Below are 57,671 nucleotides of genomic sequence, written 5' to 3'. Positions count from 1 at the left end.
AATCGACGGCATTGATCGTATTCGTTATACCACGTCGCATCCGGTTGAGTTTACTGACGACATTATTGATGCCTACGCCAGTATTCCGGAGTTAGTGGATCATTTACATTTGCCAGTACAAAGTGGGTCAGATCGTATTTTGGCGTTGATGAAACGTGGCCATACTGCGATTGAATATAAGTCTAAAATTCGTAAGTTAAAAAAGGTTCGGCCGAATCTGTGCATGTCTTCTGATTTTATTATTGGCTTCCCCGGTGAAACCGACGAAGATTTTGAAGCAACCATGAACCTGATCCAGCAAGTTGATTTTGATTTAAGCTTCAGTTTCATCTACAGCGCACGCCCGGGTACACCTGCGGCAGATTTGCCAGACGATGTGAGCGAAGAAACCAAAAAGCAACGGTTACAGCTGTTACAGCAACGGATCAATCAACAAGCATTGCGCATTGCCCGCAACATGATTGACACCGAACAACGTATTTTAGTTGAAGGCCCATCCAAGAAAAATCCAATGGAACTCAGTGGCCGTACCGAGAATAATCGCGTTGTTAACTTTGAAGGCACTCCGAATATGATCGGCCAGTTTGTTGACGTGGAAATTACTGACGTTTTCAGTAATTCATTGCGTGGTACGGTATTACGTACCGAACAACAAATGGATCTGAGGGTCAATACGTCACCGGATCAAATTCTGGCGAAGCAAGCTCATTCACAACCCGATCCACTTGGCGTGGGTCAATTTATTCCCCATTAGGAGCATTAAGCATTGGCGAACAAGCTAATCAGTAACGATATTTTACTCGAACCCAGTGATAACAAGCGTTTATCCGCCTTATGTGGTCCACTGGACGACAATTTAAAGCAAATTGAGCGTCGATTAGGCGTAGAGATTTCTTATCGAACCAATGAATTCCGGGTATTGGGTGAAACCCAGCAAGCCAATGCGGTCGCTGAGCTATTAAAATTGTTGTATATCGAAACCCAACCCATTAAGGGCAAAATTCCTGAATTGGATCCGGAAACCGTGCATTTGGCAATTCAGGAAGCCAAGTGTCTGGAACGAGCCGAATCGGGCAAGTATGGCAAAGAAGTTCATATAAAAACCCGTCGTGGCATTATCAAACCACGCAATCCAAATCAGTCACAATATGTTAAAAATATCGTTAATCACGATATTACTTTTGGTGTTGGTCCAGCGGGAACCGGTAAAACCTATTTAGCGGTTGCTTGTGCCGTCGATGCACTGGAACGCCAGGAAATTCGTCGCATATTATTAACTCGTCCCGCAGTAGAAGCCGGTGAAAAACTGGGTTTCCTACCTGGCGATCTGTCACAAAAAGTCGATCCCTACTTGCGTCCGCTTTACGATGCGCTATTTGAAATGCTTGGATTCGAGAAAGTCGAAAAATTGATTGAACGTAATGTTATTGAAGTGGCACCACTGGCCTACATGCGTGGTCGTACCCTGAACGATGCGTTTATCATTTTAGATGAAAGTCAGAATACCACCGTAGAACAGATGAAAATGTTCCTGACCCGGATTGGTTTTAACTCTCAAGCTGTGATTACCGGTGATATTACGCAAGTCGATTTGCCTCGTGGTGCCCGTTCGGGTTTGCGTCACGTGATTGAAGTATTAAAAGATGTACAAGATATTTCTTTTAATTTCTTTAATGCCAACGACGTCGTGCGCCATCCGGTAGTGGCACGCATTGTCCAGGCCTACGAAAATCACGATCTTCAAATGGAAAAGCTAAAACAGCAGGAAAAGGGTAATTAGTGACGGCTATCATCGATCTGCAAGTCGCCACCCAACAATCGACTATTCCTGCTCAAGCACAGATCCAACAATGGCTGGATCTGTGTTTTACCCAACTTGATATTCCCCAAGCCGAAATCACTATTCGTGTAGTCGATTGTGCCGAAAGCCAACAATTAAATCGCGATTATCGCGGCAAAGATAAGCCAACCAATGTGTTGTCTTTTCCCTTTGAAGCGCCGCCGGGTATTGACCTGGATCTACTGGGAGATTTAGTTGTCTGTGCACCGGTAGTCGCCGATGAAGCCGCTCAACAACACAAAAAGGAAATCGACCATTGGGCGCATATGATTTTGCATGGTACCTTGCATTTATTAGGCTACGACCATATAGATGATGCTGATGCACAGGAAATGGAAACACTCGAAATTGCCTTGTTGGCAAAATTAGAGATTGACGACCCCTATCAAGATCGGGAATTATAGCCCTTTGCAAACTCGTTTGATGTATTTGTCAACACTATTCAAACTATTATCAGGTAAGGCAATACTGACAGAAAATGTCAGTAAAATTAGGAATTTATGAGCGAAGACAACCCCCACTCTAGTAACGGTTCTTCAAAAGGCTGGCTGGACAAATTTGTACAGACTTTTACCGGAGAACCGCAAAATAGAGAGCAACTGGTTGAAGTCATTACCGACGCAGAACAACGTGAAGTCATTAATCCCGGTACACGAGAAATGATCGAAGGTGTACTGGATGTTGCCGAAATGAAAGTTCGGGATATCATGATCCCCCGTGCACAGATGGTAACAATCAATATTAATGAAACGGTCGAAGAGTTTTTACCTATTCTACTCGACTCTGCCCACTCCCGCTTTCCCATAATCAGTGAAGATAAAGATCATATTGAAGGGATCTTGTTAGCCAAAGATTTACTCGAATACGCATTTTGTGCTGATCGTAAAGTCGTCCTCAAAGATATTTTACGTCCTGCGGTAATCGTACCGGAAAGTAAAAGAGTAGATGTCCTTCTCAAAGAGTTTCGTCAAAAACGCTACCATATGGCTATTGTGGTTGATGAATATGGTGGTGTTTCCGGCCTTGTCACCATTGAAGATATTCTGGAAGAAATTGTCGGTGAAATAGAAGACGAACATGATGATGATGAAAGCAATAGCGAAGATATTCGGCCATTAAATAAAAACACCTATACGGTTAGAGCATTAACCGAAGTGGATGATTTTAATGACTACTTCAATACCGATTTTGATGAAGAAGAAGCCGATACAATCGGTGGTATTGTGCTAAATGCTTTTGGTCATATGCCTGAACGTGATGAAGAAATCACCATTAATGGTTTTGAGTTCAAAATTACCAATGCGGATAAACGTCGCTTAATCCAATTAAAAGTGACCCGCAGCAAAGATAGTCAATCAGAACAGGATGACAGTTAGTCGTTAATGAAAAATTATCTACTGTCCCTGCTGTGTGGCGTCAGTCTCACTTTTAGTTTCGCTCCGTTTTCACAGTGGTATATCACACCTATTGCGCTGGGAGCGTTCCTGTATTTATTAAATCAGGGCAATATTAAACAAGGCTGGTTAGGCTGGTGGTTTGGTCTGGGCTGGTTTGGTGCCGGGATCAGCTGGGTCCACGTAAGTATCGCCCAATATGGTGGCTTGCCCATTGTCTTTTCGCTGGGCTTAATGTTGTTACTGTGCGGTTATCTAGCCATTTACCCAGCGCTGTTTAGCAAAATACTCGGCCGCTATTGTCAGCCCAAATACTGGCCGCTAATCGCGCCGGGTTTATGGTTAAGCAGTGAAGCATTACGTGGCTGGATCTTAACCGGTTTCCCTTGGTTATCATTAGGCTATAGCCAAATCGATGGTCCGTTAGCGGGTTGGTTGCCGGTTTTGGGTCAAACCGGTACCAGCGTGATAATCATACTGATGGCGACCTGTGCCGCTATCTGGTTACCTAAAAAGCAATATGTGGCTACTGCCTCTATTTGGATAACCAGCCTGTTAGCAGGGCTGGTATTGAATCAAATAGATTGGGCTAGCGACTATAAAAATGATGTCAAAATCAGCATGATACAAGGCAATATTCATCAAAGCTTGCGTTGGGTTCCAGAACAAGACTGGCCGACCATGCAAATGTATCAGCGGTTAAGCCAACCCTTAATGGATAGCGATATTATCATTTGGCCCGAAGCTGCGATTCCCAAACTTGAACCTCTGGCACTGGATTATTTGCATACACTGGATAATGACGCGGCACAATCTCACACCGGTTTAATCACTGGCATCCTGAATTATAATTTTGAAACCAATCAAGCCTACAACGGTATTATTAGCTTAGGTAGCGTCAGCAAAGGGGATGACCAAGGTCATTATCAATATAATCATGGCAATCGCTATGCTAAACACCATTTGCTACCTATTGGTGAATTTATTCCGTTGGAAAAATGGCTACGGGGATTAGCCCCTATTTTCGATTTACCCATGTCTTCCTTTAGTCGTGGGGCTTATCAGCAGCCTAATTTGCAATCCAATGGCTATCATCTTGTTCCCGCGTTGTGCTACGAAATTGTGTTACCTGAGCAAATTCGCGCCAACTTGCATCAGGATAGCGACTTTATTTTAACCTTGAGTAATGATGCGTGGTTTGGAGACTCTCACGGTCCACATCAACATTTAGAAATAGCCAGAGTGCGTGCCAAAGAATTTGCTTTACCGGTATTACGGGCGACCAATAACGGTATTACGGCGTTTATCGATCATCGTGGGGAGATTATTGCCAAAGCCCCTCAATTTGTTGAAACGAGTCTAACCAGCCAAGTCGAAAATGTTCGCAGTAATACGCCCTATCGACGTTTTGGTGACTGTATCATTTGGTTGATTGCAGCAGCAGGACTAGTCATAGCACTGGGATTAAAGCGCCAACAGCAAAAATTGTAGATTTCATTCGTATTAATCCCAGAGCCGAAGGAAATACAGAGAACATCGCAATTGGCAGCCAATAATAGTCAGTCTGTGGTTCAAAACCTGTCACTCATCGCCCATCAGTTCAATCTTCATCGGTACCATTTACGATACTCGCAATGGCTAACAAGCGCCTAACCGCGGCGTAATTAACGCTATTTTTAGGATAACGCCCCCGACTGGAAATTTGTCCGGCTTCTTTGCCCATGAGTACTTCCAGGGCCTGATCGACATTATCTACCGTATAAATATGAAATTGATTACGTTTTACCGCTTCGATCACCTCTTTATCCAGCATCAGGTTAATTTGATTCGATTTAGGGATAACAACGCCTTGCTCACCGGTTAGCCCACGATGCACGCAGAGTTTAAAAAAGCCTTCAATTTTTTCATTTACGCCACCAACACTTTGCACCTCACCATATTGGTTGATGGAGCCGGTAACCGCCAGATTCTGTTTAACCGGAATTTCCGTCAATGCCGAGATTAGGGCAATCAATTCTCCTAACGACGCACTGTCACCATCGATATGTCCATATGATTGTTCCAAGGCAATATTGGCCGATAAGGTTAATGGAAATAACTGGGCATATTTATGGCCTAAATAGCCACTTAAAAGCATGACACCTTTAGAGTGAATGGACTTGCCCAGCTCCACTTCCCGCTCAATATCCACGACCCCGTTCGCTCCCACATAAACCGTTGAAGTGATTCTGGCAGGGGTTCCAAATACGCTATCACCGATTTCCAAGACCGTAAGTCCATTCACTTTGCCTACCGCTTCACCATTGGTCGCGATCAGAATTTGGCCTTCTTTAATATCATCTAGCAATGACTGGCTAATGCGACCACTACGTAACGTCTTGGCATCCAGTGCCGCTTCAATATGGACCGCGTCCAACGTGCTAGTTTGCGCCTGTAGACAAAAATATTTGGCTTCATTAAGCAATTCAATAATATCGGCAAAGCGAGCCGACAAACGGTGTTGATGTTCTGCTAAACGTAAACCATGTTCCACTAACCGATACATGGCTTTGGTGGAGATCCCTGCCAAATCAATGGCATAAATTTGACTACGCACCCGTCCCACAAAATCAAATAAGGTGGTTCTATCTAGTGGAATTTCATAGTCAAAATCCACTAACACACGAAATAATTCATCAAACTCATCATCATAATCTTGCAGGTTATAGTACAGATCACGGGAGCCTAGCAGCACAACTTTAATTTGAATCGGAATTGATTGGGGATTTAAAGTCATCGAATTGACCATCCCCACATCCTGTTGGGGAAACTCCATTTTCATTTCCCCTCGTTTCAATGCCAGTTTCAGGGTTTCCCAAACATAAGGCTGTTGAATCATTTTATCTGCATCAAGCAGCAAATAACCGCCATTTGCACGATGCACGGCCCCCGCTCGAATCATCCGATAATTGGTATATACCGACCCTTGCATACTGGTGTATTCAATACGCCCAAATAGGTTCTGGTAAGTAGGATTAGCCTCATAGATGACCGGCGCACCGCTATTAATTTGGTGTGAAATGAGTACGTTTGGTGAATATTGCTCTTCTAAAATCGCCCGTCGATCATATTCATCCTGTTTATCATCCTTGCTCTGTTCAGTCAGGATCTCCATTACGGTGTCAATTAAATGGGGCTTTAACTGATGCAAAAACTTAACAATACCTAACTCGCCTGCATATTTATGTTCGAGTTGTTTCAGTATGGGTTTAATACCCTGCTCCGCTGTTTCCCGTTTAAGTTGACGAATTTGTTCCGATGTTTCCCTTTTCCATTGAGGCAACTCAATAAGCTTTTCGCTTAGACGATTTTCCAGTTGATCAATAAGTTGATAAAAATGCTGACGCTGCTCGTCTGACATTTGACTAAAATCTTCATCATTAATGGGTTTACCATCAATAATCGGGGAAAAACTAATACTGTTGTTTTCTTCGTATAAGGCGACCTGGTTATTTTGTGCAAAAATTTCCAGCTCTTCGATCACTTTTTCATATTTTTGATCAAACTGGCGATTAATACTGGCTTTCTTCCGCTGATAACCGGGATTATCATAAGCGGCCGGAAACGTATCTAATATTTCATCAATTAATGAATCCATTTCGGTAGACAGTTTCTTGCTTTCCCCCGCAGATAAACGAATCGCTACCGGCTCACGTTCATCATCAAAATTATTGATATAACACCAGTCATCGGGCGTCGATAGGGTATTTACATGCTTGGTGATATATTCATCGACTAAGGTAAAACGACCTGTTGCCGGTTCGCCCATTACATATAAATTATAGCCGCTGGCATCAATACCCAAGCCAAAATCGAGCGCGGTTCTGGCTCTGTCCTGACCGATAAAGGTCGCACTCAAGGCGTTATCATCTTTTAATGCCTGATTAATTAATCTGCGGCTGGGTTTGGCCGACAACTGATGAGGAGTTAGTCTGTTATATTCCAACATAAACCTGTTTAATCGCCTTTAAGTTCAATATATTACCGTTTTAATATAACGTTAAACCCGTTTGAATGGGTAATTAAAATCAACTTATTGATAATAAGGAAAGAGCATGTCAGCAAGTATCACCTGTGTTGGGTTAGGGATGAAGTTAGGTGCGCATATCAGCCCCATTTGTAAAAGTCATATTGAGCAAGCTGATGTGGTATTTTGCGCGGCCGCTGATAGCTTATTCGAAATGTGGGTAACCGAAATGAACCCGGATGTACGCAGCTTACAAAGTTACTATGCCGAAGGTAAGTCACGCTATGACACCTACAAACAAATGGTCGAAGCGATCATGACAGAAGTACGCGCAGGTAAAAAAGTGGTTGCCGCTTTTTATGGTCACCCTTGCGTATTTGCCCGCGTGGCCGGCGATGTGATTGAAGTTGCCGAGCAAGAAAACTTCCCGGCTCAAATAGAAGCCGGTATCTCTGCCGAAGACTGTTTGTATGCAGATTTACGGATTGATCCGGGTAAGTTTGGCTGCCAGCATTTTGAAACCAGTCAGCTGATGTTCTATCAACGCATTATCGATCCTGCCGGTTATCTGATTTTGTGGCAACTGGCCGTCGCCGGTGACAGAAAACTCACCCGCTATGCGACGGGCAAAGCCTATCGACAGATTTTAATAGAGCAATTATATCAACATTATCCGCCAGAGCATCAGGTGATCCTCTATGAAGCAGCGGTGTTACCTATTGATAAAGTTAGAAAACAAGTGATTTCATTGGCGGATTTGGTTGATGCCGACATTACTCAGGCGACTACCTTAGTTATTCCCCCCGCGATAGCCATGATTAAAAATGAAAAGGTCATGAAAAGATTGGCAGAATTAGACAAAACAACGGTAGAATGACCCGGATATTTCGAAACTCGGATAAGTTGTTATCAACGCTAAGTAGTCAATAAACCTAAACAAAAAAGGAACACTTATGTCTAACGTTATTCAACTACTGGAAAAAATCGGTATTGATGCCAATCTGCAAGATCAAGCTCAGTTTGCCCAGGCCATTCAACAGTCCGGCCTATCGGCTGAATTGCAACAAGCGCTGTTAAATCGCGATAAAAGCAGTTTGCAGCAACAACTGAATGTCGCCACAAAAATGACCATGATGATCGGCACTCCTGATGAAGATGATGATGATGACGGCGATACACCAAGCCAAATTGATGTTCAGACTGCTGATATCTGTAGCTAGAGTCTGCTCTGGTTAGCTAGAAGGTAATGCGACATTATTATTATGAAAAGCAGCTGTAACCTAAAGCTAACATTTCTTTTAGTTGGTCTATTTATATTCGTCAGCCCATTAGCGGCTGACGAATATTATTCCGTTGATGAAATATTACAGCAGGCCGATGACATCCGCAGTAGAGACTCTGTTCAGTTTGACACATTATTAGCTGAGCTAAGCCAAAAACGCGAGCAACTATCTGGCCCTCAACAACAGTATCTGGATTATCTGTTAGCTTATCAAACCGCCTATTCAGGCAATATAAAAGAAGCTGCGGCACAATTTAAAGCTATAGCCAATTCGGATGTTAGCGATGAATTAAATTTTAGAGCTAATGCAACGCTCGTTAATATTTTAGCTATTGCTGAAGAGTGGCATGCCGCAATGCCCCATTTTTTATCGGTGTTGAATACATTACCAAAGATAAAAGACAACAATGTCCGGCAAGTGGCATTAATATCAATTGCTCTTTTTTACAATATCCTTGGGAAGTATGAGCTCGGTTTAGATTACTCAACACACCTTGCTGAAATTGCGTCAACTAAACGAAATCAATGCTTTGCATCCAAGTTAATAGTTGAAGCCAAATTGGCATTACATCGCATTACCCAATTTTCGTCTGAAGTATCAGATGCATTAGCGCTTTGTGAACAAGCCGATGAAAGGCTGATTATGGGTGAGATACAAATTATCATTGCCAAGCTGATGCTTAAAAAAGAGATGTATGATAAAGCACTTAAGCTGCTACAAAGCAATTTACTTTCGACCCAGCAGACCCATTATACCAAGATACTTGTAGATTTTTATTCACTATTGGCCGAAACAAATTGGCAACTCAATAATATTGACGCTGCCAGCGACTTTGCCAATAAAGCGCTTAATAAAGGGCAATCGCTAGGGAATGCCGAATCCAAAGTGCGAGCCTATAAAATATTGTATTTAATTGCTCAACAGCAACAGAATTATGCGGATGCTCTGCAGTATTATATTGATTATGCTAATGCAGATAAGGCTTTTCTGGATGAAGTCCAGACCCGGCAATTAGCCTTTCAGATGGGGCAAACCCAGTATATTGAGCAACAAAACAAAATTGAACAATTAGATCATCAAAACAGATTGCTTGTATATCAACAAACTCTCTCCAAAGCAGAAGCCGATAACAACAGACTCTTTATTTCCTTATTGATTTTAGCGTCTACTGTGCTGAGCGGCTGGGCTTACCGAATCAAATCTCAACAAAACAAATTAAAGTATATGGCTGAATATGATGATCTTACCGGTATCTTCACTCGCGCTCACTTTAAAGTACTTGCGCAAAGTGCACTGGATTATTGTGACCATACCGAACAGGATATTTGCTGTGTCGTATTTGATTTAGATAATTTTAAACAGGTTAATGATTCCAAAGGTCACGCCTGTGGTGACTGGGTATTGAAAAAAACCATCGAAGTTTGCAAGCAACACGGCCGCAAGAATGATCTTTTCGCCCGATTAGGCGGCGAGGAATTTTGTGTTATTTTGCCCGGCTGCAATATTATTTCGGGAATGAGTTTCGCCCATCAATGCCGTAAATCAATTGAACTCATTAACACCTCGGAATCTGGATATCAATTTAATATCAGCGCCAGTTTTGGCGTCACGTCAGCAAAACTATCCGGTTACAAATTAAACAAGATGATAGCCGATGCAGACGATGCCATGTATCGCTCAAAAAATAATGGCCGAAATCGTGTCAGCCAACATGTCAGAGATTTGATGAAGGATTATGATGTCATCTGAATGTCAATCGGGAGGGTTATTCCGTTAACACTCCATTTTGATAATCGCGGATTGCCTGATCAATTTGCTGTTGGTCGTTCATCACAAAAGGACCATATTGTGCAATAGGCTGATTTAAAGGCTTACCGGCTAGCAACAAAAAACGGGCCGTTGTAGTACTGTTGTTTTGGACGACTATTTCCCCTGCTCCGCTTAACAAACTTAATGTTTTAGCTTTGTTGCCAATAGCGTCTTTACCTATGCTGATATCGCCCTCATAGCAATAAACCATCGCATTAAAGTCGTCGCTTTTCGGCGTCCTAACAGATTGCTGCGGCGCTAGACTGATGTCCAGATAAATCACCTCAGTATCCTCAATACTAAAAAAGCCCTGTAACGCAATATCATTCACGGTCGTTTGGCCCGCGATTGCCTTAACACTAAAACCGTCAAACTGCTGGAATGGAATATCATCGGCTGCAATGTCCTGATATTGTGCCGGAATCATCTTTCGCTCCGCAGGTAAGTTTACCCATAACTGAAATCCGTGCATTCGACCTTCCGTTTGCTTGGGCATCTCAGAATGAATAATACCTTTACCGGCCGTCATCCACTGCACTCCGCCATCTTCGAGTAATCCAACATTACCGATATGATCGCGATGTTCCATTTTGCCTTGCAACATATAAGTCACGGTTTCAAAACCTCGATGGGGATGAGGAGGAAAACCACCGATATAATCGGCCGCTTCCTCTGAACCAAATTCATCCAGCATCAAAAAAGGATCAAAACGTTGCAAGTTTGGTCCACCAAAAACACGTAACAGTTTAACGCCATCACCATCTGACGCGCGGCGAGCGACCATTTGTTCTTGTACTTGAAGCTGACTCATTAGTTTCACCTTATTTTATGTCAATGATTATACCAATTCGGTTACTTGTTGCTCTGCAGCAGCAATACTTTTACTTCGACTTTCGTCACCAAGGTTAACCCCTTCGGCATAAATAAACTCTACGTCTGTAATACCTAAAAAGCCAAATATAGTAGTGAGATAGTGGCTATCCAGATCCGTTCCGTTGCCTTTATGTAATCCACCTCTGGCAGTAACAACGTAAACTTTTTTATTGGTTAATAAACCTTGAGGACCCGTTTCGGTGTATTTAAACGTCACCCCCGCACGTGCAATATGATCAAACCAGGATTTTAACTGGGTAGGTATACCAAAGTTATACATCGGCGCCCCTACAACAATCACATCTGCCTTTTGTACTTCTGCGATTAACTCATCTGCTAATGCCGCCTTACCTTCACCAATGGCATTGATGGTATCAAGATTAAAATGTGGAATTTCACTGGCAGACACATTACGCTCGGTTACTTCAGACTCTTGATTGGCTGATAACTTTTCAATTAACGTTTTGGCAATCCCGCTAGAAACACCGTTATCACCAAAAATACTCGACTGAACATATAAAATTTGCTGTTTCATTTTTAACTCCACCATAAATAAAGGTTAATCAATTAATTTTGATGGATGTATTTTAATCCTTATAATTTAATCAAATGCACGATATATTAGCTACAATTAATCGAATTATTTGATAAATAGAAATAACCTATGTTACCTAAAATTACCTTAGAACAATGGGCTACCTTTAAAGCCGTAGTCGATGAAGGCTCATTTACCAAAGCGGCTGAACGATTAAATAAAAGTCAATCCAGTGTCAGCTATATTATCTCTCGCATGGAAGAACAGTTACCTGCTCGGGCGTTAATGCCGGAAGGACGTAAAGCAGTATTAACCGAGGCCGGGAAGTTACTCTATCGGCATGCTACCAATTTACTGTTGCAGGCTACCCAAATTGAAAACGTAGCGAATTACCTTGCCCGTGGTTGGGAGACAGAAATAACTCTGGCAATGGATGCGCTGGTATCAACCGACAAAGTTTTCTGCGCTTTACATAAATTTTCGAGTGAGCATCCCCAACCACGAATCAACGTGCTGGAAACCACTTTGTCCGGTACTGACGAGGCGGTATTATTTCGCAAAGCCGATATTGTCCTCACTCCCAGTCTGATAACCGGCTTTATGGGGATTTCTCTGGGTGACAGCAATATGCAGTATGTGGCCAGTCCGAACCATCCGCTAGTGAAATTAGCTAGACCTATTCACGAAGACGATATGAAACAATATCGCCAGATTGTGATCAAGGATTCAGGCATCAAGAGACAGCGGGATGCCGGTTGGCTAGGTTCTGAGCAACGTTGGAGTTTTTCCCATATATCTAGCAGCATAAAAGCAGCCAAAGCCGGATTGGGCTTTGCTAAATTGCCCGAAGACAGTATTGCAGACGAACTTAACAACGGGCAGCTAGTGGTTTTAAATATGGCATCCGATATGCGCCACCGGATACCGTTATATTTAATTAAAACAGCGCAGTCTGACGCAGGTCCAGCGGTTGAAGAGTTAGCCAAACGCTTGCTGAGTTCATTTAAACAACAATGATCTCAGGCTTAAATGTTTCCCCTCACGTATACCGGTATCCATCACCGATAGAATTTGTCAGATTAACCAACTATTAGTATTTATTCCTAATCAAACCATTCGCAAATTATTGAATTTGTAATAAATTCAATAATTTACACTATGGCAAAAGATTTGCTTAATCTGTCTATAACCAGTCTGTTTGTTGTGACAACAACAGATTTATATTCACTATAATAAGAGAGCACTATGAGTCATTCAATTTTTCGTCCCTTACTAATTTCCGCCTTGTTAATGTCATCAACCATACTAACTGGCTGCGTTATTCATGTCGGTGGTGGCCAATATCAACAAGACTACGATGTCGACGAGGACTTAGACATTTCTGGCACACACGGGGATATAAGTTCGGTCAATGATGATATTAATCTGTCCAGCCACTCGTCAGCGAAGAATGTGGATTCGGTTAATGGTGACATAAAAATTAACGATAATGTGACACTACATGAGGTAAACACGGTTAACGGTGATATTAACAGTGGCCGCAATTTAACCGTAACCGGAACAATAGAAAGTGTTAATGGTGATATTGAAATTGAATCGGGCGCCACTATTGGTGCAATCAACACGGTAAATGGTGATATTGACTTAAACGACGCTAACGTCAGCGCTAATGTAAGTAGCAAAAATGGGGATATTAATCTCAAAGGTGACACGCATATTTCAGGTGATGTGATATTTGAAAAACGTGACAATGATGGCTGGAATTGGGGTAACAACCACAATCTACCCGAACTGGAAATTGGTCCTCAGGTTATCATCGACGGGCATATTATTCTTTACCGGGACGTGAAGCTAGAGATAGCCAATCCACAATTACGCAACCGTATTATTTATCGTGACAACCGATAATCTGAACAAGTTGATTGCCGGTATTATCCGGCAATCATCGACAATGCCCACACTATCAGGATCCTATATAAACTCTGGGTACCCGTTTGGAGATGCCGGTTAATAATTCATAGCTTATGGTCTGAGCGGCTGTCGCTATATTATTAATGCTCGGATCACTACCCCATAAAATAACGGGATCACCGATGTTAACCGAATCAATATCAGTCACATCTACCCCCAGCATATCCATCGATACCCGACCCGCCAATTTTGCAGACTGACCATTTACTAACAGGGTTGTACCACTTGGAGTATGTCGCGGATAACCGTCGGCATAGCCCATCGCCACTGTGGCAATTAACGAGTCTCTGTTCGCTTGCCAATGAGCAGCATACCCAACGCACTCGCCTTTTTTAACCTCACGCAAAGAGATCACTTTTGATTGCAAGGTCATGACTGGTTTGAGTTTGTCAGCCTGAGGATGGGCATCAGCAAATGGCGACGAGCCATATAACATGATACCAGCCCGACTCCATTCTTTATGTGCTGCTGGCCAGCCCATAATCGCGGCCGAATTGGCCAAACTGGCAGGCCCGGGAAATTCACTCAATAACGATTCAAACCGGTTTATCTGTTGACTGGTTGCATCATTATTCAACTCATCCGCACAGGAAAAATGGCTGGTCAACACCATATCATCATCAATATGTGGGCAGGCTTTGAGTTTGTGATAGCCACTACGAAGCTGTTCAGCACTCAATCCCAGGCGGTGCATCCCCGTATCCACTTTTAACCATACCGTTAACGCTTCATTCACTTGCGCGTTCAGTGCCATATCAATTTGTGTTGGGTTTTCCAACATAAGCCAGAATTGTTGCTCAGCCGCTATATGCAGATCATCAACCTCAAATGGACCTTCCAATAATAATATGGGTTGACGAATATTGGCCTGACGCAATTGTAACGCTTCTTCAATACAGGCGACCGCAAATGCCGGAACCAGATCTTCCAACGCTTTGGCAATTTGAACCGCACCATGTCCATATGCATCGGCTTTGACGACAGCCAAGACCTGTGCATTCGGAGTACATGCTTGAGCAAGGCGATAATTATTACGCAAGGCATTTAAATCAATAATGGCCTCCGCGGGACGACTTCTGTACTGCATCAATATTACCTAATAATCAAATTTATGCTGGCTATACAATTTAATCGCTTTTTCCCATACTGGGCCGATTTGTCCGGCTCCCACCGGTTTCCCATCCAGCGCAATAACCGGCGCAATATCTTTACTGGAACTACTTAGCCAAATTTCATCAGCCGCGACCACTTCATCACGTTTTATCGCTCGTTGTTCGACCCTGATTGAGCCCTCTTTTGCCAAAATATCCAGCAGCATAAAACGGGTAATCCCCGGTAGTATTTGGTTATCCAGCGCGGGGGTGAGCACCACACCGTCTTTGACGATGTAGGCATTACAACTGCTGGCTTCGGTTAACTCGTTCTGCCGGTTAAACAACAAACTTTCGTTAAATCCATTGGCATACCCCTGTTGGAAATGCATCACATTGCCCAATAACGATGTGGATTTTATGTTACACCGCTGCCAACGCAGATCTTGCTGACTGTTAACTTTTAGTCCTTTGGTTTCCGCAGCAACGGTACTAGGGCTTGGCGGTATGTCATAACAAAACATAAAAACAGTGGGAGCAATATTGTCAGGAAAGGCATGAAAACGTTTGGTATCCGCTCCACGACTGACATGAATATACACGCCCAGGTTGCCGCAACCATTACGTTCAATCAAGTTGTCTACCAGCTCACGCCATTGCTGCACTGACCTGTCCAACTCAATACCAATTGCGGCCAGTCCTTGCTGCATACGTTCAATATGGGGAGTAAAACCAACCAAGCGTCCCGCATAGGAAGGTACCACTTCGTAAATTCCGTCGCCAAACAGAAATCCACGATCCAGTGGCGAAATTCGAGCCTGTTCAACAGGCATAAATTCACCATTTAAATACGCAATACTCATCACATAATCCTGCAAAATTGGTGGGGCGGGTCAAATTGGCGAATGATAATCTAATCACTTAATTTATGACACTGGTACCATGATCTGTTGTTGAAGTTTTTTAAACTCATTGGCTAAAACCCGTTGAGCGTCTTCGATACCGATTGGCACAAAACTTACTGTTGCCCCTCGTTGACATTGAGCTAACAAGGCCAAATCCACTGACAATACCGACCCCATTTTCGGATAGCCACCAATAGTCTGATGATCATTCATCATCACAATAGGTTGACCATCAGGCGGAAACTGCACCGCACCTAAGCCGATTCCCTCAGAAATCAATTGTTGGGACGTTGCACTCACTTTTTCCCCCATCAAACGAATTCCCATTCGATCAGACTGTTCCGTCACGCGGTATTGACTGTGATAAAGACGATTCTTTTGTTGGTCAGAAAACAGGTCCTGCTGATAGCCACCGATCAGTCGCAAAGTAACCTGTTGAGAAAACTTGGGCCGGTAAGCAAATGGCAACATCAAATGAGGTTTGACTTCACCACGGGTTGATAAACGATCCCCTTTAACCAATGCGTTACCGGACAAACCACCTACTTTCTCTCGGACTACCGTGGCAGTGCTGCCAAATTGAGGGGTAATGTCGAATCCTCCCGCTACCGCTAAATAACTGCGCACGCCTCTGGAAGGATGCCCTATCACCAACTTTTGGCCCGCTTTGATAGTAAAACTGTTCCACATCGGCATGGTTTCATCATCCAGCGTTACTTTTAAAGGTGCACCGGTAATAGCCACCGTACAATCCATGTGACTTTGCAACTGCAAACCACCATAGGTCATCTCAATGGCACTGGTATTGATCGGATTGGCGCAAAGTTTATTCGCCCAATAGAAACACAGAGGATCCATTGGCCCACCCTGAGTTAGCCCCAACCGGGCCATTCCCTGTCGTCCACTATCCTGAATTAAACTGTGCATGCCTGCATTGATAACGTCAAATGCCACTACAGCTGTCCTCCGAATTGTATAAACTGCGCTTTAGAAACCGCTTCAAACTGCACTTTATCCCCCACACTCACCGGCATTGGCGGTGTCGCCGCCGGATCAAACATGGACACCGCACAACGGCCAATAATATTCCAGCCACCGGGGCTTTCTGCTGGATATACCGCGGTTTGACGCTCAGCAATAGCAACAGCGCCTTTAGGCACCTTGAGTCTGGGGGTATCCAATCTGGGTACTGCAATTTTTTCATCCAGCATGCCCAAATAGGCAAATCCGGGCGCAAATCCGATGGCATAAACCGAATAGACGTGTTGTTGGTGTAACTCAATTATTTGCTGTGGTTCCAGTTCCGTCAGTTGCACCATACGATCCAGATCGGTTGCAACCTCTGTTCCGTAATAAACCGGTAAGGTCACATTTTTTCCGGCTAACTCGGTAGCCGATTGCACTTGTTCAAGCAGCTGATGCAGTTTGTCCGAAAAGGCTAATATGCCAACTTGGCTCTGCTCATAAACCACCATCAACGATGTATAAGATGGTACCAAGTCTACAATCATTTCGGATAATTCAGATTCTATCAACTTTGCTGCTGCACTGATTTGTGCCACCACTTTTTCACTTGGCTGTTCAGCGAAATAGATAATAACGGCATTTTCACCGGCGATGTTTATTTGCATTGTTCAACCATTTTTCGAATTGCAGTTAACGCCTCAACGGCTTGTGGATTATCACCATGAACACATAAACTATCAGCGTTCAACGCTAATATTTTTCCACTGTTAGTAGTGACAGAGCCTTTCTCACATAATTGTTTTACTTGCTGCAGCGTTCTTTCAACATTGTGAACCGCACCATTATGCTTGCGCGACAGCAATTGGCCATTGTCGTCATAACAGCGATCAGCAAAGGCTTCAAAATACAATTGGATCCCTGCATCTCTGGCTTGCTGTAAAACCTGCGCCTGATCGGCGGTGGCTAGCACCATTAACGTTAACGGGCGGTGATAACTGGCAATCGCATTAAACATCGCTTGGCGCACATTACTACTGCTCATCATGTCGTTGTATAGCGCTCCATGGGGTTTAACATAACTAATTCGTATCCCTGCGCAGCTGGCTAGCCCTTCCAATGCAGCAATTTGATAATGCATTAGGGCAATAATTTCCTGTTCTGAACATTGCATCGAGCGGCGGCCAAATCCTTGTAAATCAGGATAGGAAGGATGCGCCCCTACACTGACATTATGTTGTTTAGCCAGTGCCAAGGTGTTTTTGATCGAAACCGGATCTCCTGCATGAAAACCACAGGCAATATTGGCTTGGTCGATATGTGGCATAGCGGCACTTTCACTATCCAGCGTCCAGCGGCCAAAACTTTCACCTAAATCACAATTTAACAGCATGACTGCACGACCTTGTTATACATTAGAATTGCCCCAGCTAACCTTAACCGGTAGTTGTGGGTTAGCCAGATAATGTTGTTTCAGTCCCGCGATAGTATCAAACGCGGCACTGAGTTCACGACTTTTTAGATAGTCAGGATTATAAAGTTTCGATGCCGAACGTTCACCCAAATCACAGGCAAATGTCACAATATTCTTGCCGGGACGATGCAATGCGGCTAAAAAGGCGCCGGCCACATTCAAAGCGGAACTGCTCCCCAATAATATACCGTCATGCTGTTGAACATGGCGCGCAATTGTCAGTACCTGACTATCAGGTAAATTCAGCGCATAATCAATTTGAGCTTGTTTAAAGTTATCCACCAGTCGCATGATGCCTATCCCTTCGGTTAATGATCCGCCCTGATTTTTATATTCCCCATGCTGTAAAAAATGAAAAATGCCCGAACCGTCAGGATCCACCGACCACACTTCGATATCGGGATTTTGCTGTTTTAGAAAACGGGAATTACCGGCAATTGTTCCCCCCGTACCAGCCACTGAGACAAACACATCAATATTACCTTTTGTTTGTTGCCATATCTCTGGCCCGGTATGCAGATAATGTGCGCGAAAATTACTTAAATTTTCAAACTGATTCGCCCACCAATATTGAGCATTATCCTCCGCTAAACGACGAGCCTGATGATAAAAATGATCGGGGTTAGCAAACGGACAAGGGGGAACCGTTTTTAATTGACCGCCAAACAAGCTGATCATGCGTTCCTTTTCTTGCGCCTGATCATTCGGCATTATCGCTAAGCAATCCAGACCATAAGCTTTGGCCACCAACGACAATCCGATACCGGTATTACCCGCCGTCCCTTCCACAATGGTCATACCCGGTTTGAGTTCACCTTTTTCTAGTGCGTCTTGCACCATTTGCAACGCTGCACGATCTTTTATCGAACCACCAGGATTCTGGAATTCACATTTGATATAAATATTACTGCCCGATAATTCCGATAGTGACGGGATCCTTAGCAAATCAGTATTGCCGATTAATTCGGCGACGTTTTGAGCGACTCTCATCATTGTTTGCACCATGAACTTATTTTAATAAATAGACTACATGGATTAGACAATTTGTACCACTGGCCACAAGCATTGGTTGTAACCTGAAAGCAATTCTGTTGTTATAGATTAAGTTGTTGTTTCAATGTGGAATTCTATGTTTATTCCGGATCACATCCTGGCCACTGGCGCTGAACTTATTCTAGCGGTGACGGCAATTTCTATCGCGATCGAATTAGTAACCCAATCGAACTGGCGAGGAAAATTTGCCGGGCTTGCGGTATTACTTGTTGCCATGGCCGCGCTATTGGGAGCAATACGTTATGCCGGAGCCGATGTGGTTCAGTATCATCAGATAGTTAGCCGATTAGCCGGCCATGTTGGAATGGTAGGATTTGTCGTGTTACTGGCGATTAAAATCAATCAATCCCGCTTACCGACGACGCTTTACTATTTTATGTTGGCAATATCGCTGGTGGGTTATGCCTTGCATATCGATCTGCTAAAAGACGTCGCATTGCTCGTTAGTATGCTATTGGTGGCCATCGCATTGAAAAAACAACAACTACCCGGTTATCATTTTTATACTGCGTTTATCGCCTTATTAGCCGCTGGAGGACTGTCACTTGGCGGTATGCAACCCGCAGGTCTGACGGAAGTCCTATTTCATTTACTATTAGCCACTACTTTGTATCAGTATTATCGTCAGTACTGTTATAGAATATAGCCAATCGTTTTTTATACTATTCAGCCGGACTCAAATTAGCTGAAGAAGAGGCTTTTATGTTGCAAATCGGCAAAACCAACCATTTACAAATTACCGATACCCTACCCTATGGTGTCTATCTTAGTGACAGCGAACAAAATCAGGTTCTGTTACCCAACGCTCACCTTCCTGCCAATGCCAAACAAGGTGACTGGTTAGATGTTTTTGTCTACCACGATGCCGATGGACAACTGGTAGCCAGCTCCACCATTGCTAAAGCTGAAGTCGGTCAATGTGTCTATTTGAACGTCGTGGCCGTTAAAGCTATTGGTGCGTTTATGGATTGGGGTCTGGATAAAGATTTATTTGTACCTCGCAACGAACAGGAAAGTCCGATGCAAGAAGGCCGCAGTTATGTCGTCTATATCTATCAGGACCGCCAAACTGGCCGGATAGCCGCCTCTAGCAAATTACACAATTACCTGCATGAAGAGTCAATCGACTTTGAACCCAGACAGCAAGTTAATCTGTTGATCTCAGGACGTACCGAGTTAGGCTATAAAGCGGTAATTAACGGTACTCATTTAGGGTTACTGTTTAAAGATGAAGTATTTAAACCCATTTACATTGGTCAAAATCTGCCAGGCTATATTAAAAATATTCGGGATGACGGCAAAATTGATTTATGTTTTCAATTTACCGACCAAGCAGCCAGAGGGGATTTAACCAGCCAAATTCTTGCCTATTTGCAACAAAATAATGGGGTATCTGAATTAACCGATAAAAGTGATGCCAAAGCCATTTATCAACAATTTAACGTCAGTAAAAATGCCTATAAAAAAGCCATTGGTGCGTTATACAAACAGAAGAAAATTATACTCAGTAAAACCCAAATTAGCCTCAACAAATAACCAGTCGTGTTAACAATACCGACATACTGTTAACCAAAGGTTAAAGGTTAGACCAGTATCCTTTTGTTTGTTTGAATATCTTTACTGATTAAACACCTCATTTTTAGATGTTAATGTTTCATTTTTAGCGCTGGGTGCTAGTATCAAAAGGCACTCAAATGTTTGAGTGCCTCATGGCAAACAACAAATGTCATGCACATTTGTTGTGGCGGATTGAAAATCATCGCACTACACATAATAAAGATGATCAACAAACGCCCTACTCAACTCACTTAGGCACATCAACTGGTACAGATAATGAAAACATTGAAGAAAGCCGCAATTGCAATCAGCATTCAAACTGCCCTGTTAACCAATGTCAGCATGGTGGCAGCGCAAGAGACAGATACCCCAACTGAAAAACAACCTGCTCTTGAACAAATTACCGTTACCGCGCAAAAACGCACACAAACGCTACAGGAAGTTCCTATTTCCATCGCCACCTTAAGTGGCGAACGTTTTAACGCCATGTTTTCTGGCGGTGACGATATTCTAGCGCTAGCGACCCGCGTTCCCGGCTTATATGCAGAGTCATCCAACGGTCGCGTTGCTCCGCGCTTTTATATGCGTGGTTTAGGGAATACCGATTTTGATCTCGCCGCTTCTCAACCCGTGTCGGTGATTATGGATGAAGTCGTAATGGAAAACGTGGTACTAAAAAGTTTTCCGTTATTTGATGTCGCCAACGTTGAAGTGATCCGCGGTCCTCAAGGCACCTTGTTTGGCCGTAATACCACCGCAGGGATTGTTAAATTCGACACCGTAAAGCCGTCACAAAGTTTTGATGCTTATGTAAAAGCAGGCTATGCCAGTTACGGTACGATTAATTTAGAAGGGGCTGTGGGTGGTGCGTTATCAGACACGGTATCTGCCCGTCTTTCGGTATTATCCCAAGATCGCGATGACTGGATTGACAATGGCTACACCGGTGAAAAGAATGCCATGGGTGGCTTTGACGAAAAAGCCGCACGTCTGCAAGTATTGTTTGAACCCAATGATGATTTTAGCGCGTTATTGAACATTCATGATCGTTCACTCGATGGTACCTCGTCTATTTTCCGTGCCAATATCCTCAGCAAAGGAAGTAACGAGTTAAACGACAGTTATGATCGAGATACGGTTTACTATGATAAGGGTGATAACAACCCACAAGGGTATGACACCACAGGCGCATCGCTAAAAGTTGATTATGATTTTGGTGATAAAACCATTACCTCGATTACCGCTATCGAAAAAGCCGATGGCTACAGTTTAGGTGATATAAATGGTGGCGTTTTTACTTTGGATGTCAACACTCCCGTACCTAATGGTATAAGCAGTGAATATTTTTTAGTTGATAACGACGGAGATGGTGTGGGCGAAACTCCTGCTCTCAGTTTCCCCGGTATGAGCGGTTTTGATGCAGTCACCGAAGATCAGCTTAAAAATCTGGAACAATTCACTCAGGAAATTCGTTTAGCATCAGATACCGACGAAGATTTGAGCTGGCAAGTCGGTGCTTTCTATTTTGATTCGTCTTTTGATGTCACCAGTATTGACGGATTTTATGGCGCCACCACGGTATCCCATGCCAATACCACCTGGGCGGTATTTGGACAAACCTCTTATGATGTAAACGATAAACTGAATGTCACCGCTGGAATTCGTTATACCCATGACGAGAAATCACTGAATGTCGGTGACCAGAATGTTGACGGCTTTGCGTTAGTTATCGGCGCGGCCTCTATTCAGGATTACGACCCCATTAACGTCGACGACGGTAAAATAAGCTGGGAGCTTAGTGCTAATTATCGCGTAACCGATAAAACCAGTTTATTTACTCGTCTTGCTCGTGGTTTCCGTGCACAAACCATACAAGGACGGGATGTGGCGTTTGAATCCGCGCCTTCGGTTGCTGATTCAGAAACCATAGACTCAATCGAATTCGGCGTAAAATCTGATTTGGTCGATAACCGATTACGTGTCAATGCTGCGGTTTTCTACTATCAGGTTAATGATATGCAGTTTTCTGCGATTGGTGGCGAAGCCAATTTAACCCAACTGGTGAATGCCGATAAAGGTGTCGGATATGGTTTTGAAACGGATCTGGAATGGGTAGCCACCGACTATCTGACCATTACTGCCGGTTATGGTTATAACCACACCGAAATAAAAGATGATAATCTGGTCGCAGCACCATGTGGGTCGGGCATGTGTACCCCGATGGATCCGCTGAATGCTGACGGACGTGCTTATATCGATGGTAATCCATTCCCGCAAGCCCCACGTTCAACCTTAAACGTTTCTGCCCGTTACACAGTGCCAGTTGGCGATAATGGTGAGTTTTATGTTTACACCGATTGGGCCAAACAGGGTAAAACAAACTTGTTCTTATATGAATCGGCTGAATTCAAAACTGACGGTAACTATGAAGGTGGTTTAAGAATTGGCTATGAAAACTTCGAACATTTGTACGAAGTGGCGTTATTCGGACGTAATATTACCGATGAAGATAATTTAAAAGGTGCCATTGATTTTAATAACCTGACCGGGATCATGAATGAACCTCGTGTTGTTGGTATTGAATTTAAGAAATCCTTTTACTAATCCAGTTACATCGCCAAAAACACCAAGCCCACTTTGCAGTGGGCTTTTTTATCGCAAACTTAAGCGAAGATTTAATACCATTTCTGTATAACGACGCCTTGTTCAAAAACCGCTGGATGCATTCTGAGAGTTCAATGACTTAATAGAAATGGTTTAAGCCTGCCAAATAGGCGGATATTTCATCGCCACATTACAGCGTTGATAGCTGCTGCCGTATTGTTCCATCACTTGCTTATCGTGAATAAAGCCATTTTTCTCATACAAATGAATGGCCGCTTGGCATTTTTTATTGGTTAACAAAAAAAGGCGTTTAATCGGTAACAAACGAGCCTGTTGCAGCACATATTGCAACAACAACTCACCCACTTTTAATCCTCTGGCACTGTCCAGTACGCCCATTTTGGTTAACTCAAATGCCCCATCCTCTTTAGGCATTAAGGCACAACAGCCAACCACCCCCAACTGTGGATGGTTGGCAAAGTAAATCTGCCCACCTCTATCAATAATTTGCTGTTGAGGCTGATTTAGCGACAATTGATCCGATGGTTCCAATACAAACATGGCACGGATCCATTGCTCGTTAATTGTTTTAAAATCAGCGGCCAAGCTATTGTCATACGCCAAAAATTCAATCTCGTGGCTGGGGATGACTAACATGATGTTGTTCCTGGCGGTTATGACTTGTGTAACGCGGTTTTTTCAGCATCAGATAAAAAGGCAGCTTTTAAACCATTCAATTGAATCGTATCCAGCTGTCGCTGCGTAAAACCTATTACCTCACTTGCGACACGATATTCATTGGCTAAATCAATGTTAGATACCGCAGGATCATCGGTACTTAACGTCACCAGTATGTCATTGGCTAAAAAGGTTTTCATTGGATGACTGGCAATATCATTCAATGTACCGGTGTGATAATTAGAGGTTGGACAAGATTCAATCGCGATATGGTTTTTAGCCATATAATCCATCAGTTTTTCATCACGAATCGCAGCGACCCCATGACCTATGCGCGTTGCACCGAGCAAATTAATGGCATTCCAGATACTTTGCGGACCATCGGCTTCACCAGCATGCACAGTAATATTCCAGCCGGCATCGCGCGCCTGTTTGAAATGTGATTCAAATAATTGTGCGGGATACCCTAGTTCATCACCGGCCAAATCCAGTGCGGTGATTTTTTCTTTACACGCGAGTAATGCATCCAATTCAGCCTGACACTTATCCACCCCAAAGGTGCGGCTTAAAATTCCAATTAAATTCGCTTTAACCCCGAAATCACGACTTCCGGCCTTCACACCGGCATCTACCGCTTCAACCACCCCTTGCATGTCTAAATTAAATGCCATCGCCATATAATGCGGTGAAAAACGCAACTCAACATAATCCAGCCCTTGCTGTTGAGCATCCTGCATATTCTCATAAGCAATTCGATAACAAGCGTCCAAATCGGCTAACACCGATACGCCGTAATCCAACTTGGCTAAAAATTCCAGTAAATCACTGGTTTGTCCCTGAATTTGCGTTAGCGGAATCAGTTCATCCAACGAATTGGCTGGCACCTTTATTTGATGTTGTTGGGCCAAGTCCCAAATTGTGGCAGGACGAATATTGCCATCTAAATGACGATGCAATTCTACAAGAGGTAGTGATGGGTTAAACATATATGAACCTTTAGTTATTCTAATCCTTTGGATAATAAGGGGATTTTAATTGAATAACTAGGGCGTATTGAGCTTTTTAAGGCAATGGGGAATCACCCGTTGATTGTATTCTAATCCGTATTGACGATTCAGTTGGCGCTGCTCACGCTCTTGAGCACGATACACATCACCACTTAAGGGTAAATATTTCAATCCACAGACTTGTTCAACCAGCTTGGGATCAACATGATCTAGTCCCAATACATTTACGCCACGGCGAGCCTCAATCCATAACGCCAGATCCCCACGTTGAATTGCACTGGCAGCCTGTTGTTCGACATTTTGCAGGGAAAGCGGGCTGTTCGTCGTATTCATCTCTGCCGATGTATTATCTGACGGTTGTGCCGGCTCGACACAACAATAACAGCCGTTCAACAAGACACTTACCAATATGATTAAACTGCGCATAGTGCTTTGCGCCTCTTGAATAGATTAGCTAACAACAGAACGATGATGAACCATTCAACGTCCACGCTGCCCCCGCTACTTTTAGTGTCAGGAATAGAAGGAGGGGTAACGATTTTGGCCTCAACGGTAATCTGCACGGTTGCTGTTGTCTGTAAGCCATGTAAATCACTGATTAGGTAATCGATACTGTCATTACCGCTAAATCCGTTAGCAGGAGAATAGACAACAACATCATTATCAATACTCACGCTGCCTGTTCCGTTATATTCAACCGCGACAATAGACAGCTTATCACCACTATCAGGATCACTATCATTATTGAGTACCGAAATACGGTTATTAACTGAATCCTGTTGCACGGTAACGCTATCGTCCACCGCCACAGGCGGTTGATTAGCAGTGATATTAATTTTAAAAGCAGACGAATTTAGCGCATAAAAGATATTGTCATGACACTTAAGCATCAGCCTGGCGTTATCCGTACTTATCGCGACCAGACCAGTCAACAAGGCAGAACCATTATTATCCAACTGCTCGGCGATCAATAGCGGAAAACTTTGTCCTCCATCCACCGATAACCACACATCCATCTGACGACAACTGACTGGCGGTAAATCCGTATCGGCCACATCCCACTGAATCTCATAACTGGAATCATTGTCCCATAAGGTATTGCCATCAGGTTTATTGACTACCACCGGACCACTAGAGGGGGTCACGCTAATTAACGTTTCATCGGTAACTAAGCCGCCTTGATTATCCCTGACCGATAAGCGAAAACGCAACGTGCGTTCAGTGGTAGGATAGGTTTCACCTTTAACTGTTACATCTGGGCCTTGAAGCACATCCTGCAAACGCGGTAAATAACGCTGTGTACTGTCTGTCGGAGGCCAGCTGCGAAATAATGGTCGGGTGCCATCATCGGTGGCCATTTCTGTAGCACTGGTACTAGCAACAGGACGTGGATCTTGACCATCCTCATTACCTACCACGAAATACTGTTCCCAGTTATACAACAAGTTATCGTTATCTGGATCATCAGCAATGGCAGTGAGTACAAAAGGGCTATTGGCTGGAATTGTATAATCACGCCCTGCATCAGCGGTAGGCGCTTCATTGGTACCGGAAAGAATTTGTCCACAATTTCCGGACAATCCATTGGTCAAACGTTGACGGTATTCCAGTACCGAACCAATATGAAAATAATCATCGGAATGGGATTGTAAATTTTCGGGATCACAACTTCCCGCATAGGCCATTATGGTTGAACCACTGCCGGGTTCCCAGGCACTCCTGGAACTCCGATTGCCTGCACAACTGCCAGATTCACTGTTAAAACTGTGATTAGCCCCCAGCTGATGACCAATTTCATGGGCAACAAAGTCAATATAAAAACGATCGCCACGCGGGTTATTGATCCCAGTTACACCAAAAGCTTTGCTGGCAGAACGGCAAACTACCCCGGGACTAGCTAATCCCCCGCCACTGGTGGTAAACACATGGCCAATATCATAGCTACTGTTGCCCAACGTTTGATCGATTATACCACCCACCTTATCAATATCATCGGTATTATTATCAAAAGGATCGGTATCGGCATCAAGGAAAATAAGTTGGTCATTACCCTCTACCAGAGCAAACGACACCCCCATATCGACTTCAAAGACCAGATTAAGGCGGTTTACCACTGTGGCCAGTTCGGCCAGTACCGATTCTGTAGTAGAACCGAATTTAGCACTGTATTCACCGGTGGTAGCAATAGCCAGTCGGTATTGTCTGACGGTTCCGTCTACCTGTGGCTTAGCCGACCTATTGATGTTCAACGGGGATAATGCCAGTTCACGCACTTGTTCAGTAAAAGGTTGGCGTGGCTGTTCTGTGGCATCATAAAAGCGATAATGACTGCTGACTAAATCCGGTTCCAGATAATAACGATGTCCATTAACCCGATAGGCCGCATAAATCCCATTTGAACGGATCTCTAATTTGCCGCGGCTACGATGGCCAACGCCAATGAGATTAAAGGTTTGTATATCAGGAAAACGGTTGGCCAATGCAGCGGGTAAAACCTGATTGGCTGCCACCGTAAAGGGTAATGTCTGATTCGGGGATACGGGTAATTCAATAACGTTATTTTGCAGCGACTGAGGATGATTTACTTGAGTTAAAAAATCGTCCTTATCCAAATCAAAGTAAGCGATGATTTTTACACTCGATGGCTCATGGGGCTCGGGTTGAAAAGTCACCTGATGCCAAACATCAGCCTGCGCAATACCAACAGAGGCAGTAACGAACCACAGTAGCGTAATTAAAGTGAAGAAGCCTTTGATACCACTATCCTGAATAATTGCGGGTTAAGTTCAACTATAGACCCTCAACCCGCCGTTTTAATTCCTTTTAGTCGCTCGATACCTGTTTTTTGGGGTAACGAATACTTTCTACCATCGCTTGAACCTCTTCCGGTACGTCGGCAGTAAATTGTTTTACCGTAAACGCCACCACAAAGTTCAACATCATTCCCAAGGTACCAATCCCTTCTGGTGAAATACCAAACCACCAGTTTTCAGGCTGATTGGCAGCCGGATTAATAAACTTGAAATAAATAATATAAGCGGCGGTAAACGTGATCCCGGCTAGCATCCCGGAAATCGCCCCTTCTTTATTCATGCGTTTGTAAAAGATGCCCATAATAATCGCCGGGAAAAATGACGATGCAGCCAAGCCAAAGGCAAAAGCCACCACCTGCGCAACAAAACCGGGCGGATGTACCCCAAAGTAGCCAGCCACCAGGATGGCCACACCGGCCGCTAACCGGGCATAAAACAGCTCTTTTTTATCGGTAATATCCGGCATCAAATTACGTTTAAGTAAATCGTGGGATATTGAGGTAGAAATGACCAGTAACAATCCTGCAGAGGTAGACAACGCAGCTGCAATGCCACCGGCTGCGACTAACGCAATGACCCAACTCGGTAGATTGGCGATCTCGGGATTAGCCAACACCATAATATCGCGATCGATGGTCATCTCGTTACGTTCATCGCCAGAATAAAACATTTTGCCATCCTGATTTTTATCCTGCCATGCTATCAGTCCGGTTTTTTCCCAGTTTTTAATCCAGCCCGGTGCCTGTGCGTAATCCGTTCCGGTTGACTGCTCACCATTGATGGTATCAATCATATTCACCCGGGCAAAAGTCGCAATGGCGGGAGCCGTGGTATAAACCAGTGCAATAAACAGTAATGCCCATCCCGCAGACTTTCTGGCGTCACTGACTTTAGGCACAGTAAAGAAACGTACAATCACATGGGGTAATCCAGCAGTCCCTACCATCAACGCAGCAGTAATAAAAAACACGTCGATAGTGCTTTTGCTGCCGACGGTATACGCTGCAAAGCCCAATTCTGCGGATAAACCATCCAGTTTATCCAGCAAATAGGTTTCCGATCCGGATATCTGCGACCCAAAACCTAACTGGGGGATGGGATTATCCGTCATTAAAATAGAGATAAAAATTGCAGGTACCAGATAGGCAAACAGTAGTACGCAAAATTGCGCCACTTGAGTGTAGGTAATGCCTTTCATCCCTCCAAGAACGGTGTAGAAAAACACGATGGCCATACCAATCACTACACCGGTAACAATATCCACTTCTAAAAAGCGGCTAAATACCACGCCTACACCGCGCATTTGCCCTGCAACATAAGTGAAACAAACAAAAATAGCGCAGATCACCGCCACAGTACGGGCAAGCTGCGAGTAATAACGATCCCCAACAAAATCCGGTACGGTAAACTTACCAAATTTACGTAAATATGGCGCTAAACACAGCGCCAATAACACATAGCCACCGGTCCAGCCCATCAGATACACTGCCCCGTCATAGCCCATAAAGGAAATCAGTCCCGCCATGGAAATAAACGACGCTGCTGACATCCAGTCAGCAGCGGTGGCCATGCCGTTAGCAACTGGGTGTACGTCACCACCGGCCACATAAAACTCCTTGGTGGAACCGGCCCGTGACCAGATGGCAATACCGATATATAAAATAAAAGACGCGCCGACGATTAAAAACGTCATGGTTTTAATATCCATTTAATCCTCCTGAACGTTATATTTAATATCCAACCGCGACGACAGGCGGGCATACACAAAAATCAGCACCACAAACACATAAATGGCTCCTTGTTGGGCAAACCAGAAACCCAGTTTGAACCCAAAGAAGCGAAATTCATTTAGCCAATCGACCAATAATATGCCGCAACCAAATGAAACTGCGAACCAGATGGTCAACAATCCTAAAACCAATCTAATATTTTCACGCCAATAAGCGCTTGCCTGCTGCTGATTTTCAAATGCCATTTATCACCTCAGTATTAAGGTCTGTTAACCTTTCCTATTTAACGATTAAGCCGGTTTTCGATTAGCGCATCAACCACCGATGGATCGGCCAACGTCGACGTATCGCCTAAGTTTTCGAATTCATTGGCAGCAATTTTGCGCAAAATGCGGCGCATAATCTTACCCGAACGGGTTTTAGGTAAACCGGTTGTCCATTGCAATAAATCCGGGGCGGCGATCGGGCTAATATCATCCTTAACCCATTGACGCACTTGTTTGGTCAGTTCATCGGTAATAGTGACACCATCAGTAGGTTGCAGATAAACATAAATCCCCTGCCCTTTAATATCATGGGGATAACCAACTACCGCCGCTTCAGCAATGGCAGGATGCGCCACCAGTGAGCTCTCAATTTCAGCGGTGCCCAAGCGATGGCCAGAAACGTTTAATACATCGTCCATACGTCCGGTGATCCAGTAGTAACCGTCATCGTCACGTTTCGCCCCGTCCCCAGAGAAATAGTAGTTTTTAAAGGTGCTGAAATAGGTCATTTCAAAACGATCGTGATCGCCCCACACGGTACGCATTTGTCCCGGCCACGACTGGCTTACCACCAAACTTCCTTCGTTTGGTCCTTCCAGTACATTACCGTCACTATCCAGTAGTGCGGGTTGAATACCGAAGAACGGACGGGTTGCAGATCCGGGTTTTAATGCCGTTGCTCCCGGTAATGGCGTTATCATCACGCCACCCGTCTCGGTTTGCCACCAGGTATCCATAATCGGACATTGACTGTTGCCAATTTTTTCATGATACCAATGCCAGGCTTCAGGGTTAATCGGTTCGCCGACACTGCCTAAAACCCGTAATGAATCGCGAGTACTGCCTTGCACCGGTTCATCCCCTTTTGCCATCAAGGCACGAATCGCCGTAGGTGCGGTATAGAGAATATTTACTTTATGCTTGTCCACCACTTGACCAATTCGGCGTACATCCGGATAAGTCGGCACCCCTTCAAACATTAAGGTAGTCGCACCATTGGCTAATGGTCCATACACAATATAGCTATGCCCGGTGATCCAGCCCACATCCGCGGCACACCAATAAATATCACCGGGGCGATAATCAAAGACATATTGGTGAGTTAACGAGGCATACACCATATACCCACCCGTACTATGTACCACCCCTTTAGGTGTACCAGTAGAACCGGAGGTATATAAAATAAACAGTGGATCTTCGGCATTCATCGGTGTGGGTGGACAGCTATCACTGGCAGCGGCAATCAAATCTTGCCAACACAAATCCCGTCCCGATTGCCACGGCTGATCATTACCCGCTTCTTTAACAACCAGCACATGCTCAATACAATTGGTGCCATCTCGTTCCAGTGCTTTATCCACATTTTGTTTTAACTGGATAAGATTACCGCCACGATGGCCTACATCGGCAGTCAGAATCAGTTTGGCTTGGCTATCAATCACCCGATCGGCAATGGCATTAGGCGAAAAACCACCAAAAATTACCGAATGAATGGCACCGATACGGGCACAGGCGAGCATCGAATAAGCCGCTTCGACAATCATCGGCATGTAGATAATGACTCGATCACCTTTGCCCACACCAAGATCTTTCATCACATTGGCGAGACGGCTGACTTCCTGTTGCAATTGTCCATAGGTTACTTTTTTATCATCTTTCGGATTGTCCCCTTCCCAAATGATTGCGATACGCTCAGGATCGGATTCAGCATGACGATCAACGCAGTTATAACAGGCATTTAATTGACCATCATCAAACCAGTTAATTTTGATATTACCGGGGCTATAGCTGCAATCACTGACCTTGGTAAAAGGCTTAATCCAGTCAAGACGTTGTGCCTGTTGTTGCCAAAAACCATCGGAATCTTTCACTGACCAGTCATATAAACGCTGGTATTCCTGATTGTTGGCAAGGGTGTTTTGTTGAATATGTTCCGGCACGGCATAGACGTCTTCAGACATCGATTGATCTCCCAAAAAGCGGTTAAAAGAATCTTGTTAAAAAAATGTTGAGGCTGACCATAGCCGAAATAGTAGGTTAGATACAATAGTTGAGTGGCCTAACCACATGAATTTATTTTTTATTAAATAGTTTAGTTAACAGTGCCTTATTGATTAGGTAAAATGACCGATTCATTTTTTAGTAAGCAACGTTATGATTTCTTCCAGTAAAGACGCAATTTACTCCCAGCCACAACAAGTAGGCGACTTTCGCTTTGATCAGGCGGTAGCAGAAGTCTTTCCGGATATGATCCAGCGCTCAGTGCCGGGTTATAGCACCATTGTTGACAGTATTGGCCAGATAGCCGGCTACTACCAACAACCGGATAGTCATTATTATGACTTGGGTTGTTCCTTGGGAGCGGCAACATTGGCGATGCGTCGCTATATCAATGCAGCCAACAGCCAGATCATTGCGGTTGATAATTCCCAAGCCATGATTGAACGCTGCCGACTCCATCTGGATGCCTTTAAAGCAGAGACTCCGGTAAAGGTTATCTGTGACGATTTACAAAATATCAAGATAGACAACGCAGCCGTAGTGGTCATGAATTTTACCCTGCAATTTATTCCCCCCGCCCAGCGCGAGGTTATCATCCAGTCCATATACGCAGGCCTCAAACCCGGTGGTGTATTGATCCTGTCTGAAAAAATGCGCCATGAAAGCAACCAGGCCAATGAGTTACTGATTGATTTACATCATGAATTTAAACGCCGTAATGGCTATAGTGAATTGGAAATTAGCCAAAAACGCACCGCTATTGAAAATGTCATGCAAACCGACAGTATGGAAATTCATCAGCAGCGACTGCAGCAAGCCGGATTTAGTGATGTCGTCACCTGGTTTAGTTGTTACAACTTTAGTTCGCTGGTCGCGATTAAATAATCTGAATGCAAAATAAGGGCAATAATGTCTTCCAAGTGGTTTAACTCATTTTACAAAATACTCGCGGATTCACCGCTGCATAAATGGCTGGAAGTGTTACCCGGGCAAATTGCTGACTGGCAACAACATCAACATGGTGAGTTTGCTAAATGGCAGCGTCTGTTAGACAAACTTCCGCAAACCGAGCCATCCTGTTTGCAATTACAAGATCAGGTTCGCTTTGGCAGTGCTAGCGACATCAGTGAATATCAACAAAAGCAAATCGAAGGTTTGTTAAAACAATTTATGCCCTGGCGCAAAGGGCCTTTTTATATTCATGATATTCACATTGATACCGAGTGGCGTTCCGACTGGAAATGGGATCGGGTCAGTCCTCATATTAGCGATTTGACCGGACGCCATATATTAGACATTGGCTGTGGCAGTGGTTATCACCTTTGGCGCATGTTGGCTCAAGACCCCAAATTAGTAGTCGGTATCGATCCCACGGCCCTTTTTCTGATTCAATTTCAGGCGATTAAACACTTTAACCCCGATCCGCGTATTCATTTAATGCCGGTAGGGGTGGAACATTTACCAGCATTAAACGCTTTTGACACAGTGTTCTCTATGGGGGTGTTGTATCACCGCAAGAGTCCAATCGAGTTTTTACAGCAGCTTAAAGCTCAGTTACGCCCCGGTGGTGAACTGGTGCTGGAAACGCTGGTTGTGGAAGGTGATGAAAACACCGTTTTAATGGCTGGAGATCGTTACGCGCAAATGCGTAATGTATGGTTTTTACCCAGTACAGCCGCACTCACAGTATGGATGCAGCGCATTGGTTTTAAAGATATTAAGGTTGTTGACCTGGATCAAACCAGTCTTGAGGAACAACGTTCAACCGAATGGATGACCGGTCAATCATTACAAGATTTCCTCAATCCGGAAGATATTAATAAAACCATAGAAGGCTACCCTGCACCATTGCGCGCCACTATCGTTGCGACGATTTAGATAATAGCAACGAGTCGCGAGTTTCGAGCCCGAGCTAAAATACGGGTTCTCCGGCAAAAGATGGGGAGATAACAAACTAACGGGTTAAAATGTGCCATTCGTATTGAACGTGGAGCAGTCGAAATATGAACAGCACATGTAAGATGTTTATCTACAAATTGGTGTTTTTACGTGAATAATCTATTTATCGGTGCTTGTTTTTGGTCATTACCGACTTGAAATACGCACCTTGTTCGGTGGGCGTATAATTCCAGTCTTTAATCATCATGGGTCCCCAATCCGGATCGAATACCCACGCCGTCCATGAGGCACCAATTTTCTCAAGATAATCGGTAATTATCGGTCCGTAACTGCCATCGTTATTAATCACTGGCATATGTGCGCCCGGTTCGCCTTCACGAACAAAACCGATTTCACTACATATTAACGGATATTTTTTTGCCACAAATCCCCAGGTATTTTCCCAACTGTCGATATAAGGCGGTTTTGTTTTTTGCGGATATGGGTGAGCAATATAAGCAATCCCCTTGGCATCAATAGGCTCGTTTTTAACCGGACGTAAATCATAAGCCCAATTAAAACCTGCTACTGCCGGGATCACGTTTGTATCGTGAGCATAAATAATTGAAATCACTTCTTCATTAAAGGCTTTCCATTCCTTCCAGCTCACATCGCCTAACTGACCACCATATAACGTCGGCTCGTTAAAAATTTCATACACAGCAATTGTGGGAACATTTTTATACCGATAAGCGATACTGCGCCAGAATTGTTTGGTTTCACTGAGTGTCGTGTCGTACATCGGGTGCTGATACAGTCCATCGATCACATTACCAATCGAGTGCCAGTCGAGGATTAGGTAAAGATCTCGTTGATTGGCCCATATCACCGCCTGATCGATCAACTTCATATATTCATTGGCGCCATGTCCTCGCCATGAAATAGGATGAACAGGAATACGCACCACATTCGCGCCCCATTGTTTAATCACATCAAAATGTTTGGCATTCCAGTGGCCATCACGTAATAACTTATCCGGATCGGAAATGTTGACACCTTGGAATACCACGGTATCCCCTTTGTCATTAACAAAATGATTCCCTTTCACCTTAATAAAGGATTGCTTGTGGGTGAGTTCGGCAGAGTCAAACTGCTGTGGGTAAGGAATATCCCACCAACCGTTATCTTTAGATGGATTCTGGGCAGACTCAGCAAAAACCGCACCGTTAACCAGTAACAGTAAAATGAGGGGTAATTTTTTCCAGTAATTCACGGATTGAAACGTCACGTTGGTTCTCCTGTTCACCCCAATAATGGCGGTGATATATAAAAATCATCAACTTATTGTTATTGAAAGATATTATGATTTAATTAACATGGTGATAACATAATGTAAACGTTATCATCCCCAGTGTATGTAAATAAAACCGCATCTTTTGCCTAATTTACAATAACGGGCATCGGCTACGCGGTTAATTTAAAATAAGGAAGCCTTTATGAATCGCGTTTCAATAATCCGCTCTTTAGTAATCAGCCTGGCTATATGTTGTAGTATCGCGCCGCTCAGTCATGCTCAGGAGCAGCAACTTAATGCCGATTACTTTTATTTTTTTAATGGCAAAACGCCAGGTTCATGGGGTCTGACGTTAGGTGATCAATCTAACTGGGTGCTAGCAGTAACGGATTTGCAAGGCGAATCGAAAGATAAGCAAATTGCCATCAGTCCTGCCACTTACAAAACCCCGGGGGATGCTATTAACCTCAAGTGGTCTCACAAAAAAGGGACCGGTCAGTTTGCCATTTATGGTTCACCCATTAATTTAACCAATATTGAACATCGGGCAGCATTAACCATGGAAGTTAAGGTCATCTCCAAACCTAAAAAAGGGGTCTCTATCGGTGTCGATTGTGGTTATCCCTGCCGGGGAGAATTACAGGTGCATAAAATGTTCAGGGAGATGACAAAAGATAAATGGACCACAGTGCCTATTCCGTTAGATTGTTTCAGTGTCAAAGGGCTCGATGTATCTAAAATCAACGCTCCCTTTCTGATTTCTAGCGAAGGCAAATTTGAAATCGAGTTAGCCAATATCAGAATGGAATTATTACCCGAAGGTACGCAAACTTGCGCAAGCCAATAATTGCTTATTACCGTTATATTTGCATTGATCTACCCTCTTAATAGTATAAGCTGCCGCATTTGCGATTATGAAGGCTGTTATTAACGGCCTTTATTGCAAAGCTGATTAATCGTTTTCCCTCAATCAATTGGCAGATCCTGAAAAACATGTCGTTAAAAACTGAAATTCGTCAACTTGCTACCCTTGCCTGGCCGTTATTGATTGCGCAAGTCACTCAAACCTTGATGGGCGTCTCTGATACCATTATGGCCGGGCGAGTGTCAGCCACGGATATGGCTGCAGTGGCCATTGCATCAAGTATTGTCATGCCGATACTGTTTTTTATTCAGGGCATAATTCTGGCATTGCCCCCGATTATTTCCCGTTTAAACGGTGCCAAGTCACTGGAAGCCATCCCCAGAGCCGCACAACAAACCTTATGGTTGGCATTAATGTTGTCGCTGCCACTGGCAGGTTGTTACTGGCTAGTACCACAATTGACTCAATACATGCCAATGGAAGCAGAGCTCAAGCGAATTACCTTTGAGTATTTGCAATACATGCTGTTAGGTACACCGGCTTTTGCCATTTATCAGGTGTTACGCAATTACTGCGAAGGCCTCTCCCTCACCCGCCCCAGTATGGTAATTATGGTGATTGGTTTAATGGTCAATATTCCGGCTAACTATATTTTTATCTATGGAAAATTGGGCATCCCCGCTTTTGGAGGCGCCGGTTGTGGTATTGCTACTTCATTAGTATTTGTCGCTATGATGGTGGCGACCTGGATATACACCTTATATGCAAAATCATTGCAGCAATATCACCTTTATTCACAATGGTTTGCCCCCAAAAAACAGGAAATATGGCAAGTACTCAGTCAGGGTATTCCGATTGCGATGGCGATCCTGTTTGAAGTTTCGCTGTTTGCGGTTGTCGCCTTGTTACTTTCTCCTTTTGGCGCAACCGTGGTGGCATCTCATCAAGTGGCACTTAATTTTTCGGCATTGATGTTTATGATCCCGCTTAGTGTCGGCATGGCCTCAACTATTCGTATTGGACATTTATTGGGAGAAGGTAAACCGGAGTTAGCCAAAATTGCAGTTAAAAGTGCATGGTTAACCGGCGCCTGCACTGCGACTTGTACTGCATCGTTATCGTTTTTACTGCGCTATCACATAGCGGGTTTGTATAGTAACGAAACAATTGTCATCAATATGGCGGCTAATTTAATGTTGCTGGCGGCCATGTTTCAGTTTTCGGATGCCTTGCAAGTCATATCGGGTTGCGCCCTTCGCGGTTATAAAGACAGTAAAGCGATGTTTTATATTACCTTTGTTTCATACTGGCTAATTGGATTAACTACGGGGTGCGTTTTAGGCTTAACCGACTGGATCGTGCCTAAAATGGCCGCCCAAGGATTTTGGATAGGTTTTATTGTAGGCTTAACGTCGGCAGCGGTATTTTTAAGCTGGCGACTCATTTATATTCAACGCGAATGCGAGCAGACTGGATTGAAAGGAGCGTTATGATTAATGTAAAAGGTATCGCCATCAGACAACGTTCCCGGGCCCCAATGCAATCGATTGACCAAGCGAATGTGACCACAGAAGCGGGAATAGATGGCGACTTTCGGGGCAAACCGGGCAAACGTCAAGTCACCCTGTTAAGTGAAGAAGTATGGCAACAAGTCTGTGATGAAATGCAACAAGCAATGCCCTGGACTACTCGTCGAGCCAATATCCTTATTAGTGGGTATCAATTTTCAGCTCAGGATGTGGGCAAACAGGTCAAAATAGGCCAAGTTATTTTGCAAATCTGTAAACAAACCGATCCCTGTCCCAGAATGGATGAACAATTTTCCGGTTTAACGGCGACGCTCACCCCGGATTGGCGTGGTGGTGTTTGTTGTCGAGTCATTCAAAATGGGCATATCATGCTTGGCGATAACGTCACCATCAGTTCGGACAGAGTAAAATAATGTCGATTAGCCGACGTGATTTTATTGTGGCTAGCGGCGCATCGATTGTCACCCTTGCCCTACCGGCGAGTGGTGCTAACAATAGCAAAGGAGTAACGAAAATGTATGGATTGATTGGAAAAATGCTCGCCACAGAGGGTCAGCGAGAGGCATTAATCACTATTTTACTTGAGGGAATTAGCGGTATGCCGGGGTGCCAAAGTTATATCGTGGCCAAAGATCCCGCAGACGATAATGCGATTTGGATCACCGAGGTGTGGGATAGTCAGCAAAGTCATCAAGCTTCGTTGTCATTACCTTCGGTACAACAAGCAATCAGCAAGGCCAAGCCCATCATTGCCGGGTTCGGCGAACGATTTGAAACCACACCTGTGGGTGGTCATGGATTACAGTCCGCTTAACTCACAGGTGACCAACATGGCAATGGCATTCTGGTTGAAACGAACCCTTAGGGTTTTTCTGAGTGTATTCATTCTGCTGTTTATGGTGGAATTACTCAAAGGCCATCGTCTTGAAGACGCTATCGAGTTTTCTCTAATTTGGTCTGGTATTAGCACGGTCATTTTTACCGCAACCCGCTTATTTTATTCCCGCAAAGGCATAAACTGTGCGTTGTGTGACGAGACACCCGCTTCGAAAAGTAACGATAAGGCATAACCTATATGCAAGTTAAAACCTTATTGGCCATATCTGGCAGTCTGCGTCAGCATTCCTATAATTCTGCCGCGCTGCAAGCATTACAAAGTGTGGCACCACCCCACATTCAGGTAACTATCTATCAGCAGTTGGGTGAATTACCGTTATTCAATCCCGATCTGGAACAGCAGTCTATTCCGGCGCTGGATAATCTGCGTCAGCAACTGGCCAGCGCCGATGCGCTGGTCATTGCCAGCCCGGAGTATGCCCATGGTATCAGCGGCCCGATGAAAAATGCCTTAGACTGGTTAGTCAGCGGCGAAGAATTTGTTAATAAACCGGTCGTGTTAATCAACACATCACCCAGAGCCACTCACGCTCAAGCCGCATTAAGAGAGGTGATTACCACTATGTCAGGAAATATTATCGAATCCGCCTGTATTGCGATTCCTTTACTGGGCAGCGAACTGGATCATCGCGGTATCATCAATCATGGTGAGCTAGCAGCAACCTTAACAGAAGCGCTTAACCAACTTTATTCGGCGTTGGATTAACGCCATTCGGTAGTTTTATTTAGCCCGACGATAAACAAAGACATTGTTATAGCCCTGCTCATGCAACAACAAGGCTTGTAATTTACTCATCACCCCACGATCACAATATAAAAAGTAATCATGGTTTTGATCCAAATCTCCAAAGGTTGTGGCCAGTTTAAAAAACGGGATATGTTGTACGTCAATATTATCGATAACCAGCGGGGCATCTTCCTGCTCTTCCCGACTCCGAATATCCAACACCACAGCACCACCAGGAAGTTCGTTTACGGTTTCAACTTCCTTCACTTCTTCATTGGCCATTTCTGCGATACGGCGAATGTCCATTACCTCAACATTTTCCAGCGCCTGATCGAGCAGGGTCATATCAAAATGTTGTTCTTCGGCTTCAACTTTAGCCATCACCGCGCGTACCGTAGGCTTTTTAGAAATTACCCCGCAGTATTCTGGCATCGTACGGGCAAAATCTTCAGTACCAATCGCGCGGGCAGTATTAATAATTTCTTGCTTGTCGGCACAAATTAACGGCCGTAATACCAACATATCGGTGACTTTATCAATCACCGATAAATTCGCTAAGGTTTGACTGGATACCTGGCCAAGACTCTCTCCGGTGACTAATGCAGCGATACCAAAGTGCTCCGCAACCCGAGTTGCCACTCTTAGCATCATGCGCTTTAACACCACCCCCATTAGAGAGTTTTCAACCTTGTTCAGAATTTCTGTCACGATTGGGGCAAAATCCACCGTAATGAATTTTACTTTGTGAGAGGCTCCGTAGCGCTGCCACAAATAGTGACTTACCTGCTTAACGCCAATTTCGTGCTGTTCACCACCGAGTCGAAAAAAACAATAGTGAGTGCGAGCGCCGCGCCGGATCATCTGGTAACTGGCCACCCCGGAATCAAAACCACCAGACATTAACGACAACACATCATCTTGAGTCGGGATAGGAAATCCACCTAATCCGACCAAGCGTTGATCAACCATAAACAAGCGATCGTGCTCTACTTCCAGATTTATAGACACATCAGGATTGCTGAGACTAACGCCACCGGTTTCACAGAATTGGTTTAAGCCACCGCCCACATAACGACCAATTTCAGGCGAAGTAAAGTCGTGATTACCGCGACGTTTAACTCTTACGGCAAAAGTCCGACCTTTTAACTTGTCATGCCATACAGCTTTAACTTGCTGATAAATATCATCTAAATCAGTAAATGTACTTTCCCTGACCTCTAACACTTGCTCAATACCGGGAATACGCTGTAATTGATCAATAATGACCAGGCGATCAGCGGGATTATCTGACTTTGCCGACATTTCCAATTTATCCCAGCGATTCATCACCCCAACTTGAAATTCGTATGGTTTAAAAATATTACGAATATTGGATTCAAGAATTTTGGTAAAACGTTTACGTACCGATTTACTTTTTACCGTGATTTCAGGGTGTAACTTGATGATAAATTTCATTAAAAGGATGTCATGCAAAAATGATGGCTGCGGATTATACCTAATACCAATCCGTATAAACAAGTAACCACTCAGAATGCAAACATAGAACGGGGATTACCCGCTCGATTTTTAAGGTGTAATCGAAATAGGCTCCGATTCTTTTGGCTTGCCTTGCACAATAGTAATTTCCACCCGACGATTACGACTGCGATCCTCGGCAGTCAAATTATCGGTTAACGGCTGACTCGCCGCTCGCCCAACGACGACCATTCGGCTCTCGTCAAAACCCGGGGCTTTACGCAATTCTTCGGCCACGGATACCGCACGCTGGGCAGATAAATCCCAATTGGAGCTATACAGTTCATTAGAGATATTTTGATTATCGCTGTGTCCGGACACATAAACTTCACCGGCCATATCGCCTAGCAACACACCGATTTTGCGTACAATCGGTTTAAATTGTGGTTGTAAAAAAGCTGATCCCGCAGAAAACGATCCATGCTCACGAATACGGATAGTCAATTGTTGACCAAGTGACTCCATTTCAATCGCACCATCTTGTATTTGTTCTTGCAGTTGTTCAGCGACTTTACGCATCAGTTCACTGATTTGTTCATTATCAGCGGCGCTCTCACTGGAAGAGCTGGATTGATCCACCGCGGTTTGCTGCGCCTGACCACCGGTTTGATCGCCACGTTGGTTCTGTTGCCCGCCCGATGAAGACTGTTTACCGGCTTTAAACTCCAAGGCGGGTTGGGTCATTTCCATGGTTTGTTGTTGAATATTTTCGATGGGGGTTGGATCGGGGCGACCGGGACGGAACTCCATCGCAATCACACTGGTTCCTTTGGGAATATCTTTTACTTCAATTTTATTCTGCACCCCAAACGCAAACTTCATTGAACCGGCAATTTGTTTAAATTTAAGTACGTCCATTTCTGAGAATGACAACAACAATACAAAGAAGCACATCAATAACGACATCAGATCGGCAAAAGTCCCCATCCAAGCAGGCAAGCCTACCGGTGGACATTTGGGACATTCTTCTTGATTGCTACTCATGAATCATTCAGCCTTAATTATTCTTCAGCGTCAACGACACGCTTACTTTCAGCAATATAGTTTTTCAGCAAACCTTCAATGACGCGGGGGTTCTGTCCATCGGCAATGCCCACCACACCATCAAGAATTAACGACTGGTTCAGTTTCTCCTGGGCGGCGCGATTTTTGAGTTTGTCGGCAATAGGAATACAAATCACGTTAGCCATAAAAGCGCCATATAGGGTGGTTAACAACGCAACTGCCATCGCCGGACCGATAGATTTAGGATCATCCATGTTAGATAACATCGCCACCAAGCCGATCAGTGTACCAATCATCCCCATTGCGGGGGCAATATCACCCAAACCTTTAAAAATAGTCGAACCAAATTCGTGTCTTTCGCTGGTCATGGCAATATCTTTAGCTAAGGTATCGCGCACCACATCCACATCGTGCCCATCAACCAACATATCGATACCTTTTTGCATAAAAGGCGAATCAATTTCTGCTTCTTCCAACGCTAAAAAACCGCCTTTTCTGGCGGCATCGGCCATTTGTACAATTTGCTGAATCAACTCTTCCGGCGGTTCAAGCTTAAACATAAAGGCTTTAACCGCAATTTTACCGGCATTGAAAAATTGCCCTAGGGTAAAAGAAATCATCACCACGAAAAAGGACCCACAAAATACGATGAGTATCGACGGCACGTTGATAAACATGCTCATTTCGCCACCCAGCAACATGGCCATCACGATGAAACCAATAGAGCCGATAAGACCAATGATAGTTGCTAAATCCACCTAAATTCTCCAAATCCCGCCAGTTGAACTAGCATATCCGACCAACCGTAGACACTTAATTAGCTCTATATTAACGCAATCACAATGTTTTGCATCGCAAATTAAGCAACTTAAGTCTATGACTTATTTCATCATTTTATCGACGTTTAAGCAGATTTCTAAAGCAATTTTGTCAGTCAAAATTGTTTGACCCCGTTTAACCCCTCAGGTAAGGTGCGCTCAGCATTATGAGGCACTCCATGACCAGCAAGAAAAAAAACGAAAACCTGTCTTTTGAACAATCCCTGCAAGAACTTGAAAGTATCGTGTCGCAAATGGAACAAGGCGATCTGGAGCTGGATCAAGCGTTACAGCAATTTGAACGCGGGATTATGTTGGCTCGCAACAGTCAGGCCAAACTCAGTGAAGCTGAGCAAAAAGTAAAAATCCTGATGCAGCAACAAGGTACACAACAATTAGTCGATTTTGAGCAGGATAACCAAGACGAATAATGGACTGGCGTCACTCCCAACAACATTATCTTGAGCGAATTAACGCTCTGCTTGATCAGCATATTCAAGCCCTTCCCGAGCATGCTCCTGAATTAAAACAGGCCATGGCCTATGGGCTTTTAACCGGCGGTAAACGCATCCGTCCTTTTTTGATCTATGCCATGGGTGAAGCCTGTCAGGCGAATATTAATGATTTAGATGTATGTGCCGCGGCAATTGAATGTATTCATGCCTATTCGCTTATTCATGATGATTTACCGGCGATGGATGATGATGATCTGCGTCGCGGACATCCCACTTGCCATATTGCTTTTAATGAAGCCACTGCAATTCTGGCCGGCGATGCATTGCAGACATTGGCATTTGAAATTCTTAGTCAACAAGCCTTATCTGCCGAAGCAGAACCGCAACGACTGGAACTGATTAGAACATTGGCAAAAGCAGCCGGTTACGCTGGCATGTGTGGTGGTCAGGCGATAGATTTAGCCAGTACCGATAAACACATCAGCATTGAACAATTACGTCAGTTACATCATAAAAAGACCGGAGCATTAATCAAAGCCGCATTACAAATGGCAGCATTAGTGGCCAACCAGACACCTGCCCAGATGGCAATAATACTCGATTATGCAGATGCCATCGGTTTAGCATTTCAAGTTCAGGATGATATTCTGGATGTGGTTGCTGACACCGAAACCTTAGGTAAACCGCAGGGTTCCGACCAACTGGCCAATAAATCAACCTACCCATCGTTACTAGGTTTACAGAATGCTCAAAATGAAGCGCTAGCACTTTATAATCAAGCACTACAAGCTTTGCACGCTTTGCCTTACAATACCCAATTATTGCAGTCTTTTACTGCTTATATTATTCAACGCGATCACTAATAATTATACATTCATGAGCCTAGACTTAGAGCATTACCCTGTACTGGCGTTGGCCAATACCCCTGAAGAACTGCGTCAGTTACCGCAGGATAAACTGCGTAAATTAGCCGACGAATTACGTCAATATTTACTCACCAGTGTGAGTATGAGTAGCGGGCATTTTGCCTCAGGTTTAGGCACGGTTGAACTGACAGTCGCTCTGCATTACGTCTATAAAACCCCTTTTGATCGGCTCATATGGGATGTAGGTCATCAAGCCTACCCGCATAAAATATTAACCGGGCGCCGCGCAGCAATGCCGACCATTCGCCAAAAAAATGGTTTACACCCCTTCCCATGGCCACCAGAGAGTGACTATGACACCTTTGCAGTGGGGCATTCCTCCACTTCAATCAGCGCAGCCTTAGGCATGGCTATCGCGGCTGAAAAAGAAAATAAAGGCCGTAAAGTGGTTGCCGTCATTGGTGATGGTGCATTAACTGCCGGTATGGCGTTTGAAGCACTTAACCATGCGGGTGATATTAACAAAGACATGCTGGTGATTTTAAATGATAACGAAATGTCAATTTCGGAGAATGTTGGCGCGTTAAATAGTCATCTGGCCAAACTTCTCACAGGCAATTTGTTTAATAGTATTCGTGAAGGCAGCAAAAAATTACTCAATACTGTTCCCCCTATTAAAGAATTTGCGAGCCGCGCTGAAGAGCATATTAAAGGCATGGTGGTTCCCGGTACCATTTTTGAGGAATTAGGCTTTAACTACATCGGCCCTATTGATGGTCACGATGTCAATGGCATCGTTGATACATTGCGTAATATGCGCAATATGGATGGTCCGCAAATTTTGCATGTGGTCACCAAAAAAGGCAAAGGCTTCGAAAGCGCCGAAAAAGATCCGATTAAATACCATGCGGTGCCTAAATTTAACCCTGCTGAAGACAGCTTGCCCAAATCCACCAGCAGTAAAATAAATTTCTCGGCCATTTTTGGTGATTGGCTATGTGATATGGCTGCCCAAGATGACACCTTAATGGCTATCACACCGGCCATGCGTGAAGGTTCGGGGATGGTGCAGTTTTCCAAACAGTACCCACAGCAATATTTTGATGTAGCCATTGCTGAGCAACATGCGGTGACCTTAGCAGCAGGACTTGCCCGTGAAGGACTGAATCCGGTAGTCGCTATTTATTCGACATTTTTACAACGCGCTTATGATCAGTTGATCCATGATGTTGCACTACAAAATCTATCGGTGTTATTTGCTATTGACCGCGCCGGTATAGTGGGTGCCGACGGCCCGACCCATCAAGGGGCGTTTGATATTTCCTTTATGCGCTGTATTCCCAATATGGTGATAATGACCCCTTCGGATGAAAATGAATGTCGCCAAATGTTGTACACCGGTTATCAACACCAAGGACCTGCAGCTGTGCGTTATCCTCGTGGCAGCGGGATCGGAACGGTTATTGATAAAAGCATGCAACTATTACCTATTGGCAAATCCACCACTCGTCGCCAAGGTAACACTATTGCGATCCTGAATTTTGGTACCTTAATCGGGTTTGCCAGTGAAGCGGCCGAACAGCTGGATGCCACCCTGATAGACATGCGTTTTGTTAAACCGCTGGACACTCAGATTATTGATGAGTTAGTTCAACACCACGAGATGATTGTTACGGTGGAAGACAATGCGATTATGGGCGGTGCTGGCAGTGCTGTCGGCGAATATCTGCAAGACCAAAAACACAGTATTTCATTACTTAAAATTGGGCTTCCGGATCAATTTATTCTGCAAGGCACCCAAGAACAAATGTATGCCGAGCTGGGGCTGGATACCCAAGGAATAATTAATAAAATTCAGGCATTTAAATAGGCAAAATTAGCTCCGAGTGGCGAGCTACGGGCTACGAGCTAAAAGCAAAATATCCTCTCGCAGAGACTCAGAGAGCACTGAAATGTGACTCTTTTCATTCCTTCGACAGTTCGTGCCTCACGCTCAGGATGAACAGGAGGTTGAAGCTTAAGCAGATCCAGTTTTAGATTTAGCTCGTAGCTCGTAGCCCGAAACTAACCAATCCAGCCCAAATACAGCATGCCGTGCATGGACAGCATGGCGAAAATACCGGCCAACACATCATCGGCCATAATGCCAAACCCACCGTGAATATGCTTATCCAGGTAGCTAATTGGCCATGGTTTAAGAATATCGAACAGTCGAAATAGTATAAAACCGGCAATCACATTAGTTAAACTGAGGGGAACCGCAATCATGGTGATCAGGAAACCGGCGACTTCATCCCACACAATGGCAGAATGATCATGTACTCCCATATCGATAGCAGTACGCCCACAGATCCAGATGCCTGCAATGGAACTCATCACTACCACAGCAATATACACACTCAGCGTTATATCGCTAAGTAACCAATACAATGGGATGGCTGCCAATGTACCGAAGGTTCCGGGCATAAAAGGCGCAAGTCCGGATCCAAAACCTAAAGCAAGAAAATGTGCGGGATGGGTTAGTTTTATTCGTTGTCTGAGTTGCTTATCCACTTTAATCAACTATTCACTAAAGTGTTCATAGCCACGAACATTAAATTCAAATGGCTGCTTATTCAGCTGCAACTCCAGTTTGCCGGGTTGACCAGTCATTTGTCCGATACAGGTGACGGCCACATTAGAATGCAATAAGGCGCGATCCAGGTTGCCTTTCTGTTCTTCCGGGATACAAAATAACAACTCGTAGTCGTCCCCACCTACTAGCGCATACTCAAGACCATCCTGAGGCTCAACGCTTTCCAGCAGGGCTTGAGATAACGGCACTTTATCCAGATTCACCACCGCACCACAGTTCGACGCTTTTAGTATATGTTTGAGGTCAGACAATAAACCGTCTGAGACATCAATACAGGCAGTAGCCAGGCGACGTAACGTAGTACCAGCCAATACTCGTGGGGTAGGAAAATTAAGTCGATTGGTTAAAGATTCGCGAAACTTATACGGCACTTCCACCTTGTTCTGGACAATGTCCAGCCCCAAGGCAGCATCGCCAAGTGTTCCGGTTACATATAGCAAGTCACCAGGTTTGGCACCACTGCGAGTTAAGGCTTGCTGTTCGGGGATAAACCCCATCGCGGTAATCGTGATACTCAGTGGTCCTTTGACCGTATCACCACCAATTAACTGCACGGAATAATACTCACACAGCTCACGCATGCCTTGTGAAAATTCGTCCAGCCATTGTTCATCCACTTGAGGGATTGAAAGCGACAAATTAATCCACGCCGGTTCGGCTCCCATTGCAGCCAAATCACTTAAATTAACCGCCACCGCTTTGTGGGCTATCGCTTGAGGTGAAGTATTCTCTGGGAAATGCACACCATTGACGAGTGTATCAGTAGTAACGGCCAGATTTTGTCCGGCAGCAACAGAGCTGACCGCACAATCGTCACCAATACCGATCAGGACATCCTTGCGTTGATAGCTTCTTTGCTTAAAGAAGCTATCGATAATCGTAAATTCTTTCACGTTATATTTTTATTCGGCTTGTTCGTGTTTACGGAAGTAGTGAATGGCTTTATCCAGCACACCATTAACAAACTTGTGACTTTCTTCGGCACCAAAAGACTTGGCAAGTTCAATCGCTTCGTTAATGACAACTTTAAAAGGTACATCAATACGATGTTGCAATTCATAAGTGGCAATCCGAATAATCGCTTTTTCCACCGGATCCAGTTCTTCCGGTAAACGGCCAAGATACGGTTTTATTTTTTTATCCAGTTCATCTACGCGAGCCACGACTTGATTCAGTAATTCCTGAAAATAAGCCATATCCACTTTAGTCATATCATTGGTGGTTGCCATGTGCAGTTCAATTTGCTTGACCGGATTACCGGTCATCTGCCATGAATACACTGCTTGCAAAGCCAGTTCTCTGGCTTGACGTCGCGCCGCCGGTTTCATTACCGCAGGTTTCATCGATTATTCCCCGGCAATCTGGGCAACAACATTGACCATTTCAAGTGCACCTAACGCGGCATCAGCACCTTTATTTCCGGCTTTGGTACCAGAACGCTCAATAGCCTGTTCAATACTGTCGGTGGTGATCACACCAAATGACACGGGAATGCCATACTCTAGCGATACTTGCGCTAGACCTTTGTTACATTCACCAGCCACAAAATCAAAATGTGGAGTACCACCGCGAATAACCGCACCTAAGGCGATGATAGCGTCAAATTTTTTCGATTCGGCTAATTTTTTAGCAATCAGAGGCAATTCATAAGCGCCAGGCACTCGCACCAAGGTAATATCCTGATCATTGACTTCCCCGTGGCGCTCAAGCGCATCCAAGGCACCGTCAACCAGACTTTCAACCACAAAACTGTTAAAACGAGAAACAACAATGGCAAATTTTTTACCTGTTGCGCGGATATTACCTTCGATGATATTCATATTGCTTTCCTGTCCAAAAAACCTGCCGAAAAAATGCGGCGCACATTATAGCATGGAACATCCCAATCAGGGATGAGTATTTTACTAGGTCGAATTTACTCGCCAATATTACTCGTAAACATATTCAACAATTTCCAGCCCGTAACCGGATAATGCAGAATATTTTTTCGGTTTACTTAACAAACGCATCTTGTGTACGCCAAGTGAGGCCAATATCTGGCACCCTACTCCGACCGTACGTGAACTGCCGCGCCAAGTTGCACCAGCCGGTTGCTCACCTCTATCTTCAGCCGCAAATTGATGAATCTTCTGCACAATGTCTTGCTCGGATTCTTTCTTACCCAGAATCACCAAAACGCCCCCCTGTTCACCAATCACTTTCATGGCACTGGGTAAACTCATACTGCGTTCCACAGACCTTACCGACCCCAGCATATCGCTGAATGTATCTTGCAAATGTACCCTTACCAGCGTCGGCTGCTGTGCCTGAACCGCGCCATTGCGCAATGCGTAATGTAATTGATTATCGATGGCATCTTTGTAGGTGATTAAATCAAACTCACCGTATTCAGTAGGTAATTTACATTCGGCAATCTTTTCAATCGTGGTTTCATGCAAATTACGATATTCGATTAAATCGGCTATGGTACCGATTTTAATGTTGTGTTTGGCGGCAAATACTTCCAACTCAGGACGACGCGCCATGCTGCCATCTTCATTGAGCACTTCAACAATCACACTGGCGGGTTCGCACCCGGCTAGTCTGGCTAAATCAACGCCAGCTTCGGTATGACCTGCGCGATTCAATACACCGCCCTGCTTGGCAATTAATGGAAAAATATGCCCCGGTTGAACAATATCACTGGCTTTGGCATCAACCGCGACCGCAGCTTGAATCGTTCTGGCTCGATCAGCGGCAGAGATTCCGGTAGTGACCCCCGTGGCGGCTTCTATTGACACGGTAAAATTGGTGCTGAACTGCGCACCATTGTTGGTCACCATCAAGGGTAAATTCAAACGACGACAGCGTTCTTCCGTCATCGGCATACACACTAACCCACGGGCATGAGTGACCATAAAATTAATCGCTTGCGGAGTAACATGTTCAGCCGCCATGATAAGATCGCCTTCGTTCTCGCGATCTTCATCATCCATCAAAATAACCATTTTCCCCTGACGAATATCTTCCAGGATCTCTGCGGTGGTATTGAGCATAGTGTTATATGACCTTTACTGTAGGTAATTATTATTTTAGATAGCTTTTATTTTAAATAACCGTGTTCGGCCAAAAAGGCTAAGCTAATATCATTTTTCGCCGTCGATTCAGCAGCCTTGTCGCCTAGCATCAGACGTTCCAGATAACGGGCGATAACGTCAACTTCAAGGTTCACTTTGCTGCCGGGCTGATAACTACCAATAATGGTTTCTTGCATGGTGTGCGGTACAAGGGTGAGCCGAAATGCCGCACCATCCACTTGATTAACCGTCAAACTGACACCATCGACCGTTATCGACCCTTTTTCGGCAATGTATCTGGCCAAGTTAGTGGGGGCATTAATCCATATTTCAACAGCTTTACCTTTGTCATCAATACTTTTCACCTCACCGACACCATCGACGTGTCCACTGACAATGTGGCCACCAAAACGTGAGGTCGGTAACATGGCCTTTTCCAGATTAACCCCCTGACCGTTGGCATAATGGGCAAAACCACTTCGGGTTATTGTTTCCGATGAGACATCGGCACTAAAATGCTGTGAGTCAAACTCAACCACAGTCAAACATACCCCGTTGGTAGCAATACTGTCGCCTAAGGCCACATCGGCCATATCCAGTTTACCCACATTGACCCGTAATCGAACATCCGTGCCATTATTTTGTAAACTCTCAATTTTACCGGTAGCGGCGATAATTCCTGTAAACATAAAAACCTATTGATAAATCGGCTTAGCAACAATTTTTAAATCATCACCAACCTGTCGAACATCTTGCCATTGTAACTCAATCGCTTGCTGCATGCGTTCAAACAATGGCAAATTTAATAAATTACGGCTCTTGTCACCCATAATTTTAGGGGCGATATAGAGTATTATTTCATCCACTAGCTTGGCTTCCAGCAATGCACCGGCAAGACCGGCCCCCGCCTCTACCCACACTGAATTAATGTCTGATTGACCTAAATGACTTAACAATACATCAAGATCGATTTTACCCAGCAAGTTTTCCGGGCCTTGCCATTGGCTGACATTGTCGCCAAAAGGTTGGCTATTACGGGTTTTATTGGCTAATAACACCGCGTCACCTTGATTAACAATGCGATGTTGACTGGACACTTTATTGTCGCTGTCCACAATAACGCGCAAGGGTTGGCGAACTTTGCCCGAATCTAAATAAGTGACTGGCTGACTGATGTCCTCCAAACGCACATTGAGTAACGGATCATCAGCCAATACGGTACCGGAACCCGTTAAAATAGCGCAATATCGAGCTCGATAATGTTGTACATCCTGACGTGCTGCGGGACCGGTGATCCATTGACTTTGACCATTCTGTAGCGCGGTTTTTCCGTCCACACTGGCGGCCATTTTTAGCGTTACAAAAGGTTTACCCTGTTGCATTCTTTTCACAAAACCTCGATTCAGTTCCAAGGCTTGTGGTTCCAGCAATCCATAGGCGGTTTCGATCCCCGCTGCCGCAAGTAACTCAAGGCCGCGCCCTGATACTTGTGGATTGGGATCCACCATGGCACAAATCACTTTTTTAATACCGGCTTTGATTAACGCATTAGCGCAAGGCGGTGTGCGCCCATAATGACTGCATGGCTCAAGTGTGACGTACGCGGTCGCTCCAGTGGCTTTTTCACCGGCTTGTTGCAAGGCGTGGACTTCGGCGTGAGGCGTTCCGGCTTGCTGATGCCAACCCTGACCGACAATATCGCCTGCTGGACTAACAATTACACAGCCCACCATCGGATTAGGAGAAGTGGTATAGGCACCTTGCGCGGCTTGCTGCAGTGCCAGATTCATCATGCGGTAGTCTTGCACACTAAATGATGACAATGTCAGTCTCCTAAACGGGCGATTTCTTCCCCAAACTCACGAATATCTTCAAAGGAGCGATACACCGAGGCAAAACGGACATAAGCGACTTTATCCAGCTCTTTCAAACCATCCATGATCAGGTTGCCGACTAGCTCGCTGCTGACTTCCCGTTCACCGGTAGCACGCAACGCAGACTTAATCCGGTTGATGCATTCTTCGACTTTTTCGGTATCCACCGGGCGTTTTTCCAATGCTCTTTGCAGACCCGCACGTAGCTTGTCTTCATTGTAGGGTTCCCGTGAACCATCCCGCTTCACAACGCGAGGCAGGACAAGTTCCGCCGTTTCAAAAGTGGTAAATCGCTCATGGCAACTAATGCATTCACGGCGTCTACGTACCTGATGTCCCTCCGCCACTAATCTGGAGTCAATGACTTTGGTTTCCTGAGCCGAACAAAATGGACAAAACATAGCAGGATCTCAACCTAATTGGCTGGTAAGTTATTAAATTGCCGCTAAGCTATCAAAAAAAGCCGCCAAGCAACAGCTTCATTAACGAGTTAGTTATGCGACACACCTTAGTTTCATATGTAGTGTTAAGTTTTTATTTTCCAATAGCGCTGGCTGATTGTCATCAAGCCAATCACTATCAATGGCTGGTTGGTTACTGGTCTACCCAAGGTCAAAAGACGCAAATTAACGAGGTGTGGCAGCAACTTTCAGCCGACACATTTGAAGGTACTGGAAGCACCATAAAAGATGGCAAAAACGTTGCGCAGGAAAGTTTGCGTCTGCTGTCGATGAATGGTGAACTATTTTACCTCGCCAAGGTAAAGCATAATCCGCTGCCCATCGCGTTTAAACTGACTCAGTGTAGTGACCATCAAGTACGATTTGACAATCCTGACCACGACTTTCCGAATCAGATTGAATATCGCTTAATCTCCGCATCTGAACTGCAAGTCGATGTGCGGGATAACAACGGTAAAGGGTTTAGTCTGACGTTGATAAAACAATCTTAATCACTCTTTTTGTCTGCTAAACCGCGTACCATCGCTTTTAACTCAAGAATTTCCCGCTGTAACTCACTTATACTAGGCTCAGTATCACTAGCCTGTCTGGCTTTAGCATGCTCTTGTTCCATGACATTAACCACGATGCCAATCACCATATTTAAAAAAGCAAATGCCGTGAAAAAGATAAACGTCAGGTAATAAATCCAGCTAAATGGATAAACATCCATGGTTTCGTATTGAATATCGGTCCAGTCCTCAAAGGTCATTACCCGGAATAAGGTCAGCATCGAAATGGCAATATTGCCCCATAAATCGTTATTGATGTCTTTAAACAAGAAACTGCCCACAGCAGCGTACATATAAAAAATAATAAACATCAGTAACACCACATAACCTAACTGTGGCAGCGCTCTGAGCAATGAGTTAATCAAAATACGCAGTTCAGGGATAATTGACACCATTCGCAACACCCGAAAGACTCGCACCAACCGCGCCAATAGCGCCATTTCGGTATCTTGAATGGGAATTAAGCTAACGAGTACCACCAAGGTATCAAAGATATTCCAACCCGATTTAAAAAAGGCCCGTTTATTCGGTTCGGCAATAAAACGCACGCTGATTTCAAACAGAAAAAAGACCGTAATAAACAAATCCAGAAAATACGTCATCGTGGCCGCAATTGGCGGCAGATCATAGGTTTTAGCGCCAATTTCCAGCGCCGACACGATAATGACTGACACCACAAATAATTCAAAAATGCGGTTATTTTTAAGCTTTAATAACTGGTTTTGGATGGTTTGATACATTCGGAATAGTCTGAGCGAAATAAGTAAGGGCTAAATGGGGTAATTTAATTAAATTTAAACGGGCTGCAATAAAAAATCGCCACATAATCAACTATGTGGCGATTTCGGGATCAATCAATCGGCATTGGGCCGACGGGATTAATACTGACCGCGTATATGCTGGTGCACTTGGGCATGATAAAAATCACTTAACGCCAGATGCAATTCATCACTCAATGGAGGTAACGCTGAAATAGCGGCATTGGCTTGTGCCTGATCCGCTGAACTGGCACCGGGAATAATGGTAGATACCGCATCATGATCAAGGATCCAACGTAACGCCAATTGCGCCATACTGACTCCGGCAGGCGCGTATTGTTTGAGTTGTTCGGTCAGCTCTACGCCTTTATTAAACGGTAAACCAGCAAAAGTCTCACCCACGTTAAAACATTCACCATTCTGGTTGAAATTACGATGATCAGACTCATGAAAGCGAGTATCGGTAGTGAATTTACCACTTAATAAACCGCTGGCCAGCGGTAAGCGAACAATAATACCCACCCCTTTGTCTTTAGCTTGCGGCAGCAGCTCTTTAACCAATTTTTGACGGTACAGATTAAAAATAACCTGCAACGACAATAACCCCTGCTGTTCGAGACAAATCAGTCCTTCTTCAACAGTTTCCACACTGGCACCAAAATGCTGAATTAATCCTTGCTGCTTTAAATTACGCAGCCAGTCAAAAATGGCTCCGTCGCGTAATACCTCGGTAGGCACACAATGTAACTGGACAAGATCCAGACTCTCAACCCCCAAACGCTGAATTGAGGCTTCTACCCCCTCACGCAGCGCTTGCTCGGTGTAGTTATCCGGGAACACATCCCCGCCCCGTCCAAACTTGGTCGCCACTTTGACTTGTCGATCCGTCTGTTGCAAGAATTGACCGATTAGCTGTTCGCTCTTGCCACCGCCGTAGACATCAGCGGTATCGAGAAAACTCACGCCACTCTCCAGTGCCGCCTCTAAAATTGAAAAAGCCTGCTGTTGACTAAAGTCCTGACCCCAGTCGCCACCTAATTGCCAGCAACCCAATCCGACTTCACTGACCGTAAAGCCAGGTTGTCCTAACGCTCTAAATTTCATTTGATACCTATTTAATCTCATTTTAGAAAAAGCCACGGCTTGGATTATTACGCTAATTGCATCCAAGATCCAAAGCGGCTATTCGACACACCACCCTAACTGAAACAGGCCAACCAGTGCCATTGTGATTTTTAACTATCTGTTAAATTTATTACTTGCTCAAGCCGCAAAAGGCGCATCAAGACTCCACCATAACGGAGAGTGTAAATTGGGCACAGGGGTTAGTTGCCGGATATAAACGTCGTCATTCGATCTCTCCATTCCCCCCATTGATCACATTACTTTACAATTACGGCACCTTGCTATTCGACTTTTTAAAAAAATGGCAATTATACTGGGCTGTTAGCAATAATGAGTTTGACCACAAGAATATCCCCGCCAAGGGGTAATAAAAACAAGAGGGACAACATGAAAACAGCACTTTTACCTTTCGCGCTGGCAGCCTGTCTGGCAACCAGCTCACTCGAGGCCTTCGCAGGCGAACACAGCATGCTGATCACGGGTATCGACCCGACTTTGAGTGGTGAGCAATTTACCGCCTTGTGTGACAAGCAACTGGAACAGGCCAAAACCGAATTTACCGCAATAGAAAAATCAACCGGACCGGCGACCTTGCAGTCGGTAATGGGTGCCTTTGACCATATCAATGATGTGCTATTGCCCGTCAACCATGCATGGTATATGAAAGCCGTACATCCTGATGCAGCGGTGCGTGATGCCGCCACCAAATGCAGTGAGCATATTTCAGATTTTTACAGCAGCGTGGGACTGTCCAGAGGGTATTATGATCGTCTGGCGGCCATTGACATAAGTCAATTGCAAGGTAGTGAAAAATATATGCTGGAAAAGGAATTAAATGACTTCCGCCGCGCCGGCGTCGACAAAGATGATGCGACCCGCGCCAAAATCCGGGCCTTGCAACAACAAATTACCGAAATCGGCAATCAATTCGATCAAAACATTCGCGAGGATGTGCGCGTTGTAATGGCGACCAAGGAGCAACTGGCAGGCTTGCCACAGGACTTTATCGACAGCCACCCCGCGGATGCCGATGGCATGATTAAAATCACGACAGACTACCCTGACTTATTCCCGGTAATGACCTACGCAGACGATGATGACCTGCGTCATCAACTACGCATAGCCTCACGGGATAGAGCTTATCCGGTCAATGAAGCGATTCTCAAGAAATTGATTGAGAAACGCGATGAACTGGCCCACCTGCTGGGCTTTGATAACTACGCTGCCTTATCGATGGACAGTAAAATGATGGGCGATCCGGCGCATGCTCAAGCCTTTTTAACTAAAGTCGGGACGGCTGCACAAGGTCCGGTAAAAAAAGAGCTTGCGATTTTACTCGCTCGCCTGAAAAAAATTGATCCAACAGCCAAACAAGTACAAGTGTGGCAAGCCGGTTATTTGCAAAATTTGTTACGTCAGGAAGATTACGCGCTAGATTCCAAAGAAGTGCGCCAGTATTTCCGCTATGACAAAGTGCGTGACGGCATTTTTGGCCTGACTGAAGATTTGTTCGGAGTCAAAATTCGGCCTTGGAAAACCACCGTCTGGAATGACGATGTGGAGTCTTACGAAATGCTTGAAAATGGCAAAATTATTGGCCGTTTTTATCTGGACGATCATCCCCGCGCGGACAAATATAAACATGCAGCGCACTGGACATTGCGCGCCGGTATAAAAGACAAGCAAATCCCCCTATCCGGGCTGGCGACCAACTTCCCTAAAGGATTGATGGAACATAATCAGGTCGAAACCTTTCTGCATGAGTTTGGCCACCTGCTGCATAATATGTTTTCCGGCAACCGGAAATGGTATTCCATTACCGGCATGAGCATGGAACGGGATTTTGTTGAAGCCCCCTCACAAATGCTCGAAGAATGGGTATGGGATTACGACACCCTGAAAAATTTTGCCACTAATGACAAGGGCGAAACGATTCCCAAAGCGCTGGTCGAGAAAATGAACAAAGCCCGTGATTTTGGCTTGGCCACTGGCACCGCGACACAAATTTTTTATGCCAATCTGGCATTGAACTATTACGACAAAGATCCCGCCAGTTTTGAATTATTTCCAATGATGAAATCGCTAGAGGATAAATTTGCCCCCTATCCTTATGTTGAAGGGACGCATTTTTACTGCAGCTTTGGTCATCTAAACGGTTATGGTTCGGACTATTACACCTATCAATGGTCACTGGCCATCGCGACCGATTTATTCAGTCGTTTTGAAAAAGAAGGCTTGCGTAATAAAGCCGTTGCCAAGGAATACCGCGATAAAGTGCTGGGCGCAGCGGGCAGTAAACCCGCCCGCGAATTTGTGAAGGACTTCCTCGGCCGTGAATTCAGCCCGGATGCCTATATCAAAAAACTGGAAGAATTATAAACACCGTTAAATAGTCTATGGCCCACCCTCGCTTTGCAAGGTTGGGCCATTTTAATTTGCCCCTGTTTTAATTTGCCCCGGAATACTGATCTCAATAACTTCCCATCCGGCTGGAATTGAGATTGCCGATGGCAACTAAGAGCGAAAAACAGACAATATGGAAGTTGTTTGATAATCTGGGTTATAAGTCGGGTTTCGACCCAAAGCGGACATCGTACTTGCCGACCATGCAAGTTGCCTAAGTTCGCCGTGAAAAAGCGCGGCCGGGACCGATTCCAACCGGACAAAACCCAACAACGTTCGCATTTTTCCCTTGGCAAAGCTTTAGAAAAAAGAGAAATCGAATGAGTTTATACGAAGAAAAGTTTGTACTTTTTGTTGATATTCTAGGTTGGGGCGAGCTGGTCTTTAAGTCGGAAAAGGAAGAAAATATTCTAAGTCAAATTCATGGGGTGATAAAAATCCTGATTGATATTAATAATTTCACTCCTGATGCTGTTGAATCGATCAATAGCGTTATCGAGGAGCATGAAAAAATACCTGTAGATATTGGGCCTGCAGCAATCAAAGCTATTCAATTCTCTGATTCTTTGGTTTTTACGTTCGACAATACAGTTGTGTCATTAACCTATGTTTATGCTGTTATGGCAGCCATATCAAGTATCTTGGCAAATATGGGGTATTTTGTCAGAGGAGGAATAGATTATGGAAATATATATCACGAAGATGGAGGCATATTTGGGCCGGCAATGAATAATGCTTATTATATTGAAAGTAAAGAGGCTAACGTCCCGCGTATATTATTTTCAGAAAGAGCCGAAAAGGTAACTTCTAAATTACAAATACCAAGTAGCTTTACATTTATAGATAAAGGTAGGTTATGCCTAAATAACTTCGATAAACTCAATGATATTGAAAATATTATTAGTATTGTAAATGACAAAGTCAGTCTGCATAAACAAGACGCTAAATTAGCAGAGAAATACCAATGGGTAAAAGAAAGGTTAAGAAAGCTCTAACACATATGAGCCTCTGGTAGGTCAATAGGTACTAGTTATCTTTTTGGCCGCGTTAGCGGTCAAATCCAAATCAATCAACAAAGTCGTTTACTTCGTCTGTCACGGTAGCTG

General features: G+C 44.4%; 57 protein-coding genes (1 of these 57 running past the window's edge). 27 read left to right on the top strand and 30 right to left on the bottom strand.

The annotated features are described in order from the left end of the window. From miaB to lnt, 5 genes are all read left to right on the top strand, one after another. On the top strand, positions 1-754 hold the 3' portion of the coding sequence (gene miaB, locus ACTD55_RS15855; protein WP_438865311.1) for a tRNA (N6-isopentenyl adenosine(37)-C2)-methylthiotransferase MiaB. Its footprint begins 680 nt before the window's first position; only the last 754 of its 1,434 coding nucleotides appear in the window; its start codon lies off the left edge, out of view; its stop codon occupies positions 752-754. A gap of 12 nt (positions 755-766) precedes the next feature. After that, complete coding sequence (locus tag ACTD55_RS15850) at positions 767-1,780, top strand: PhoH family protein (RefSeq protein WP_438865310.1); 1,014 nt, start codon at positions 767-769, stop codon at positions 1,778-1,780. Continuing rightward, the gene (ybeY, locus tag ACTD55_RS15845; RefSeq protein ID WP_438865309.1) at positions 1,780-2,244 is read left to right on the top strand and encodes an rRNA maturation RNase YbeY; all 465 of its coding nucleotides are present in this window, start codon (positions 1,780-1,782) and stop codon (positions 2,242-2,244) included. Before ACTD55_RS15850 ends, ybeY begins: the two co-directional genes overlap by 1 nt. Positions 2,245-2,340: 96 nt before the next feature. Then, entirely contained in the window at positions 2,341-3,216 is an 876-nt protein-coding gene (gene corC / locus ACTD55_RS15840; protein ID WP_438865308.1) for a CNNM family magnesium/cobalt transport protein CorC, read from the top strand. Positions 3,217-3,222: 6 nt separating this feature from the next. After that, on the top strand, positions 3,223-4,725 hold the full coding sequence (lnt, locus tag ACTD55_RS15835) for an apolipoprotein N-acyltransferase (protein ID WP_438865307.1): 1,503 nt from the start codon (positions 3,223-3,225) through the stop codon (positions 4,723-4,725). Positions 4,726-4,834: 109 nt separating this feature from the next. Here the strand turns inward: lnt and ACTD55_RS15830 are convergent, their stop codons facing one another. Next, a complete protein-coding gene (locus tag ACTD55_RS15830; RefSeq protein WP_438865306.1) occupies positions 4,835-7,222 on the bottom strand; it encodes a Lon protease family protein in 2,388 nt (795 codons plus the stop codon). A gap of 106 nt (positions 7,223-7,328) precedes the next feature. Here ACTD55_RS15830 and ACTD55_RS15825 point away from each other — a divergent pair, with 106 nt between their 5' ends. From ACTD55_RS15825 to ACTD55_RS15815, 3 genes are all read left to right on the top strand, one after another. Then, complete coding sequence (locus ACTD55_RS15825; protein ID WP_438865305.1) at positions 7,329-8,117, top strand: SAM-dependent methyltransferase; 789 nt, start codon at positions 7,329-7,331, stop codon at positions 8,115-8,117. Positions 8,118-8,193: 76 nt separating this feature from the next. After that, positions 8,194-8,460: a hypothetical protein gene (locus ACTD55_RS15820; RefSeq protein ID WP_438865304.1), complete on the top strand. Its 267-nt coding sequence runs from the start codon at positions 8,194-8,196 to the stop codon at positions 8,458-8,460. Between the two features lie 42 nt (positions 8,461-8,502). Further along, positions 8,503-10,272 (top strand): tetratricopeptide repeat-containing diguanylate cyclase, encoded by a 1,770-nt coding sequence (locus ACTD55_RS15815; RefSeq protein WP_438865303.1) that lies wholly within the window; start codon positions 8,503-8,505, stop codon positions 10,270-10,272. Positions 10,273-10,288: 16 nt separating this feature from the next. Here the strand turns inward: ACTD55_RS15815 and ACTD55_RS15810 are convergent, their stop codons facing one another. Then, the gene (locus ACTD55_RS15810) at positions 10,289-11,143 is read right to left on the bottom strand and encodes a pirin family protein (protein WP_438865302.1); all 855 of its coding nucleotides are present in this window, start codon (positions 11,141-11,143) and stop codon (positions 10,289-10,291) included. Positions 11,144-11,170: 27 nt separating this feature from the next. Then, positions 11,171-11,740: an FMN-dependent NADH-azoreductase gene (locus tag ACTD55_RS15805; protein ID WP_438865301.1), complete on the bottom strand. Its 570-nt coding sequence runs from the start codon at positions 11,738-11,740 to the stop codon at positions 11,171-11,173. Between the two features lie 129 nt (positions 11,741-11,869). Between ACTD55_RS15805 and ACTD55_RS15800 the strand changes: the two genes are divergently transcribed. Together ACTD55_RS15800 and ACTD55_RS15795 are read left to right on the top strand one after the other, a co-directional pair. After that, positions 11,870-12,757, top strand: a complete 888-nt coding sequence (locus tag ACTD55_RS15800; protein ID WP_438865300.1) for a LysR family transcriptional regulator — start codon at positions 11,870-11,872, stop codon at positions 12,755-12,757. Positions 12,758-12,985: 228 nt separating this feature from the next. After that, positions 12,986-13,648 carry a hypothetical protein gene (locus ACTD55_RS15795; RefSeq protein ID WP_438865299.1) on the top strand — a complete coding sequence of 221 codons (663 nt, stop codon included), beginning with the start codon at positions 12,986-12,988 and terminating at the stop codon, positions 13,646-13,648. A 55-nt stretch (positions 13,649-13,703) separates the two neighbouring features. Here ACTD55_RS15795 and alr read toward each other — a convergent pair whose 3' ends face one another. The 6 genes from alr to ACTD55_RS15765 form a co-directional block, all read right to left on the bottom strand. Beyond that, positions 13,704-14,798, bottom strand: a complete 1,095-nt coding sequence (gene alr, locus ACTD55_RS15790) for an alanine racemase (protein WP_438865298.1) — start codon at positions 14,796-14,798, stop codon at positions 13,704-13,706. A 9-nt stretch (positions 14,799-14,807) separates the two neighbouring features. Continuing rightward, a complete protein-coding gene (locus ACTD55_RS15785; RefSeq protein WP_438865297.1) occupies positions 14,808-15,665 on the bottom strand; it encodes an aminotransferase class IV in 858 nt (285 codons plus the stop codon). Positions 15,666-15,728: 63 nt separating this feature from the next. Beyond that, positions 15,729-16,661, bottom strand: coding sequence for a biotin-dependent carboxyltransferase family protein (locus ACTD55_RS15780; RefSeq protein ID WP_438865296.1), 933 nt, complete (start codon positions 16,659-16,661; stop codon positions 15,729-15,731). Continuing rightward, the gene (gene pxpB / locus ACTD55_RS15775) at positions 16,661-17,338 is read right to left on the bottom strand and encodes a 5-oxoprolinase subunit PxpB (RefSeq protein WP_438865295.1); all 678 of its coding nucleotides are present in this window, start codon (positions 17,336-17,338) and stop codon (positions 16,661-16,663) included. The genes ACTD55_RS15780 and pxpB overlap by 1 nt, the downstream gene beginning before the upstream one ends. Further along, complete coding sequence (locus ACTD55_RS15770; protein ID WP_438865294.1) at positions 17,329-18,063, bottom strand: 5-oxoprolinase subunit PxpA; 735 nt, start codon at positions 18,061-18,063, stop codon at positions 17,329-17,331. Before ACTD55_RS15770 ends, pxpB begins: the two co-directional genes overlap by 10 nt. Positions 18,064-18,078: 15 nt before the next feature. Further along, positions 18,079-19,134: a cysteine synthase A gene (locus ACTD55_RS15765; protein ID WP_438865326.1), complete on the bottom strand. Its 1,056-nt coding sequence runs from the start codon at positions 19,132-19,134 to the stop codon at positions 18,079-18,081. 127 nt (positions 19,135-19,261) lie between these two features. Here ACTD55_RS15765 and ACTD55_RS15760 point away from each other — a divergent pair, with 127 nt between their 5' ends. The 3 genes from ACTD55_RS15760 to ACTD55_RS15750 all read left to right on the top strand — a co-directional run bounded on the left by ACTD55_RS15760 (position 19,262) and on the right by ACTD55_RS15750 (position 23,358). Then, a complete protein-coding gene (locus ACTD55_RS15760) occupies positions 19,262-19,843 on the top strand; it encodes a hypothetical protein (protein WP_438865293.1) in 582 nt (193 codons plus the stop codon). A 56-nt stretch (positions 19,844-19,899) separates the two neighbouring features. Then, complete coding sequence (locus ACTD55_RS15755; protein WP_438865292.1) at positions 19,900-20,733, top strand: CvfB family protein; 834 nt, start codon at positions 19,900-19,902, stop codon at positions 20,731-20,733. Positions 20,734-21,030: 297 nt separating this feature from the next. Continuing rightward, complete coding sequence (locus tag ACTD55_RS15750; protein ID WP_438865291.1) at positions 21,031-23,358, top strand: TonB-dependent receptor; 2,328 nt, start codon at positions 21,031-21,033, stop codon at positions 23,356-23,358. Between the two features lie 153 nt (positions 23,359-23,511). Here the strand turns inward: ACTD55_RS15750 and ACTD55_RS15745 are convergent, their stop codons facing one another. The 7 genes from ACTD55_RS15745 to acs form a co-directional block, all read right to left on the bottom strand. Then, positions 23,512-24,015 (bottom strand): GNAT family N-acetyltransferase, encoded by a 504-nt coding sequence (locus ACTD55_RS15745; protein ID WP_438865290.1) that lies wholly within the window; start codon positions 24,013-24,015, stop codon positions 23,512-23,514. A 17-nt stretch (positions 24,016-24,032) separates the two neighbouring features. After that, positions 24,033-25,022, bottom strand: a complete 990-nt coding sequence (gene add / locus ACTD55_RS15740) for an adenosine deaminase (protein ID WP_438865289.1) — start codon at positions 25,020-25,022, stop codon at positions 24,033-24,035. Positions 25,023-25,079: 57 nt separating this feature from the next. Further along, the gene (locus ACTD55_RS15735) at positions 25,080-25,469 is read right to left on the bottom strand and encodes a hypothetical protein (protein ID WP_438865288.1); all 390 of its coding nucleotides are present in this window, start codon (positions 25,467-25,469) and stop codon (positions 25,080-25,082) included. After that, on the bottom strand, positions 25,457-27,715 hold the full coding sequence (locus ACTD55_RS15730) for a reprolysin-like metallopeptidase (protein ID WP_438865287.1): 2,259 nt from the start codon (positions 27,713-27,715) through the stop codon (positions 25,457-25,459). Before ACTD55_RS15730 ends, ACTD55_RS15735 begins: the two co-directional genes overlap by 13 nt. A 151-nt stretch (positions 27,716-27,866) precedes the next feature. Next, positions 27,867-29,564, bottom strand: a complete 1,698-nt coding sequence (locus ACTD55_RS15725; protein ID WP_438865286.1) for a sodium:solute symporter family protein — start codon at positions 29,562-29,564, stop codon at positions 27,867-27,869. Further along, complete coding sequence (locus ACTD55_RS15720; RefSeq protein ID WP_438865285.1) at positions 29,565-29,831, bottom strand: DUF4212 domain-containing protein; 267 nt, start codon at positions 29,829-29,831, stop codon at positions 29,565-29,567. 38 nt (positions 29,832-29,869) lie between these two features. Next, positions 29,870-31,813, bottom strand: a complete 1,944-nt coding sequence (gene acs / locus ACTD55_RS15715; protein WP_438865284.1) for an acetate--CoA ligase — start codon at positions 31,811-31,813, stop codon at positions 29,870-29,872. A gap of 196 nt (positions 31,814-32,009) precedes the next feature. Here acs and cmoA point away from each other — a divergent pair, with 196 nt between their 5' ends. Together cmoA and cmoB are read left to right on the top strand one after the other, a co-directional pair. Next, positions 32,010-32,738 (top strand): carboxy-S-adenosyl-L-methionine synthase CmoA, encoded by a 729-nt coding sequence (gene cmoA, locus ACTD55_RS15710; protein ID WP_438865325.1) that lies wholly within the window; start codon positions 32,010-32,012, stop codon positions 32,736-32,738. Between the two features lie 24 nt (positions 32,739-32,762). Next, complete coding sequence (gene cmoB / locus ACTD55_RS15705; RefSeq protein WP_438865283.1) at positions 32,763-33,731, top strand: tRNA 5-methoxyuridine(34)/uridine 5-oxyacetic acid(34) synthase CmoB; 969 nt, start codon at positions 32,763-32,765, stop codon at positions 33,729-33,731. 184 nt (positions 33,732-33,915) lie between these two features. Here cmoB and ACTD55_RS15700 read toward each other — a convergent pair whose 3' ends face one another. Next, positions 33,916-35,019 (bottom strand): glycoside hydrolase family 5 protein, encoded by a 1,104-nt coding sequence (locus ACTD55_RS15700; RefSeq protein ID WP_438865282.1) that lies wholly within the window; start codon positions 35,017-35,019, stop codon positions 33,916-33,918. A 208-nt stretch (positions 35,020-35,227) separates the two neighbouring features. Here ACTD55_RS15700 and ACTD55_RS15695 point away from each other — a divergent pair, with 208 nt between their 5' ends. From ACTD55_RS15695 to ACTD55_RS15670, 6 genes are all read left to right on the top strand, one after another. Beyond that, positions 35,228-35,872 (top strand): putative glycoside hydrolase, encoded by a 645-nt coding sequence (locus tag ACTD55_RS15695; RefSeq protein ID WP_438865281.1) that lies wholly within the window; start codon positions 35,228-35,230, stop codon positions 35,870-35,872. Positions 35,873-36,018: 146 nt separating this feature from the next. Next, positions 36,019-37,383 (top strand): MATE family efflux transporter, encoded by a 1,365-nt coding sequence (locus tag ACTD55_RS15690; protein WP_438865280.1) that lies wholly within the window; start codon positions 36,019-36,021, stop codon positions 37,381-37,383. Next, positions 37,380-37,832: an MOSC domain-containing protein gene (locus tag ACTD55_RS15685; RefSeq protein ID WP_438865279.1), complete on the top strand. Its 453-nt coding sequence runs from the start codon at positions 37,380-37,382 to the stop codon at positions 37,830-37,832. The genes ACTD55_RS15690 and ACTD55_RS15685 overlap by 4 nt, the downstream gene beginning before the upstream one ends. Then, positions 37,832-38,233: a putative quinol monooxygenase gene (locus ACTD55_RS15680; RefSeq protein ID WP_438865278.1), complete on the top strand. Its 402-nt coding sequence runs from the start codon at positions 37,832-37,834 to the stop codon at positions 38,231-38,233. The genes ACTD55_RS15685 and ACTD55_RS15680 overlap by 1 nt, the downstream gene beginning before the upstream one ends. Positions 38,234-38,249: 16 nt before the next feature. After that, positions 38,250-38,489, top strand: a complete 240-nt coding sequence (locus tag ACTD55_RS15675; RefSeq protein ID WP_438865277.1) for a hypothetical protein — start codon at positions 38,250-38,252, stop codon at positions 38,487-38,489. A gap of 5 nt (positions 38,490-38,494) precedes the next feature. After that, positions 38,495-39,022 carry an NADPH-dependent FMN reductase gene (locus tag ACTD55_RS15670; RefSeq protein ID WP_438865276.1) on the top strand — a complete coding sequence of 176 codons (528 nt, stop codon included), beginning with the start codon at positions 38,495-38,497 and terminating at the stop codon, positions 39,020-39,022. Between the two features lie 15 nt (positions 39,023-39,037). Here ACTD55_RS15670 and thiI read toward each other — a convergent pair whose 3' ends face one another. The 3 genes from thiI to pomA all read right to left on the bottom strand — a co-directional run bounded on the left by thiI (position 39,038) and on the right by pomA (position 42,321). After that, positions 39,038-40,498, bottom strand: a complete 1,461-nt coding sequence (gene thiI / locus ACTD55_RS15665; protein WP_438865275.1) for a tRNA uracil 4-sulfurtransferase ThiI — start codon at positions 40,496-40,498, stop codon at positions 39,038-39,040. Between the two features lie 111 nt (positions 40,499-40,609). Beyond that, positions 40,610-41,542 carry a flagellar motor protein MotB gene (locus tag ACTD55_RS15660; RefSeq protein WP_438865274.1) on the bottom strand — a complete coding sequence of 311 codons (933 nt, stop codon included), beginning with the start codon at positions 41,540-41,542 and terminating at the stop codon, positions 40,610-40,612. A gap of 17 nt (positions 41,543-41,559) precedes the next feature. Beyond that, complete coding sequence (gene pomA / locus ACTD55_RS15655) at positions 41,560-42,321, bottom strand: flagellar motor protein PomA (protein WP_438865273.1); 762 nt, start codon at positions 42,319-42,321, stop codon at positions 41,560-41,562. Positions 42,322-42,560: 239 nt separating this feature from the next. On the opposite strand from pomA, the gene ACTD55_RS15650 reads away from it, so the two are divergent. Genes ACTD55_RS15650 through dxs form a run of 3 tightly spaced genes read left to right on the top strand, consistent with a single transcriptional unit; the run spans position 42,561 to position 45,572 of the window. Further along, positions 42,561-42,812 (top strand): exodeoxyribonuclease VII small subunit, encoded by a 252-nt coding sequence (locus tag ACTD55_RS15650; RefSeq protein ID WP_438865272.1) that lies wholly within the window; start codon positions 42,561-42,563, stop codon positions 42,810-42,812. Then, the gene (gene ispA / locus ACTD55_RS15645) at positions 42,812-43,699 is read left to right on the top strand and encodes a (2E,6E)-farnesyl diphosphate synthase (RefSeq protein WP_438865271.1); all 888 of its coding nucleotides are present in this window, start codon (positions 42,812-42,814) and stop codon (positions 43,697-43,699) included. The genes ACTD55_RS15650 and ispA overlap by 1 nt, the downstream gene beginning before the upstream one ends. A gap of 13 nt (positions 43,700-43,712) precedes the next feature. Beyond that, entirely contained in the window at positions 43,713-45,572 is a 1,860-nt protein-coding gene (dxs, locus tag ACTD55_RS15640) for a 1-deoxy-D-xylulose-5-phosphate synthase (RefSeq protein WP_438865270.1), read from the top strand. A gap of 194 nt (positions 45,573-45,766) precedes the next feature. Here the strand turns inward: dxs and ACTD55_RS15635 are convergent, their stop codons facing one another. From ACTD55_RS15635 to nrdR, 8 genes are all read right to left on the bottom strand, one after another. Continuing rightward, positions 45,767-46,255, bottom strand: coding sequence for a phosphatidylglycerophosphatase A family protein (locus ACTD55_RS15635; RefSeq protein ID WP_438865269.1), 489 nt, complete (start codon positions 46,253-46,255; stop codon positions 45,767-45,769). Between the two features lie 9 nt (positions 46,256-46,264). After that, complete coding sequence (gene thiL / locus ACTD55_RS15630) at positions 46,265-47,230, bottom strand: thiamine-phosphate kinase (protein WP_438865268.1); 966 nt, start codon at positions 47,228-47,230, stop codon at positions 46,265-46,267. 9 nt (positions 47,231-47,239) lie between these two features. Next, the gene (gene nusB / locus ACTD55_RS15625; protein ID WP_438865324.1) at positions 47,240-47,665 is read right to left on the bottom strand and encodes a transcription antitermination factor NusB; all 426 of its coding nucleotides are present in this window, start codon (positions 47,663-47,665) and stop codon (positions 47,240-47,242) included. Positions 47,666-47,683: 18 nt separating this feature from the next. Continuing rightward, positions 47,684-48,157, bottom strand: a complete 474-nt coding sequence (ribH, locus tag ACTD55_RS15620; RefSeq protein ID WP_438865267.1) for a 6,7-dimethyl-8-ribityllumazine synthase — start codon at positions 48,155-48,157, stop codon at positions 47,684-47,686. A 108-nt stretch (positions 48,158-48,265) separates the two neighbouring features. Further along, the gene (ribBA, locus tag ACTD55_RS15615; protein WP_438865266.1) at positions 48,266-49,372 is read right to left on the bottom strand and encodes a bifunctional 3,4-dihydroxy-2-butanone-4-phosphate synthase/GTP cyclohydrolase II; all 1,107 of its coding nucleotides are present in this window, start codon (positions 49,370-49,372) and stop codon (positions 48,266-48,268) included. A gap of 47 nt (positions 49,373-49,419) precedes the next feature. Beyond that, positions 49,420-50,082: a riboflavin synthase gene (locus ACTD55_RS15610; protein WP_438865265.1), complete on the bottom strand. Its 663-nt coding sequence runs from the start codon at positions 50,080-50,082 to the stop codon at positions 49,420-49,422. A 6-nt stretch (positions 50,083-50,088) separates the two neighbouring features. Further along, entirely contained in the window at positions 50,089-51,216 is a 1,128-nt protein-coding gene (ribD, locus tag ACTD55_RS15605; RefSeq protein WP_438865264.1) for a bifunctional diaminohydroxyphosphoribosylaminopyrimidine deaminase/5-amino-6-(5-phosphoribosylamino)uracil reductase RibD, read from the bottom strand. 2 nt (positions 51,217-51,218) lie between these two features. Beyond that, entirely contained in the window at positions 51,219-51,668 is a 450-nt protein-coding gene (gene nrdR, locus ACTD55_RS15600; protein WP_438865263.1) for a transcriptional regulator NrdR, read from the bottom strand. 95 nt (positions 51,669-51,763) lie between these two features. Between nrdR and ACTD55_RS15595 the strand changes: the two genes are divergently transcribed. After that, positions 51,764-52,219 (top strand): DUF6265 family protein, encoded by a 456-nt coding sequence (locus tag ACTD55_RS15595; RefSeq protein ID WP_438865262.1) that lies wholly within the window; start codon positions 51,764-51,766, stop codon positions 52,217-52,219. Here the strand turns inward: ACTD55_RS15595 and ACTD55_RS15590 are convergent. Both ACTD55_RS15590 and ACTD55_RS15585 read right to left on the bottom strand, forming a co-directional pair. Further along, positions 52,216-53,019, bottom strand: a complete 804-nt coding sequence (locus ACTD55_RS15590) for an ion transporter (RefSeq protein ID WP_438865261.1) — start codon at positions 53,017-53,019, stop codon at positions 52,216-52,218. The genes ACTD55_RS15595 and ACTD55_RS15590 overlap by 4 nt on opposite strands. A 138-nt stretch (positions 53,020-53,157) precedes the next feature. Beyond that, entirely contained in the window at positions 53,158-54,141 is a 984-nt protein-coding gene (locus ACTD55_RS15585) for an aldo/keto reductase (RefSeq protein WP_438865260.1), read from the bottom strand. Positions 54,142-54,549: 408 nt separating this feature from the next. Here ACTD55_RS15585 and ACTD55_RS15580 point away from each other — a divergent pair, with 408 nt between their 5' ends. Continuing rightward, positions 54,550-56,541, top strand: a complete 1,992-nt coding sequence (locus ACTD55_RS15580) for a M3 family metallopeptidase (protein WP_438865259.1) — start codon at positions 54,550-54,552, stop codon at positions 56,539-56,541. 344 nt (positions 56,542-56,885) lie between these two features. Beyond that, positions 56,886-57,560 (top strand): hypothetical protein, encoded by a 675-nt coding sequence (locus ACTD55_RS15575; protein WP_438865258.1) that lies wholly within the window; start codon positions 56,886-56,888, stop codon positions 57,558-57,560. Positions 57,561-57,671 lie beyond the last annotated feature (111 nt).

The sequence above is a fragment of the Neptunicella sp. genome, from assembly GCF_048268085.1.
Lineage (GTDB): Bacteria > Pseudomonadota > Gammaproteobacteria > Enterobacterales > Alteromonadaceae > Neptunicella.
Note: the sequence above shows the minus strand (reverse complement) of the source record. Positions and strands in the feature narration are given on the sequence as shown.

Bases quoted from the DNA above. Each gene is read 5' to 3' on its own strand.
- corC (WP_438865308.1), top strand. From the start codon at position 2,341: ATGAGCGAAGACAACCCCCACTCTAGTAACGGTTCTTCAAAAGGCTGG.
- lnt (WP_438865307.1), top strand. From the start codon at position 3,223: ATGAAAAATTATCTACTGTCCCTGCTGTGTGGCGTCAGTCTCACTTTT.
- ACTD55_RS15830 (WP_438865306.1), bottom strand. From the start codon at position 7,222: ATGTTGGAATATAACAGACTAACTCCTCATCAGTTGTCGGCCAAACCC.
- ACTD55_RS15825 (WP_438865305.1), top strand. From the start codon at position 7,329: ATGTCAGCAAGTATCACCTGTGTTGGGTTAGGGATGAAGTTAGGTGCG.
- ACTD55_RS15820 (WP_438865304.1), top strand. From the start codon at position 8,194: ATGTCTAACGTTATTCAACTACTGGAAAAAATCGGTATTGATGCCAAT.
- ACTD55_RS15815 (WP_438865303.1), top strand. From the start codon at position 8,503: ATGAAAAGCAGCTGTAACCTAAAGCTAACATTTCTTTTAGTTGGTCTA.
- ACTD55_RS15810 (WP_438865302.1), bottom strand. From the start codon at position 11,143: ATGAGTCAGCTTCAAGTACAAGAACAAATGGTCGCTCGCCGCGCGTCA.
- ACTD55_RS15805 (WP_438865301.1), bottom strand. From the start codon at position 11,740: ATGAAACAGCAAATTTTATATGTTCAGTCGAGTATTTTTGGTGATAAC.
- ACTD55_RS15800 (WP_438865300.1), top strand. From the start codon at position 11,870: ATGTTACCTAAAATTACCTTAGAACAATGGGCTACCTTTAAAGCCGTA.
- ACTD55_RS15795 (WP_438865299.1), top strand. From the start codon at position 12,986: ATGAGTCATTCAATTTTTCGTCCCTTACTAATTTCCGCCTTGTTAATG.
- alr (WP_438865298.1), bottom strand. From the start codon at position 14,798: ATGCAGTACAGAAGTCGTCCCGCGGAGGCCATTATTGATTTAAATGCC.
- ACTD55_RS15785 (WP_438865297.1), bottom strand. From the start codon at position 15,665: ATGAGTATTGCGTATTTAAATGGTGAATTTATGCCTGTTGAACAGGCT.
- pxpB (WP_438865295.1), bottom strand. From the start codon at position 17,338: ATGCAAATAAACATCGCCGGTGAAAATGCCGTTATTATCTATTTCGCT.
- ACTD55_RS15770 (WP_438865294.1), bottom strand. From the start codon at position 18,063: ATGCTGTTAAATTGTGATTTAGGTGAAAGTTTTGGCCGCTGGACGCTG.
- ACTD55_RS15765 (WP_438865326.1), bottom strand. From the start codon at position 19,134: ATGAGAGTCGCTCAAAACGTCGCCGAATTAATCGGCAATACTGATTTG.
- ACTD55_RS15760 (WP_438865293.1), top strand. From the start codon at position 19,262: ATGTGGAATTCTATGTTTATTCCGGATCACATCCTGGCCACTGGCGCT.
- ACTD55_RS15755 (WP_438865292.1), top strand. From the start codon at position 19,900: ATGTTGCAAATCGGCAAAACCAACCATTTACAAATTACCGATACCCTA.
- ACTD55_RS15750 (WP_438865291.1), top strand. From the start codon at position 21,031: ATGAAAACATTGAAGAAAGCCGCAATTGCAATCAGCATTCAAACTGCC.
- ACTD55_RS15745 (WP_438865290.1), bottom strand. From the start codon at position 24,015: ATGTTAGTCATCCCCAGCCACGAGATTGAATTTTTGGCGTATGACAAT.
- add (WP_438865289.1), bottom strand. From the start codon at position 25,022: ATGTTTAACCCATCACTACCTCTTGTAGAATTGCATCGTCATTTAGAT.
- ACTD55_RS15735 (WP_438865288.1), bottom strand. From the start codon at position 25,469: ATGCGCAGTTTAATCATATTGGTAAGTGTCTTGTTGAACGGCTGTTAT.
- ACTD55_RS15725 (WP_438865286.1), bottom strand. From the start codon at position 29,564: ATGGATATTAAAACCATGACGTTTTTAATCGTCGGCGCGTCTTTTATT.
- ACTD55_RS15720 (WP_438865285.1), bottom strand. From the start codon at position 29,831: ATGGCATTTGAAAATCAGCAGCAGGCAAGCGCTTATTGGCGTGAAAAT.
- acs (WP_438865284.1), bottom strand. From the start codon at position 31,813: ATGTCTGAAGACGTCTATGCCGTGCCGGAACATATTCAACAAAACACC.
- cmoB (WP_438865283.1), top strand. From the start codon at position 32,763: ATGTCTTCCAAGTGGTTTAACTCATTTTACAAAATACTCGCGGATTCA.
- ACTD55_RS15695 (WP_438865281.1), top strand. From the start codon at position 35,228: ATGAATCGCGTTTCAATAATCCGCTCTTTAGTAATCAGCCTGGCTATA.
- ACTD55_RS15690 (WP_438865280.1), top strand. From the start codon at position 36,019: ATGTCGTTAAAAACTGAAATTCGTCAACTTGCTACCCTTGCCTGGCCG.
- ACTD55_RS15685 (WP_438865279.1), top strand. From the start codon at position 37,380: ATGATTAATGTAAAAGGTATCGCCATCAGACAACGTTCCCGGGCCCCA.
- ACTD55_RS15680 (WP_438865278.1), top strand. From the start codon at position 37,832: ATGTCGATTAGCCGACGTGATTTTATTGTGGCTAGCGGCGCATCGATT.
- ACTD55_RS15675 (WP_438865277.1), top strand. From the start codon at position 38,250: ATGGCAATGGCATTCTGGTTGAAACGAACCCTTAGGGTTTTTCTGAGT.
- ACTD55_RS15670 (WP_438865276.1), top strand. From the start codon at position 38,495: ATGCAAGTTAAAACCTTATTGGCCATATCTGGCAGTCTGCGTCAGCAT.
- thiI (WP_438865275.1), bottom strand. From the start codon at position 40,498: ATGAAATTTATCATCAAGTTACACCCTGAAATCACGGTAAAAAGTAAA.
- ACTD55_RS15660 (WP_438865274.1), bottom strand. From the start codon at position 41,542: ATGAGTAGCAATCAAGAAGAATGTCCCAAATGTCCACCGGTAGGCTTG.
- ACTD55_RS15650 (WP_438865272.1), top strand. From the start codon at position 42,561: ATGACCAGCAAGAAAAAAAACGAAAACCTGTCTTTTGAACAATCCCTG.
- ispA (WP_438865271.1), top strand. From the start codon at position 42,812: ATGGACTGGCGTCACTCCCAACAACATTATCTTGAGCGAATTAACGCT.
- dxs (WP_438865270.1), top strand. From the start codon at position 43,713: ATGAGCCTAGACTTAGAGCATTACCCTGTACTGGCGTTGGCCAATACC.
- nusB (WP_438865324.1), bottom strand. From the start codon at position 47,665: ATGAAACCGGCGGCGCGACGTCAAGCCAGAGAACTGGCTTTGCAAGCA.
- ribH (WP_438865267.1), bottom strand. From the start codon at position 48,157: ATGAATATCATCGAAGGTAATATCCGCGCAACAGGTAAAAAATTTGCC.
- ribBA (WP_438865266.1), bottom strand. From the start codon at position 49,372: ATGCTCAATACCACCGCAGAGATCCTGGAAGATATTCGTCAGGGGAAA.
- ACTD55_RS15610 (WP_438865265.1), bottom strand. From the start codon at position 50,082: ATGTTTACAGGAATTATCGCCGCTACCGGTAAAATTGAGAGTTTACAA.
- nrdR (WP_438865263.1), bottom strand. From the start codon at position 51,668: ATGTTTTGTCCATTTTGTTCGGCTCAGGAAACCAAAGTCATTGACTCC.
- ACTD55_RS15595 (WP_438865262.1), top strand. From the start codon at position 51,764: ATGCGACACACCTTAGTTTCATATGTAGTGTTAAGTTTTTATTTTCCA.
- ACTD55_RS15590 (WP_438865261.1), bottom strand. From the start codon at position 53,019: ATGTATCAAACCATCCAAAACCAGTTATTAAAGCTTAAAAATAACCGC.
- ACTD55_RS15585 (WP_438865260.1), bottom strand. From the start codon at position 54,141: ATGAAATTTAGAGCGTTAGGACAACCTGGCTTTACGGTCAGTGAAGTC.
- ACTD55_RS15580 (WP_438865259.1), top strand. From the start codon at position 54,550: ATGAAAACAGCACTTTTACCTTTCGCGCTGGCAGCCTGTCTGGCAACC.
- ACTD55_RS15575 (WP_438865258.1), top strand. From the start codon at position 56,886: ATGAGTTTATACGAAGAAAAGTTTGTACTTTTTGTTGATATTCTAGGT.